The 48481-nt window shown below is 69.4% G+C and carries 39 protein-coding genes and 1 pseudogene; 25 read left to right on the top strand and 15 right to left on the bottom strand.

The annotated features are described in order from the left end of the window. Positions 1–266: 266 nt before the first annotated feature. Complete coding sequence (locus QM591_RS03575) at positions 267–1349, bottom strand: DUF998 domain-containing protein (RefSeq protein WP_415129689.1); 1083 nt, start codon at positions 1347–1349, stop codon at positions 267–269. Between the two features lie 275 nt (positions 1350–1624). Between QM591_RS03575 and QM591_RS03570 the strand changes: the two genes are divergently transcribed. Then, complete coding sequence (locus tag QM591_RS03570; RefSeq protein ID WP_415129687.1) at positions 1625–3796, top strand: DEAD/DEAH box helicase; 2172 nt, start codon at positions 1625–1627, stop codon at positions 3794–3796. Positions 3797–3808: 12 nt separating this feature from the next. Here QM591_RS03570 and QM591_RS03565 read toward each other — a convergent pair whose 3' ends face one another. The 6 genes from QM591_RS03565 to QM591_RS03540 are packed head-to-tail and all read right to left on the bottom strand — an operon-like array spanning position 3809 to position 16043. Further along, positions 3809–4603, bottom strand: a complete 795-nt coding sequence (locus QM591_RS03565; RefSeq protein ID WP_415129685.1) for an HNH endonuclease family protein — start codon at positions 4601–4603, stop codon at positions 3809–3811. Between the two features lie 10 nt (positions 4604–4613). Then, positions 4614–5438, bottom strand: a complete 825-nt coding sequence (locus tag QM591_RS03560; protein WP_415129683.1) for a hypothetical protein — start codon at positions 5436–5438, stop codon at positions 4614–4616. Continuing rightward, a complete protein-coding gene (locus QM591_RS03555; RefSeq protein WP_415129681.1) occupies positions 5425–8649 on the bottom strand; it encodes a hypothetical protein in 3225 nt (1074 codons plus the stop codon). The genes QM591_RS03560 and QM591_RS03555 overlap by 14 nt, the downstream gene beginning before the upstream one ends. Further along, complete coding sequence (locus QM591_RS03550; protein WP_415129679.1) at positions 8646–10745, bottom strand: hypothetical protein; 2100 nt, start codon at positions 10743–10745, stop codon at positions 8646–8648. Before QM591_RS03550 ends, QM591_RS03555 begins: the two co-directional genes overlap by 4 nt. Positions 10746–10756: 11 nt before the next feature. Further along, positions 10757–14215: a tubulin-like doman-containing protein gene (locus QM591_RS03545; RefSeq protein ID WP_415129677.1), complete on the bottom strand. Its 3459-nt coding sequence runs from the start codon at positions 14213–14215 to the stop codon at positions 10757–10759. A 25-nt stretch (positions 14216–14240) separates the two neighbouring features. Next, a complete protein-coding gene (locus tag QM591_RS03540) occupies positions 14241–16043 on the bottom strand; it encodes a hypothetical protein (RefSeq protein ID WP_415129675.1) in 1803 nt (600 codons plus the stop codon). Between the two features lie 705 nt (positions 16044–16748). On the opposite strand from QM591_RS03540, the gene QM591_RS03535 reads away from it, so the two are divergent. After that, the gene (locus tag QM591_RS03535) at positions 16749–17462 is read left to right on the top strand and encodes a hypothetical protein (protein WP_415129673.1); all 714 of its coding nucleotides are present in this window, start codon (positions 16749–16751) and stop codon (positions 17460–17462) included. A 37-nt stretch (positions 17463–17499) separates the two neighbouring features. Here the strand turns inward: QM591_RS03535 and QM591_RS03530 are convergent, their stop codons facing one another. Then, on the bottom strand, positions 17500–18555 hold the full coding sequence (locus tag QM591_RS03530) for an Rv2578c family radical SAM protein (RefSeq protein ID WP_415129671.1): 1056 nt from the start codon (positions 18553–18555) through the stop codon (positions 17500–17502). A gap of 118 nt (positions 18556–18673) precedes the next feature. On the opposite strand from QM591_RS03530, the gene QM591_RS03525 reads away from it, so the two are divergent. Further along, a complete protein-coding gene (locus QM591_RS03525; RefSeq protein ID WP_415129669.1) occupies positions 18674–19663 on the top strand; it encodes a D-alanyl-D-alanine carboxypeptidase family protein in 990 nt (329 codons plus the stop codon). Between the two features lie 80 nt (positions 19664–19743). Next, complete coding sequence (locus QM591_RS03520) at positions 19744–20907, top strand: acyl-CoA dehydrogenase family protein (RefSeq protein ID WP_415129691.1); 1164 nt, start codon at positions 19744–19746, stop codon at positions 20905–20907. A gap of 107 nt (positions 20908–21014) precedes the next feature. Here the strand turns inward: QM591_RS03520 and QM591_RS03515 are convergent, their stop codons facing one another. Continuing rightward, positions 21015–21413 carry a hypothetical protein gene (locus tag QM591_RS03515; protein ID WP_415129693.1) on the bottom strand — a complete coding sequence of 133 codons (399 nt, stop codon included), beginning with the start codon at positions 21411–21413 and terminating at the stop codon, positions 21015–21017. On the opposite strand from QM591_RS03515, the pseudogene QM591_RS03510 reads away from it, so the two are divergent. Beyond that, positions 21339–21797, top strand: a pseudogene (locus tag QM591_RS03510) (glycoside hydrolase family 3 protein); the annotation flags it as partial. The gene QM591_RS03515 and the pseudogene QM591_RS03510 overlap by 75 nt on opposite strands. Here QM591_RS03510 and QM591_RS03505 read toward each other — a convergent pair. Continuing rightward, entirely contained in the window at positions 21686–22024 is a 339-nt protein-coding gene (locus QM591_RS03505) for an epoxide hydrolase N-terminal domain-containing protein (RefSeq protein WP_415129667.1), read from the bottom strand. The pseudogene QM591_RS03510 and the gene QM591_RS03505 sit on opposite strands and share 112 nt — an antisense overlap. Positions 22025–22430: 406 nt before the next feature. Between QM591_RS03505 and QM591_RS03500 the strand changes: the two genes are divergently transcribed. The 20 genes from QM591_RS03500 (at position 22431) to QM591_RS03405 (ending at position 44400) form a co-directional block, all read left to right on the top strand. Continuing rightward, positions 22431–23207, top strand: a complete 777-nt coding sequence (locus QM591_RS03500; RefSeq protein WP_415129665.1) for a GntR family transcriptional regulator — start codon at positions 22431–22433, stop codon at positions 23205–23207. Between the two features lie 199 nt (positions 23208–23406). Further along, positions 23407–24387 carry a sugar ABC transporter substrate-binding protein gene (locus QM591_RS03495; RefSeq protein ID WP_415129663.1) on the top strand — a complete coding sequence of 327 codons (981 nt, stop codon included), beginning with the start codon at positions 23407–23409 and terminating at the stop codon, positions 24385–24387. A gap of 91 nt (positions 24388–24478) precedes the next feature. Then, on the top strand, positions 24479–25948 hold the full coding sequence (locus QM591_RS03490) for an ATP-binding cassette domain-containing protein (protein ID WP_415129661.1): 1470 nt from the start codon (positions 24479–24481) through the stop codon (positions 25946–25948). Next, complete coding sequence (locus QM591_RS03485) at positions 25945–26985, top strand: ABC transporter permease (protein WP_415129659.1); 1041 nt, start codon at positions 25945–25947, stop codon at positions 26983–26985. Before QM591_RS03490 ends, QM591_RS03485 begins: the two co-directional genes overlap by 4 nt. A 76-nt stretch (positions 26986–27061) precedes the next feature. Further along, on the top strand, positions 27062–28420 hold the full coding sequence (locus QM591_RS03480; protein WP_415129657.1) for an aspartate aminotransferase family protein: 1359 nt from the start codon (positions 27062–27064) through the stop codon (positions 28418–28420). Continuing rightward, the gene (locus QM591_RS03475) at positions 28417–29082 is read left to right on the top strand and encodes an HAD family hydrolase (RefSeq protein WP_415129655.1); all 666 of its coding nucleotides are present in this window, start codon (positions 28417–28419) and stop codon (positions 29080–29082) included. The genes QM591_RS03480 and QM591_RS03475 overlap by 4 nt, the downstream gene beginning before the upstream one ends. 42 nt (positions 29083–29124) lie before the next feature. Continuing rightward, complete coding sequence (locus tag QM591_RS03470) at positions 29125–30549, top strand: amidase family protein (protein WP_415129653.1); 1425 nt, start codon at positions 29125–29127, stop codon at positions 30547–30549. Further along, positions 30546–31466 carry a hypothetical protein gene (locus QM591_RS03465; protein WP_415129651.1) on the top strand — a complete coding sequence of 307 codons (921 nt, stop codon included), beginning with the start codon at positions 30546–30548 and terminating at the stop codon, positions 31464–31466. The genes QM591_RS03470 and QM591_RS03465 overlap by 4 nt, the downstream gene beginning before the upstream one ends. Next, entirely contained in the window at positions 31463–32395 is a 933-nt protein-coding gene (locus QM591_RS03460; protein WP_415129649.1) for a phosphotransferase, read from the top strand. Before QM591_RS03465 ends, QM591_RS03460 begins: the two co-directional genes overlap by 4 nt. Positions 32396–32466: 71 nt before the next feature. Next, on the top strand, positions 32467–33240 hold the full coding sequence (locus tag QM591_RS03455) for an HpcH/HpaI aldolase family protein (RefSeq protein WP_415129647.1): 774 nt from the start codon (positions 32467–32469) through the stop codon (positions 33238–33240). A 179-nt stretch (positions 33241–33419) separates the two neighbouring features. Then, on the top strand, positions 33420–34970 hold the full coding sequence (locus tag QM591_RS03450) for an ABC transporter substrate-binding protein (protein ID WP_415129645.1): 1551 nt from the start codon (positions 33420–33422) through the stop codon (positions 34968–34970). A gap of 90 nt (positions 34971–35060) precedes the next feature. Further along, positions 35061–36023, top strand: coding sequence for an ABC transporter permease (locus QM591_RS03445; RefSeq protein WP_415129643.1), 963 nt, complete (start codon positions 35061–35063; stop codon positions 36021–36023). After that, complete coding sequence (locus tag QM591_RS03440) at positions 36016–36906, top strand: ABC transporter permease (protein WP_415129641.1); 891 nt, start codon at positions 36016–36018, stop codon at positions 36904–36906. The genes QM591_RS03445 and QM591_RS03440 overlap by 8 nt, the downstream gene beginning before the upstream one ends. After that, positions 36903–37799 carry an ABC transporter ATP-binding protein gene (locus QM591_RS03435; protein WP_415129639.1) on the top strand — a complete coding sequence of 299 codons (897 nt, stop codon included), beginning with the start codon at positions 36903–36905 and terminating at the stop codon, positions 37797–37799. Before QM591_RS03440 ends, QM591_RS03435 begins: the two co-directional genes overlap by 4 nt. After that, positions 37796–38602, top strand: coding sequence for an ATP-binding cassette domain-containing protein (locus QM591_RS03430; RefSeq protein WP_415129637.1), 807 nt, complete (start codon positions 37796–37798; stop codon positions 38600–38602). Before QM591_RS03435 ends, QM591_RS03430 begins: the two co-directional genes overlap by 4 nt. Further along, positions 38599–40020, top strand: a complete 1422-nt coding sequence (locus QM591_RS03425; RefSeq protein WP_415129635.1) for a hypothetical protein — start codon at positions 38599–38601, stop codon at positions 40018–40020. The genes QM591_RS03430 and QM591_RS03425 overlap by 4 nt, the downstream gene beginning before the upstream one ends. Next, the gene (locus QM591_RS03420) at positions 40017–40796 is read left to right on the top strand and encodes an SDR family NAD(P)-dependent oxidoreductase (RefSeq protein ID WP_415129633.1); all 780 of its coding nucleotides are present in this window, start codon (positions 40017–40019) and stop codon (positions 40794–40796) included. The genes QM591_RS03425 and QM591_RS03420 overlap by 4 nt, the downstream gene beginning before the upstream one ends. Continuing rightward, positions 40793–42505 carry a dihydroxy-acid dehydratase gene (locus QM591_RS03415; protein ID WP_415129631.1) on the top strand — a complete coding sequence of 571 codons (1713 nt, stop codon included), beginning with the start codon at positions 40793–40795 and terminating at the stop codon, positions 42503–42505. Before QM591_RS03420 ends, QM591_RS03415 begins: the two co-directional genes overlap by 4 nt. Positions 42506–42529: 24 nt before the next feature. After that, positions 42530–43450: a dihydrodipicolinate synthase family protein gene (locus QM591_RS03410; protein ID WP_415129629.1), complete on the top strand. Its 921-nt coding sequence runs from the start codon at positions 42530–42532 to the stop codon at positions 43448–43450. Continuing rightward, positions 43447–44400 carry an SMP-30/gluconolactonase/LRE family protein gene (locus QM591_RS03405; protein WP_415129627.1) on the top strand — a complete coding sequence of 318 codons (954 nt, stop codon included), beginning with the start codon at positions 43447–43449 and terminating at the stop codon, positions 44398–44400. The genes QM591_RS03410 and QM591_RS03405 overlap by 4 nt, the downstream gene beginning before the upstream one ends. On the opposite strand, the gene QM591_RS03400 is transcribed toward QM591_RS03405, so the two are convergent. From QM591_RS03400 to QM591_RS03380, 5 genes are all read right to left on the bottom strand, one after another. After that, the gene (locus QM591_RS03400; protein ID WP_415129625.1) at positions 44393–45190 is read right to left on the bottom strand and encodes an IclR family transcriptional regulator; all 798 of its coding nucleotides are present in this window, start codon (positions 45188–45190) and stop codon (positions 44393–44395) included. The genes QM591_RS03405 and QM591_RS03400 overlap by 8 nt on opposite strands. A 140-nt stretch (positions 45191–45330) precedes the next feature. After that, positions 45331–45882: an ECF transporter S component gene (locus QM591_RS03395; protein ID WP_415129623.1), complete on the bottom strand. Its 552-nt coding sequence runs from the start codon at positions 45880–45882 to the stop codon at positions 45331–45333. Further along, positions 45879–46751, bottom strand: a complete 873-nt coding sequence (locus QM591_RS03390; RefSeq protein ID WP_415129621.1) for a siderophore-interacting protein — start codon at positions 46749–46751, stop codon at positions 45879–45881. The genes QM591_RS03395 and QM591_RS03390 overlap by 4 nt, the downstream gene beginning before the upstream one ends. Before the next feature lie 37 nt (positions 46752–46788). Continuing rightward, positions 46789–47601, bottom strand: a complete 813-nt coding sequence (locus tag QM591_RS03385) for an energy-coupling factor transporter transmembrane component T family protein (RefSeq protein WP_415129619.1) — start codon at positions 47599–47601, stop codon at positions 46789–46791. Then, positions 47598–48481 (bottom strand): energy-coupling factor ABC transporter ATP-binding protein (locus tag QM591_RS03380; RefSeq protein WP_415129617.1); only part of this gene is annotated, 884 nt, incomplete at its 5' end. The genes QM591_RS03385 and QM591_RS03380, both read right to left, overlap by 4 nt.

The following is a 48481-nucleotide window of genomic DNA, read 5'->3' as shown; positions in this document are numbered from 1 at the left end:
GTCGCGGGCGAGGCGGCCACCGCGGTGCCGGCCGAGGATTCGCCGGAGCAGGCGCCCACCCGGCGGTCGCGCCGCCGCTGACGCGCGTGGCCGTCGGGTCGTGACCCGGTCGGGCGGTCGGGTGGGTCGGCGAGTCGGGTTGTCGGCGAGCACAACGGCGGATGGCGCCGGCAACACGCCGGCGCGGCTGGACGGATGGGCGGCGTGTCGCGCCTCCCATCCGCCGTTGCGTATCGGGAAGGTGCCGCGGGAGTGCTGGGGTGCGGTCAGACGGCCGTGTCGGACGGTGCCGCGGCGGCAACCCCGAGGAAGCGGATGAATACGGCCAGCCAGCCGAAGATGAGGGCGAACACGATGATCTCGAACGCCGTGAGCCCGAAGTAGCCCACGACGAACAAGACGATCGACGCCACGAGCGCAGCCAGGAACCCCCACGCGGCGAGGAAGTAGGCGCCGGGAAGACCGCGCAGCAGCCACCGCCCTCCCGCGAGCAGCAGGAGATACATCAGCGCCATTCCCGAGGCCGACAGGTTGTGCAGGAGGAGATTCACATCCACCGGGAAGATCCCCACGCAGGCGAGCATGACTCCCATCACCACCAACGCGCCGGTGACCACGCGCACTGCCGGTGCGCCGTCCGAGCGGCGCGTGGCCCGAAGGTCGCGTCCGACGTACAGGGTGAAAGTGGTCACCAGGAGGCCGCCGGCAATCAGCGTGCCGTTGAACAGCAGACTCGACAAGTCCCCGAACGTCCCGAGCTGACTGAAATGAAGCTCCCACCAGCGTGGGTCGGACGTGGTCACCATCGCGGCGAGCGTGCCGATCCCAATGAAGGAGACAAGCAGGGAGGTGAGGCGCTGAGTGGTCATCTGCGACGACGAGAGGTAGGACAGGTAGCCCGCCAGTCCGCTGATCACCGCGAGCAGCGTCACGGTCCAGAAGCCGTTCACCTGCACACCGATGAAGGCGCGGGCGAGGAGCGCGAACAGCGCCAGCACCCCGATCGCGGTCAGCGCCGTGTGGGCGATCATTACGGATGCGGTCGAGAGGATGTACCGCCAGTCGGCGATCTCGCGACGCCACTCCTCGCCGTCGGTCGTGCGCGAGCGCCAGTAGCCCAAGGCGGAGCTGATTGCCGCCGCCGCTGCGCTCGTCAGCGCCGCCCATGATCCCAATCCCCACGTGTCCCACAGGGACACGGTGTCGGCCAGTGCCGTGACGACCAGTCCGATCAGGCCGCTGGCGGCGCCCGCGATGAACGCGGCCAACAGGGCCTCCGATTCGGCACGAATCGAAGGGGCGCGAGGGGGAAGTTCGGGCGCGGCAGAGCCGGCGTTCACCGTCGTCATGGCCACAGTGTATGGCGGCATCGGGACTCTCCCAGGCGGAACCTGTACAGTGGACCGGTCGGCTCTGGACACCGCACGTGAGGTGCGGATGGGTTTGTGAGTCCAAGGGGCCGATGGTGGGAGCGAATCCGCTCCGACGACCATCACTGTGAATGGCCCCCGGCCGACGGATGTCCGGGTTACTCCACGCCGCGTGTGCGGCCGCGTCGAGGCACCTGCTCGAGGCGCACCGAGGAGTGCTGTTCTCGCGCGAGACAACCCAGAAGGACACCACCATGCCCAAGAACAAGAAGCCGGCCGGTGGCCGCGCTCAAGACTTCGAGCCGCGCTACGGCAAGAAGACCTCGTATCAGGACGCGAAGCGTCGCCCCGGACAGTCGTCCGCCGGCAAGCCCGGCAGCAAGAGCCCGGGTCACCGCGGCTACCGCGCGGCCGAAGAGGATGCCCCTGCCAAGAAGCAGCGTTGGACGGCGCAGGAGCGCGCTGGCCGCGACGAGGCCCGCGGCATCCGCACCCACGCTCGCACGGATCGTCCCCGTCGCGACGGCGACGACCGCCCGTACCGCGGCGACCGCTCCTTCGAGGACCGTCCGCGGCGTAACTCCTCCGATTCGGATCGTTCGCGCTCGTATGGAGCGGATTCGCGCCCGGAGCGCTCGGATCGGCGGAGTTATGCAGACGGCCGTCCGGCTCGTTCGTTCGATGACCGTCCGCGTCGTGACTTCAGCGACCGTCCGCGTCGCGACTTCAGCGACCGGCCGCGTCGGGATGACCGTCCTGTTCGGTCGTTCGAGGACCGCCCGCGGCGTAACTCCTCCGATTCGGATCGTTCGCGCTCGTATGGAGCGGATTCCCGCCCGGAGCGCTCGGATCGGCGGAGTTATGCAGACGATCGTCCGGCGCGTTCGTTCGACGACCGTCCGCGTCGTGATTTCAGCGACCGCCCGCGTCGGGACGACCGTCCGGCGCGTTCGTTCGACGACCGCCCGCGTCGGGACTTCTCCGACCGCCCGGCCCGTTCGTTCGACGACCGTCCGCGTCGGGACTTCGATGACCGTCCGCGCCGGAATGACCGCCGCGACGGCTTCGCCGCCAACCGGTCGGATTGGGCCCACGCGGCCGGAGGCTCCGCGGGTCGCGGTAGCGACGCGTGGAGGGGCCGTGGGGAGAACGCTGACAAGAAGGCCAAGGCGTTCGAGGACCACGTCGACGTCGTGCACGAGAAGCTCCAGGCCGAGGCCGTGCAGGCCGAAGCCGTCTCGGACGTGACGTTCAGCTCGCTCGGACTGGGCGACAACATCGTGCGCGCCCTCGCCGAGCTGGGTGCCGCGGCTCCGTTCCCGATCCAGGCGGCGACGATTACGCCCATCCTGGAAGGCAAGGACGTCCTCGCCCGCGGCCGCACCGGCTCGGGCAAGACCATCGCCTTCGGAGCGCCCCTCGTGGAGTCGATCCTGCGGAGCCAAGCCGGCAAGCGCCGCGAGTTCGGTCGCAGCCCCAAGGCCCTCGTCCTCGCCCCGACGCGCGAGCTGGCGCTGCAGATCGACCGCACCATTCAGCCCATCGCCCGGAGCGTGGGCCTGTTCACGACGCAGATCTACGGTGGGGTGCCGCAGGCGCGCCAGGTAGGTGCGCTCAAGAAGGGCGTCGACATCATCATCGGCACCCCTGGCCGCATCGAAGACCTGCACGAGCAGGGCAAGCTCGATCTGTCGGAGGTGCGTCTGGTGGTGCTCGACGAGGCCGACCACATGAGCGAGCTCGGCTTCCTCGAGCCGATGCAGCGGATCCTGCGTCTGGTCGAAGACGGTGCGCAGAAGCTGCTCTTCTCCGCCACGCTCGACCGCGAGGTCGCTGCGCTCGTCGACGAGTTCCTCGTGGAGCCTGCCGTCTACGAGGTCGCCGGAGAGGACCAGGACTCGGGAACGATCGATCACCGCGTGCTCGTCATCGACCACCGCGACAAGGCCGAGATCCTCACCTCGCTCGTGGACCGCGACAGCAAGACGCTCGTCTTCGCCCGTACCCGCGCCTACGCGGAGATGCTCGCCGAGCAGTTCGAGGACGCGGGCATCCGTGCCGTCGCCCTCCACGGCGACCTCAACCAGGCCAAGCGCACGCGTAACCTCGAGCGCCTGACCTCGGGACGGGTGGACGTGCTGGTCGCGACCGACGTCGCCGCCCGCGGCATCCACGTCGACGACATCGACCTCGTCGTGCAGGCCGACGCTCCCGACGAGTACAAGACCTACCTGCACCGCTCGGGTCGCACCGGTCGCGCCGGCCGCTCGGGCACCGTGGTGACCCTGATCACCCGTCAGCGTCGCCGTCGGATGACCGAGATGCTCGACCGCGCCGAGATCGACGCTCCCTTCGAGGACGCCCGTCCGGGCGACGACGTGCTGGAGGAGCTGGCCGGGCGTCAGCTCGCCGACGTCGACGCCTGAGCGTCTTCGATCTCACTCGCCGGGGCACGTCGTCAGTGCCCCGGCGAGGGCGTCGCGGTCGGCGCCGGAGAGGCTGAGCTTCCACGTCGCGAGCGTCTCGATCCACGTCTCGGCGTAGTCGCACAGCGAGGCCTCCTGCGGGGGCATCCACTCCGAGGGGCCGGAGTCGCTCTTGCTCTGGTTGATCGCGCCCGCGGTGGCCCGAAGATTGCTCGGATCGTTCGCGAACTCCTGACGCTGCTCGAACGTCCATCGCTCGGCGCCGTGCCGCCACGCCCACGACAGCGGAATGACGTGGTCGATCTGGACGAGCGCAGAGGTGTCGGCTCCCGCCACGAAGTCCACCCGCTCACCGGTGTAGGGGTCGTCGAGGACGCCGGTGAGGACCTTGCAGTCGCGCGTGCCCTCCTTGGTGACGACGTCGGAGAGGTCGCGGCGCAGGATGTCGTTGCGCGTGTCGCACCCGTTGCGGTCCTGGTCGTACCAGGCCTGGCCGAACTGCTCACGGAAGTACTGACCGACCGCTTCGTCGTCGGCGATCGGCAGGGTCGAGAGCACGGCTGCGAGGTCGTCGTCGCCGGCCGAGGGCGGCGTCGAGGGCGGGGAGCTCGTCGCCGCATCGGACGGAGGTGCCGGTGCCGCGGGGCGGGGAGGGGGTGCGGCGGGCTGGGCGTCGGCCACACCGAGGGCGATGGCCCACGCGAGCACCCCGACCACGACCAGCATCGCGATCGTGACGACGGCCGTCACGATCCAGAGGGTGGCGGGAACCCCGCGTCGGGATGCGGTGGGGGGAAGGCTCGTCATCGCGGCGTCCTCACAGCGGGAAGGGGTGACGGAAGGGAGTGTCGAGGTCGACGTCGCCTGCCCGCGAGAGGGGATACCGGTCGGCATACAGCCGGAACCCGACGCCGTACTCGTCGCCCCGTTGCCGGAGGTAAGCCTCTTGTCGTTCGGCATAGTCGTGCTCGCGGAGGAACAGCAGGTACTGGACCTGCGCCCACGCCGCCATGCCCTCGTACACCGTGAGGCGGTGCTGCGGCCCGTAGCGCTGCTCGATCTGGCGGGCGTTCCACGTGCGGTACTGCCAGATGTGCGTCAGCTCGTGGGCGATCGTGGCGACGCTGGCAAGACGCGGCGAGCCGTTCTCGACATAGAGGGCATAGCCGTCCCGATGTTCGGCGGCAAAGCCCAGCACCCGCGCGTCGACCCCCGGCGTGGGGGCGAAACGTTCGTCGGTGCGGCGCGCGATCTCCTTCGCGTTGACCATCCGCACCGTCATCGGCACCTTCAGGGAGATGTCGAAGGACGTCTCGACGTTCCTCACGACCTCGGCGAAGACCTCCTCGAACTCCTCGCTCGTGCGTAGCGCGGTCTTGCTGCATCGGACGCATCGCTCGCGGCCGTCCGCGAGGCGGTCGAACTCGCCCCCCATCAGCGCGACGAAGCAGAAGTCGCAGTAGTTCACGCCGATGGGGTCGAAGGTGAATGTGCGGGTGTGGGAGGTCTCGACGGCTCGGCGCGCGTGCGTCAGGTACCCCTCCGTGCGTCCCTCCGCCCGGAGGTAGGCGAGGGTGGCGGCGACGTCGATCCCTGCGGCCGCGGGGCTCCCGCCGTACGAAAGGTAGTCACTGCCGGGCATCGTCTTCCTTCCTCGGAGTGTCCTGTGGCGGAGTGTCCTGCGGCGGAGCGACCTGTGGTGGGGTGTCCTGCGGCGGCGGCGGCGGAGGGGCGGCGGGCGTCGCGGGCGAGGGGCGACGCCGTCGCCACAGACGACGCCACCACGGCGCTCGACGGGGCGCCTGCGCGACGGCGGGCCCCGAGGAGTCCTGCTCCCGGACGACCCGTGCCCGCTCGGCGAGGTCTGCGGGATCGTCGTCGGGGAAGACGACGACGCCGTCCGTTGTCGGCGCGGGCGTCGAGGGTTCGACCCGGTCGACGCTCCATTGCAGGTAGTCCGCGATGATCTCCAGGAGGCGACTCCAGTTGCGCTCCACGGCCACGAGGAGCCCGAGGTCGATCGGGCTGTCCTCCACGATCCACAGCACGCCGTCGTCCTCGGCCTCCAGCGGCGGGAGGAGGGGAGTCATCGTGCCTGCGGGGTCGGCCGCCAGGGCCAGGACGTACTCGTGCGCGTCGGGGAAGGTCGTCACGAAGACCTCGTTCAGGAGCACGGCGATGGTCCGGAGCACCGACGCCGGGACGCCGTCCATCCGGATCTCAAGGACCTCCTTGTGGACGTAGCGGCGGTCGGGTACTCCGGAGATGCTCACCCGCCGCGCGCTCTCGAGATCGCTGCGGGTGACGTGCTCGAGGTAGCCGTCGGTGGTCACCTCGATGGTCGCGAAGGCGTGGGTGAAGGTGGTTCCGCCGATCTCCACCTGCGCGCCAGGCTTGGTGTCGGGCTCGACATCGGCGATGCGGAAACGGCGCAGCGGGCGGTACACCCGCCGTCCGGTGATGTGCTCGGCGGCGCGGCGGAGGACGATGCCGCCGCGCCGGTGATCCACCCCGATGCTCTGCACCTGGTACGAGGCGCCGGAGTGGGTGAGGAGCTGGCCCGGCAGCATCTTCTGGAAGACGAGGCCGTAGAGGACGGAGCCGATGAAGTCGCGGTCCTCGACCTCGTCCTCGATGAAGAAGTACGCCGCCCGCAGGCCCCGCAGGACCTCGTCCAGTCCGCCGGTCGGGGAGAGCGTCACGAAGCGCTCCCACGTCTCCGTGCCGTCCGTGGCCACGCCCGTATTGCGCGCCTCGCAAGAGAAGGAGACCTCGTCCGCGCCGGTGTGACGCTGCAGCAGCGTGCGGAGGAGCTCGACGACGGGCGGGTCGTCTTCGAACCGCACCCGCAGACGGTCGACGGGGGCGATCACCGGGGCGATCGGAACGCCGATGAGCTCGAACTCCCGGGCCAACGCGCTCTCCGTCATCCCGAAGGCCTGCAGCGTGAGCGCCAGCCGGAGGACGAGATTGCGTTGCGTCCGGGCATAGTCCGGCGCCAGCGAGGGGATGGCCTTGGGGTCGCGGGCGAAGATCTCCCGCTGCGCGATCATGTAGTCGCGCAGGAGGTAGTCCTCGCTGATCACGTTGATGAATCCCTGTTCGCGAGCACGTGTCGTGTACAGGCGGATCGTCTCGTAGAGGTTGCGGGCTTCGTCCTCGACGATCAGGAACCGGTTGTCCGCCGGTTCGAGCGCCCAGGGGTTCGAGTGGGGGCGGAGGGCGTCGGCCAGGGCCTGCTGCGACGCATCGATGCCGGTGAACTCGGCGATCTGCGCGTAGTACTGGCCCGCGATCCACGTCATGTCGGTGACGGGGAACGCGTCGCCACCGATCCACTCCACCCGCTCGATCTGGTACTTGGCGGCGACAGCGGCGATCTCGGTGCCCATGCCCAGATAGCGGCTGATCCCGGGGAGGATCGTGCCGTGCATCGGGGGTCCGTCGTTGCGCCACACCAGCTCCGCGGTGGCACCGCTCATCGTGGCGGGAGCCACCACATCAGTCAGCGTCACCTTGAGCAGGTGCGACAGCGAGTCGACGAGCCCGTCGTGTGTACGGTCGACGACGGCGTAGGCGGGGGTCCCCTCCCCGCCGCATCGGGCCAGCAGGATCGCGAGACCGAGCTGCCCGGTCGCGAGCATCCGGGACGGCTCGGCGAGGATCACGTACTCCACCTCCCGCAGGAACGCGTCGTGGGTGCGGAGGAGGTCGAGGTTGTGGAGGTCGGAGAAGCGCAGCACCCCGACGTCGAGCTCCGGGTCGCTCTGCTCGGCGAGTACTCCCACGTGCCAGAGGCCGGGCACGCCGGTGATGGATTCGAGGCCGCCCTCCATCCACTCCACCAGGTCGCGAGCGACGGCATCGCGCCCGGAGACGATCAGGCACTTCCGGTACTGCAGCAGGTGGTAGTACGCGGGAAAGGCGAGCGTGGGCGTGAGGTCTCGGTAGAACGGGTGGGAGATCACCACGCTTCGTCCACGCATCACCGATGCCGCGGCGGCGACGAGGCTGTCGTCGATGCGCGAGCCGTCCCGGCGCAGACGTTCGAAATAGGCGCCGGCCACCCGGTCCACGTCGTGGGGCGAGTGGGTGAGGGCCTGCAGGGCGTGGGAGTTCGGCGCGGCGGTGGCGGCCAGGCTCAGGCCCTCGTGCAGCACGCGGTCGGGGAAGGTCTCGGCGAGCACGCTGCGCAGCGCCGCGTAGTTGGCCACGCGCGTCGCGTCGTCTCGGTCGCCGCGGATGTCGCGCTCGAACTCCTCGGAGGTGACGCCGTCGACGGCGTACGCGAACTCGCCGATCACCAGGGCCGCCAGTGCCGGGAAGGCGATGGCCGCGAAACCGGGCCAGGCGGGGAAGGTGCCCACCAGCGCCATGAACACCATGGTGAGCACGATGGAGGCGCCGAACATCACCCGCAGGAACACGCGCAGCGAGCTGTGCTGCGGCCGGACGAACCAGCGGCTGGCGTCGCTGTCGTAGCGGTAGAAGTCCTCGACGAGCCCGCTTCCCAGAAACTCCTGCCCGTGGAAGGTTCGATCGAAGACGCGATTGAGGACGATCTTGATCACCGTGAACACCAGCACGATGGCGGTGTTCTCGATGACGTACTGCCACGTGGTGTCGTAGAGCGGGCGAAGGAAGGGCACGTACTCGAAGACGAGCCGGAGAGCGCGGTCGATCTCGTCGTTGAAACGGTAGAGCCCGACGGCGGCGAGGATCGCGTAGAGCACGGCGATGAACGGCATCGGATACTGCCGGTGCCGGGACGCCTTCGGCAGGTTGTTGAGGCGCTGCAGCAGCAGGGCACCCGCCAGCGGAAGGGTCGCCAGCAACTGGCCCACGAGGGTCACCGTGTCTCCCCTTCGCTGGTGACCTCGGGGGCGGAGGCGCGTTCGAAGAGGCGGACGCGCTCCACCAGGAGTGCCGTGATGAAGTCGTAGGGTGCCGCGACCGTCTGACCGGAGTCGTTGAGGACGGCCGCGCGATCGCCCGTCGGGAAGCGGAAGTAGGACCGGATCTGGCGAGGGCTCAGCTCGTCCACCTCGCTCAGGGCGAGGTTGAGGCGGCGGACGTCGGGCGGGATCCCCAACGAATGGAGGATGTCGCGCTGCACCGAGATGCTCTCCGCCGCGTTGTCGCGCACGGCGATGAGCCGGCGCAGCCGCTGCGCCTCGCGATCCTGCCAGCGCTGCGACCCGATCAGGATCGATCGGGCCCGCATATAGGTCGTCAGCCCCGTCAGGTACTCGCCGAAGACCTTCGCGCCGTCGTTGACGCGGGCCGCGAAGGCCTGAAGGTCCTCGTTCACCCGCCGGACACGGGAGACCAGCCGTCGACGCATGACATCGAGGGTGAGGAGGGCGACCGCGGCGAGCACGACGATCACGGCGGCCACCGTGAAGACGCTCCACACCAGCGCGTCGCCTCCCTTCCCGGCGGCCTGGACGAGATACGGCACGAACGCACCGAGCCAGACCAGGAGCACGAGCAGCGACGCGCCGGCGACCGTTCCCAGGCGCATCCGGCCGGCGATGTGCCGGGCGACCCCGCTGCGGTGCTCCTCCAGCAGCGAGGTGAGCCGGTCGCGGCGGAGGATCTCGGTGGTGGCAGGCACGGCCAGACCCTGCACACGACGCAGGAGCTCCTCCTCGAGCTCTTCTCGTTCGATGTCGTTGACCACCTGATCCTCGTCGAGGAAGGACCGGGCACGGCGTCGGGCGTCGAAGACGGCACGCGCGAGGATTCGCCGGGGACGGCGGAAGAACTGCAGGGCGCGGCCACTGGCCGCATCGATGTCGTGCGCCCAGAAGCTCGGTTCGTGCCGGGGGATGTCGGAGGCCAGCGCGTACCCGGTGGCGCTGACGGCGACGTCGCTTCCTCCCAGCTGGTCGAACTCGACGGCCACCGGCTGCTCGGTCAGGAGCGTTCGCGCATCCGTCTCCGGCGGTCGCGGCGGGCGGCGGATGAGGGAGTCCACATGATCGCGAAACGCGGTGAGCCTGCTCACCTGCTCGGTGAGCATCCCGCCGAGTCGCTGCTCGTCGATGACGACACCGAGCTCGTACACACGATCGGCCTGGAAGGCTCCCGGCGGCAGCTCGTTCGTGGCCAGCGTGAGAACCGACATCCAGAACCGCAGTTCGTCCTGCGCATAGCCGGAGTTCTCGCTGTTGAGCAGGTCGTAGACGGCGAACCTGCTGGCGACGGGGTAGTCGTTGCGTTCGACGAAGCGGGAGCTGTCCCGTTCGGATCCGATCTGCCAGGCCCGACGCAACTGTGCCGTCTCGTCGTCGTCGGTGCGCGGGCGGGTGCAGACGAAGGCCACTTCGGACGGATGGACCTCCTTCATCCGGTACTTGTCGCTGAGGCGCCGATGCTCGGCGACCAGCGCAGGATCGTGGGGGATCTCCTCGTACTGCACGGCGACATCGGTGTAGCGCTGCTGCCTTTCGCCGGCGAGGCGCTGGGCGGCGGCGGCCAGGGCGGCGTCCCGCTCCGATGGGCTCCGGCCCGCCAGATCGACCTCGGGCGATTCGCGGTGGAGGCGGCCGTCGTCCCCCCGCCACACCACGACGGGGGAGAACTGCGTGGCCGTCAGCGACGGGTATCCCAGAAGCCAGTGGGCCACCTCGACCAGACGGTGAGGCGACTCCGCGAAACCCAGATCGGGGTCGTCGTTGTCGGTGTAGTCGAAGGGGTTCTCGGGGTCGCGACGGTCGAGGTCTCCCGGGGTGAGGTGGTCGACCACGACGGCGCGCCACGCGGATTTGCCGGTGATGGCCTCGGCGAGGTCGGGCAGGACGTCCGAGAGCGTGCGTGCGTGACGTGCCGTGTCGTGCCACTCGCAGAACGCGATCTCGCCGCGTTCCACGAAGGGCGCGAAGAACGCCTCGGAGCGGGGGAAGATCCTCCGTGCCGAGTCGCTCAGGATGACGACGGTGAACACGCGGTGTCGCCTCACGCGTTGCGCAGCGCGGCGTCGAGCCGCGCGACTTCCTCCGCCGCGGCGCGCTCGCCGATCTCGTCGAACAGGTCGGAGACGGGCCGGATCACCCGACGCAGCTTCTGGAGGAGCGGTCGCCCGCCCACGGCCGAGTAGGCATCCACGTGCGAGGCGAAGTCGCGGAACTGCTCGAGCACGATCCCCTTGAGTGTGGGCAGGGCCTCCGCATCTTGCTCCACCTGCTCGACTTCGAAGCGAATCCGCGCGAGGAAGTCGGTGACCATGTCGTGGACCTGACGCTCGTTGTAGAGCTCCTTGGTGACGGTGAAGGCATAGAACGCCGCGATGTCCAGCACGTTCAGCGGCGTGCCGCTGAGGGCGGGAATGACCTCGTCCGCCTCCCGCAGCCGGATCCCCTTGGCCAGGCCACGGGCGAAGTCGGTCTCGGCGAAGGTTACCGAGCGCGCGAGGTCGCGCCCGGCGCGGGAGCGACGCTCGATCGACTCCACGATCTCGGCCACGGCGACGGGGTTGATCGTCAACGCGTCGACGACTTCCCAGAAGTGGTCGCAGGGCGTCCCGTTCGAGACGATGAAGTCCTGGTCGAGTGGCTGGTCCGAGCTGTAGCGGTAGACCTGCAGCCCATCGTGCACCTCGCTCCAGAAGATCTTCTCGTGCACGAGGCCGAGAAGCAGCGCGTCGTGGATCCCGCGGAGCTGAGCGGCCTGGTTCTCCTCGTCGAGGTCGGGCAGCTGCGAGATCCAGTGCCAGCGCCGGTCGATGTGGGGCGTGATCACTTTTGTCTCCGAGACGGAGGGTTTGATCCCCGAGACGAGCGCGTAGTAGGCCGAGAAGTACTCGCCGGCGTCGCGGCGCAGTGTCGCCGACGTGCGCGCGGGCGAGTACTTGGGCAGGTCGCGCGCACGGATGCCGTAGATGGCGTTGTAGAAGAGGATCTCGTGCGCGCTGATGTCGCCGTCGGGCTCGCCGCCGTAGTCGCGCAGGTGCTCGCTGACCAGTGCCTTGCGGCGAGGATCCGCCTCGCCCTCCAGGCCCGAGTTGTACGCGCACGCCTCGATCGGGTGACGCTCTTCCCCCAGGGGCTGCTCGATGAAGGGCTTGGCGAGCTGCTTGGCCTTCTCGATCTCGTCGATGACGTAGTGGCGCACCTTCGACTCCTCCAGGTTGCGCTGGAGGGTGCGGTACTCCTTCTCGAGCGCCTCGATGATGTCGATCTTGATCACGTTCCCGTAGCTCTCCATCACCTTGTCGCGGAAGTAGCCCTGGATCGTCGTCCGGTAGAGGTCTTCGAAGTAGGTGTCGTCCTTCTCGTCGGTCAGCATGTAGTATCCGCGGACCCTGTTGTAGATCGCCTCGGAGAGCGACGAGTCGATGTTCACGACACCGCCGGCGTAGGGCATCCCCTCGGCGAGCGAGTCGAGCGAGGCCGAGGTGGCCAGGACGTATCGCGTCGTCGAGCCCGACAGGTCGTCGTACTTGGTGCGTTGGAGCTCGACCTCGCCCTTGAGGCGCCGGATGTTCGAATCCAGGCGGAGGAACAGGGTGCGGAAGGCCTCCGCGATTCCCGACACGTACTCGATCGCCTCGCCGAGCACCTCACTGAGCACCGCGTTCTCCAAGAGCGCGTCGACTTTGGGGATGTAGCCGAGCAGCAACTGCTGGAGGTCCTGCATCTCGGCGCTGGGCTTGCGGGTCAGCTTCTCGCGGATGGTCAGTTTGCGCGAGAGGATCCCCTCGGCGGTCTCGACCTCGTCGGTGCTCGGATCGTCGAACGCGTTGCGCTCGAAGTTCTCGAAGTATTCGCGCAGACTCGTCAGCTCGTTCTCCACGCGCCGACGCTCGTCTTTCAGCAGGGCGAGCGTGTTGTAGAGGAAGTACCGCGCCGTGACCGGGTGGATGAACCGATCGGTGTCCTTGTCGCGGAGGTAGGTCTCCAATCGGTGGGAGTGCTTCTCGGCCGTCACGGCGACATCGTCGGCGTGGAACAGTTCGTAGCTGAGGATGCCGGCCGATTCCTCGGTGCGGCGGGCCACGACGTCGTGGTACTTCTTCACCTCGCGATAGGCGTTGAGGTAGCGGCTGCGCTCGGTGTCCTCGGTCAGCGGCGTGACCTGATCCATCGCGATGTTGCGTTGATGGGGATCGCCCATCGTGGCGGACTGCGTGACCACGTAGCCGGTGAGGGCGCTGAGGTACTCCTCCCATCGCTTGAGGTCCGAGTCCAGACCGTCCTCGTCCATCACAGTGCACTGGGCGACCACCGCCTTCGCGAAGCCGTTCTTGTTGGCCGCGGCACCGTTGACGGCTTTCACGTACTCCGCCGCGATGTCGGGGTCGCGAGGCGACAGCCCCTTCTCCCGCTGCTTGGCCAGGCCCTCCAGCGTCTTCTTGAACTGGTCGTCGAAGCGGAGCCACTGCGCCGAGAGCACCTGTTCGGTCCATCGGAGGGCGACGTAGTCGCGCACGTGCGCCCAGGGGTACACCAGTCGCGAGGCGCCGGCGCCGGCGTAGCGGTTGCGGCCGTCGTTCTTGATCACCTCGCGCAGCACGTTGTCCTCGCGAGAGTTCGACTTCTTGGACATCGGCCCGATGGACTGCGTGTAGATGCAGGTCGCCGCGTGGTCGAGGTAGGTCTCGAAGGAGTCGAGGCTCCCCCCGCCGGAGTTCTTGGCGTCGAAGAGGAAGCAGAAGTCGTAGGGCATCGCATCTACCGTGTCGACGCCGTCCGCGCCGACGCGGGGGAACTCGAAGGCGAGATCGCGGTACTGGGGCGGGAGGGTGCTGTCGCCCTTCATGAGGAAGGCGTCCAGTTCACGGACGGCTGCATAGGCGTTCACCTGCAGGTTCTGCCGCTCCTCCGTCGCCTTGATGACCTTGTCGAAGACGTCGGGCTGCACGAAGAACCCACGAGTGATCGCCTTCGCCTTCGGGTACTTGGCCCGCAGGTAGTCCGCGAGGTACATCGCCACCGAGAGGATGAGGCCCGATCCCGTTCCGCCCGCGAGCGAGCTGGTGATGATGACGCGAAGCGCCTGCTCTTCCTGGTCCTTGTCGAGCCGGAAGAGCTTGTCGATGGCACGATGCAGGGCGTCGAGATTGCCGCCCTTGAGGGTCGTGTCGAAAGCCAGTCGCGAAATCGCACGCACCTGCGCAGCACCTTCGGTGAGCGTCTTCCGGTTGAGCATCTGGTTCACCGGGAACCAGTTGTCGCGGGCGTTGGTGTTGATGTTGAGGTACTCGCCGACGGTGTTGCGCGTGGACGTCTGCACCGTGAAGATCTCGGGATGCTCGCGGCGGATCCGACCCAGGTCGTTGATGTCGGTATCGAAGACGGTGTAGGCGATGCGGTCCGACTGCGTCGAGGCGCTTTCTCCGACCTTGGTGGCGACCTTCTCGACGATCTTCGAGCCGGTTCCGCCCAATCCGAGGATGAGGGTGGGGGCGATGGGCATGATGTTCCTCTCGAGCGCGGAGTGATCAGGAGCTGGGCGTCATCTCAAACCGCACGTTGTTGCGGATCGTGGCGACGATGGTGGTGGTGGGGCCGATCAGGGGTGGACGTTTGGTGGTGGCATCGATCGTGCGGCCTCCGATCTGCACGTTTTCCTGCGCGACGAGCGCCTGCCAGTTCAGGACTTCAGCGCGCCGTCCCCGCTTGGCCTTCAACTTGAGAGCCGGGAACTGCGACCGGGCGCTGGTGCCGACGTAGACCAGCTCGCCTCGCTCGGACAGGTAGGGGAGCAGACTGATCACGCGGTCGCGCCGGAAGCTCCCTTGCGCGGTCCCTCCGCGCACCGTTGCGCGGAGGGGCCTCATAGAGATGCTCGGTGCGGGGCGCATCTTGCGCGAGAACCTCGGCTTGACGACGTACCCGAGCAGCACGAGCGCCAGGAGGACCAGAAGCGCGAGCCACCAGCCGACGGTGGCGAACCAGTTCGCGAAACGCTCCCACCAGGAGATGTCGTCCACGATGTCGAGGTCGAGGGTGGTCGTGGCGCGGTAGAGCTGTTCGTCGTACGAGTGCTCGGCGGTGACCGAGACGGGAATCCTGCCGGTGTCGGCTGTGAGCACGTCGCCCTGAGGGGCGTGAGGGACGAGGTACACGATGCCGATCTCGTCCGCGACGACGACGTCGAACGTGATGTTGGAGTCGCTCGTCACGGTGAAGCTCTCGGGAGTGACCGATGACCATTCCTCGGGCGAGAAAGCGGCGAGTTCGCCGCTCGACCCGAGCCCGTAGGTGAGCCTTATCGCTTCGTCGGGAGCAGAGGTCGCGCCCAACTCGCTCGCGGCGAAACTCCTCTCCGAGACGTCGAAGGATGTCGGACGAGCCGCCTGGAGGACCGTGACGTCGATGACCGATCGCGCGGTGTTTCCCCCGAGATAGCGTGCCGTGACGTCGAGCTCGACGGCACCGCGAGTAAGGGTGATCGTGTCGCCGGACTGGAACGCGTCAGCGATGACCTCGCCGTCGCGAAGCACTCTGGCCGAGTAATCGACGTCACCCAGAAGCGGCGAAGAGAGGAAGGTGCAGGTGTCATCCATGAACCCGTAGTAGAGCGTGTAATCGCCACCGACGATCTTCGACGGGTCCACTGGGAAACCATCGGCGTCCTGCAACTGGACGCCGAATCCGACGTCGGGTTTGTAGTACATATCGACGGCCTGCGCTCCGCCCACTTTCACGGCACCCGTTCCAGCGGGGACATGGAGATAGGTCGCCAGCTTGCCCTTCAACTGCGTGTTCGGCGTGGCCGGCATCGTCTGCGCCCCGTATCTGGCGGCTTTGTTCTTCGACCAGGACACTTCGACGGTCGATGAGGGAGTGATGACCTCGCCTCCGATGTCGAGCTCGCCGATCGAGACGTCTTGACCCTGCGCGAACACCGTGAGTTCGGACAGGGGGATGTCTGGCGCGACTCTGCCTTGCTCGTGCGTGAGGAGGTTCCGCTCGAAGATCCGATTGGAGAACTCGGTCATCTTTGCGAGGAGTTGGTCGGACGCTCGCGCCTGGTCGACATAGACACCGCTGTCGGGCTCATTGGCTAGCTGGGGGGCATCGGGACCGATGGCCAGGAATGCGATCTGGAGCGCTGAGGACTCGTCACTGTTCTCGGAGGCGAACCGGCGGAAGTCTCGTTGCACCTGTGCTGACGATCGGTCGTCGAAGGCGCCGTCACTCAGGATGACGAGCCACTTGGTGGGAGATTCCGCGGCCACGAGATCGCGGTACGCCCGCGTTACCGGCGCGTAGGGCGTGCCCCCACCCTGAAGCTGCATGCGGTGGATTTTCTCAACTCGGCTACTCGCGGGCTCCGCACCGAGTAGGGTCACGGCGGCCTCGCCACGGTCATCGTCGAAGTCACTTGTCCGATATACCTGCAAGGTGTCGCCCGCATCGAGCATTGCGGCGAAGACCTCGAGCGAATACTTCGCTTGGGACCAGCGGTCCAGAGGGGTTCCGTCGTCCGATGCGAACATGGAGCCCGAATCGTCGATCACGAGGTTGATCTGGCGGTGAGGAGGCGGGGCCGGACTGACTGTCGACTCACAAGATGCTGATGCTTGTGCCGTCGCCTCGGTCGGTTCGAGGTGATTCGGCGCGAGAGAGAAAGCGACGAGCGGGAGAAGAGTCGCAAGCATTCCGACCGCTCCGAAGACGCGTTCGAGTCTCCGCGTCCGTCGGGCATACATTTGCGGCCGTCCTTCCAGGGGAGTACCGCGCCGCGAATACGCTCCACTGCGAAACCAAGACGGTGCGTCCTGGACCAGTCCCCAGACACTGCTCCAGTTTTTTCAACATAGGGCAATCATCATTGGTGAGACAACTCTCATTTTCGGGAATGCCGGTGAGGTGATGTGAAAGGAAGGCGCAACCCCTATCGACGGGATCCATGACGTGCAACACCCGCTCGCCGCTGTCGTTCCGCCCGACAGCGCCCGTCACGCACCGGCATCCCTCGCCCCGCGCCGTAGGATCGGGCCATGCCCCCTCGGAAGACCGGCGCGGTCGTCGCCGCAGCGCTCGCCCTCGCCCTGGTTCTCGGCGGGTGCGTGCCCGAGCCGGCGCCGTCCCCGTCGGGCTCCGCGCCGCAGCCTTCGCCCTCCAGCCCCGGTGCATCGACGGCCCCGGCGCCCACCCCGAGCGGAACGCCCACTCCCGCTCCGACCCCGACTCCCACCTCGTCGCCCACGACGGCCCCGGCGCCCACCCCGACCACGTCACCGGGCGCCGCGGCGCCGGTGATCATCCCGAAGTGCGCCACGCTCCTTCCCCTCTCGACCGTGCATGCGCTCTTCGGCGACGCCGCCGAACCGATCGATGTGAGCGGGAGCCCCGCCGACCACATGCCCGGGCCACTGGCGGCTGCCACCGTCCGCGGCGCGCGGCAGGCGACGATGTGCACGTGGGCGATTCCGTTCTCGGATGGCGGCTTCACGGTGATCACGGCGGAGATCTCCGGCTCAGCCCGTGAGAAGCTCGTCGCGGGGCTGCGCTCGTCGTCTCGGTACACGGAGCGCTCCCTCGACGGCCAGGTCTCCTTCTCCCAGCACTCCGAGTCGGATCTCGGCACCACGAGCACCGTCTACGTCTTCGTGGGGAACGTCTGGATCACCGTCGACGGCACGCTGTCGGTGAAGACGGCGCGCGAGTTCGCCGGATCGGCGGCCGATGCCATCCGTAGCGCCAACGCCTGACCTCGACCGCCCGGATGGTCGCGGGCGGCCTGCCCGTCTAGAAGAGGGTGGCCGGTTCCGGGATGGAGCTTCGTGATGGAGTTCCGGTGCGGCGGAAACGGCTGGGCCGCGACTCCCGCGACTCGACGTCTTCTTCCAGACCGCCGCTAAGTCCGTATCGGTGCAGAAGCGGGCGTACGCGCCCCGCGAGCATCCGCCGGTATCCCTGCGGGGCGTTGACGGCGACCCCCGGGTAGAGACCTCGGTACACGGGGAGCAGATCGGGCCGCTCCGACTCGAGCCAGCGCCAGAACCACTCGCGCGCTCCGGGACGCAGATGCAGGGCGCCGAACACGACCCGTGTCACCCCGGCCGCACTCAGCTCGGCGACCGACGCGTCGAGGATCGCCGGGTCGTCGGTGAGGTGGGGCAGGATCGGCATGAGGAAGACGGTGGGCCGGAAGCCCGCCTCCCTCGCGGCCCGTACGGTCTCGAGTCGCGCGCGCCAGCTCGGCGCTCCGGGTTCGAGTGCGGATCGGAGGCTCTCGTCGCCGATCGCGATGGACATCGACAGCTCCACCGACACCTCTTCGGCCGCCGCCGCGAGGAGGGGCAGGTCGCGCCGGATCAGTGTGCCCTTCGTCAGGACCGAGAACGGCGTGCCACTCGTGGCGAGCGCGTCGATGATGCCGGGCATCAGCCGGTAACGCCCCTCGGCGCGCTGGTACGGGTCGGTGTTGGTGCCCAGCGCCACGTGCTCCCGCTCCCAGGTGCTTCGTGCGAGCTCGCGGCGGAGGACCTCGGCCACGTTCGTCTTCACGACGATCTGGGAGTCGAAGTCGCGACCCGAGTCGAAGTCGAGGTACTCATGCGTGCGTCGCGCGAAGCAGTACACGCAGGCATGGCTGCAGCCGCGGTACGGGTTGACCGTCCAGGCGAACGGCATCGCCGACGCGCCCGGCACGTGATTGAGCGCGGTCTTCGCGTGGACTTCGTAAAAGGTCATCCCCGCGAACTCGGGCGTGCGCACCTGCCGCACGAGCCCGCCGAGCGTCTCGAGGCCGGGGAGCGCGTGGGGATCCACCGCCCCGGTCTGCTGCCCCTGCCACCTCATCGTTACAGGGGAACATAAAGACGAAGGAACGTCAAGACAACATCTCTTTCATTCGAAGAGAATCGAACGCCCGTGCGCGTCGCGCGGGAGCGCTCGGCACGCACGTCACAATGGACCCATGCCCCCGCACCCGCCCGCCACGAGGGCGGCACGGCGGGTGTCGCGTCGCGTGCGTCGCCGGCGCACGATGCTCGTCGCGGGGATGTTGGTCGCCGCGATCGCCGCGGGCGGATACGCGCTCACTCGTCCCTCGGAGGCCGACGCGGATCCTTCCGCCGGTCGGGCGTCGACGCAGGCGACGCCGCCCCGGGCCGAGGCGCCGGAGGCTGAGCCCTCGCCCTTGACTCCACCCGCGTCGCCGACGCCCGTGGGTTCTCCTCCGCCCTGCGACACAGCCGAGGTCACCGCCGCGATCGCGCACGGTTCCGACGAGGACGTGATCGCGGCGTTCGGGGGAGGCGAGGCGTTCCGTCTCGTCGTGGCCGCGGGGGACGCGCCCTGTATCGATCTCCACCGTGCCGGGCGCACGTGGGTGGTCGTCAACAAGCGCAACGCCCTCGACCCGAAGGACTACTGGCCTGTCCCGCAGGCGCGCCCGACCGCGCCGCGCATCGTCTCCGGTGGCGGCTGGTTGCGTGCCGACGCCGCCTCGGCTCTGGACGATCTCGCCGGCGCGGCCGCCGCCGACGGGATGGGCCGACTGGGCATCGACAGCGCGTTCCGTCCCTACGACTTCCAAGTGGGCCTCTACGACCGCTATGTCGCCTCTCGCGGGCAACAGGCCGCGGATCTGCGCTCGGCCCGTCCCGGTCACAGCGAGCATCAGACGGGCCTCGCCGTCGACGTCGTCGCCTGCGGCACGGCCGGATGCGGCAGCCACGACGACTTCCGAGGGACGCCGCAGGCGACGTGGCTCGCCGAGAATGCATGGCGCTTCGGATTCATCGTGCGCTACGAGCAGGACCGCACCGAGACGACGGGCTACGCCTGGGAGCCGTGGCACCTGCGCTACATCGGCACTGAGCTCGCACGCGCGTACCGCGACGGCGGGTTCTCGACCCTCGAGGAGTTCTTCGGGCTGCCGGCCGCCCCCACCTACGCGGGCTGAAACCCAGTATCATGTGACGCGGGATGCGATGTCAGCAACCTGCGTCGGTGACGACACTCGAAGACGAGAGGGAGGGCGCCATGGAGCGCGACATCTACGACGAGGACCACGAGGCGTTCCGCGACGTCGTCAAGGAGTTCTGTAAGCGCTACGTGACCAACGAGGCCCGCGAGCGGTGGGATGCCGAGGGCGAGGTTGACCGCGCCACGATGCGTGCGGCAGGCGACGCCGGGATCATCGGCCTGAGCGTTCCCGAGGAGTTCGGTGGCGCGGGGATGCTGCAGGACTACCGCTTCCGCGCCATCGTCAATGAAGAGGTCATCCGCGCCGGCGCCGGGTCGCTGGCGGGCGCCTTCGGCATCCAGGACGACCTCGCCGTCCCCTACCTCGTGCACATGGGGACGCAGGCGCAGAAGGAGAAGTGGCTCCCCGGGATGGCGACGGGGGAGATCCTCGGCGCGCTCGCGATGACCGAGCCCGGTGCGGGTTCCGACCTCCGCGGCATCAAGACGACCGCGAAGAAGGTCGACGGGGGATACGTCGTCAACGGAGCGAAGACGTTCATCTCCTCGGGCAAGACCGCCGACATGGTCGTCACCTTCGTCAAGACCGGCGAAGGCAACCGTCCCGACGCGTTCTCCCTGGTGATCATCGAGAACGGGATGGAAGGCTTCGACCACGGCAAGAAGCTCCACAAGATGGGCTTCCAGGGGCACGACACGGCCGAGCTCTCGTTCTCCGACGTCTTCGTTCCCGAGGAGAACCTCATCAGCGGCACCGAGGGTCAGGGCTTCATCCAGCTGATGATGAACCTGCCGCTCGAACGTCTCTCGATCGGGGTCGCGGGAGCAGCCGCAGCGGCCGCCGCCCTGGAGTGGACCCTCGCGTACACGAAGGACCGCGAGGCCTTCGGGGAGCGCATCATCGACTTCCAGAACAGCCGCTTCCAGCTCGCCGACGTCGCCACGACCGTCGACGCTCTGTGGGCCTACATCGACCGAGCGCTCAAGGCGTACGCCGAGGGTAAGCTGAGCGCGGAAGAAGCCGCGAAGGTGAAGTTCTGGGCCACCGAGCGGGAGTGGGAGGTGCTCGACACCTGCGTCCAGCTCCACGGCGGTTACGGCTACATCACCGAGTACCCGATCGCTCGGGCCTTCCTCGACGCGCGCGTGCACCGCATCTACGGCGGCACGAACGAGATCATGCGCGAGATCGTGGGCCGCCAGCTCGCCGGCAAGCGCTGACGACTCCCTCTCTCGGCCGAGTGTCCACGACGCGCCGCCGCGGGCGCGCCCCGCACGGCGTGTCGTGGGCACTCGGCGTCAGGGGGTGGCCGTGCGCGTGGTCCAGCTCATGAGAAGTCGGTGATGACGACGCGGGCGACCTCGCCGCTGTGCACGGCGGCGTAGCCCTGGTCGATCTCGTCCCAGCGGATCTCACGAGACACCAGGGCGTCGAGCTCCAGCCGGCCCTGAAGATACAGCTCGGCATACCGGGGAACATCGCGCCGCGTCGTGGTCGCGCCCATGTCGACTCCCTGCACGCGCACCTGACCGACGACCATCGAGGCGTAGCTCAACGAGAACGTCGCGTAGGGGTCGCGCGCGCCGATGATGTACAGCCCGCCGCCGCGGGTCGCCATCGCATACCCCTGCTCGGTGACGGCAGGGATGCCGCGAGCGCGTGCTCGTGGGACACCGCACTGCTCCAGCGCGTCGGTGATGCCTTGGGGGTGGAGGCGCGCGCGCACGGTGTCGACGTCCTCCTCGGTCCTGGCGTGAACATCAAGCGCTCGCCGCTGTGCGGTCGCAACTTCGAGTACTTCAGCGAGGATCCCCTGCTGTCGGGCGAACTGGGGGCGGCGTGGGTCAGGGGGGTGCAGGCGCGCGGCGTCGGGGCATCCGTGAAGCACTTCGCCGCGAACAACCAGGAGACCGACCGGATGCGCATCAGCGCAGAGGTGGACGAGCGCACCCTGCGGGAGATCTACCTTCGCGCGTTCGAGCGGATCGTGAAATCGGTTCAGCCGGCGACGCTGATGGCGTCGTACAACCGCATCAACGGCACACCCGCCGCGGAGAACGAGTGGCTGCTGACCACCGTGGCCCGTGACGAATGGGGCTTCGACGGCGTCGACAAGCCACCCACCGTTCTTCGTCGACTCGGCAGGTCTTCGATCGCCGCGCGGTGGGCGTCGAAGTCGAATCCTTCGGCCCAGTAGGAAATGAGCCGGCGGAGCTCATCCACGTCAGCGCCGAGCGACCAGGGCTCGATCCGTGGAGAGTCCGGCCACCGGACAGCCGCGAGACGGCGTCGCAGATCCTCGATTGTTGCCGTGTCGAAGCGGTGGATCTCACTCACGCACACATGGTATGGGGGATTACAGGAGTCTCCCCGGAGCGCTCGCAGCGCCGACGAGGGACAAGGTGCGCTGAGAGTGCGCGCCGCCCCTGACTGACCCCGGAATCGGGCCGCAGTGTGCACGCTCCGCGTACCTCCAGCAGGTGCGGGACGTCACCGATCGCGTCATGGCGATGTGGTTCGGATCCCAGCCACGCTCGGGCTCGTCGGCATCGGCGAAGCACGAAGCCGCGCGTCACGAGCACCTCGACGAATCCGACGAACGAGCCCGCCAGCAGCCACGTGAACACGAGGACGAGCCCGCCTCGGCGTCGTCGAGTGCCGCACCGGGAGAAACACGCGTGAAACGCCGACCGCTTAGCGTCGTGTTCGAGGGGGCGTGTGGGCACGCCGAGGAGGTGAGCGCATGTCGACGCAATCGCCGGAACTGGTCCGCGCGGTCGATGCCTTGCGCGCGATGGTCGACGCTTCCGTGAAGCAAGGGCTGGAGAAGCTGCCCGCCGAAAGAGAGCTCGCCGACCGTCTCACTGTCTCGCGCAACATGGTGCGCCGCGGGCTCGAGATCCTCGAGGGCGAGGGCCTGATCGCCCGTTCGCAGGGGCGTGGGGGCGGTGCGTTCATCACGGCGGTCACCGAGTCGGCGCCGGTGTCTCCGACGCTGTTCGACGCCCACGAACGCAAGCTCGAACGCGATCTCAACGCGATCAAGGGCATCCCGCAGATGCTCGCCGAGCAGGGGTTCGTCGCGACCACCCGCGTGCTGTCGGAATCGGTCGAGTCGGCCTCGAACGGCATCGCCACCGCGCTGGGTCTGCGCGACGGCGCCCCGGTCATCTCCCTGCTGCGGCTGCGGCTGGCCGACGGCAAGCCGCTCTCCCTCGAGCGCATGTTCCTGGATGCCGAGCTGTTCCCCGATCTGCTGGATCACAGCCCCATCGGCTCGCTCTACGCGCTGTTGCAGTCGCAGTACGGCGTGACCGTTGCAACGGCTGAGGAGCAGGTCGAGGTCGTCGAGGTGTCGCGTCAGGTGGCGCGGCTGCTCGACCTGAAGCCGTGGTCTCCCGTGCTGGCGCTGCGGCGGGTGAGTCGGCGCGACGACGGCACGCCCGTCGAGGCGTCGATCGACCTGTTCCGTCCCGAACTCACGCGGCTGATCGTGCGGACGGTGGTCGGCGAGCACTGAGCGCACACGAGAGCGCCCGGGGCGGCCCGTCGCCCCTCGTGTCACGACCAGAAATGGTTGCCCGCGCGTCGGCCGGGTGAATTAACACGGCGTTCACAGTGCTCCGGCGGACCAGAAATGGTCCAGGTCGACTGTTGATCTCGAAGAGTCGTCCTCGGCTGCATCACCCGAGCAGCCCACCATCTCCGAGGAGTTTCGCGTGAACAGCACTGTCACCAAGCGGATCCTGGCCGCCGGCGTCGCCATCGCCGCGCTGGCCCTGACCGCCTGCACCACCTCTGCCGACGCCGACGGCACCGGCTCCACCTCCGAGCCGAAAGGTGCGGTCGCGATGGGCTTCGCCGGCGCCGACATCACCATCTGGAACGACCAGCTGGAGATCATGCGCCCGATCGTCGAGGCGGCCGGCTACGAGTTCCTCACCGACGACCCGCAGTGGGACGTCAACCGCCAGGTGTCGAGCTGGCAGGCGTGGATCAACCGTGGCGACGTGAAGGCGATCGCCGGTTACCCCGTCACCCCGGATGCCATGGTGCCCGTCACCCAGCAGGCCGAGGCCGCCGGCATCCCCGTCTTCGGCTACCTGGTCGGCTGGGAGGGAACGTCCGCGACGACGGTCGTCGACTCGTACGACGGTGGGTATGAGCTCGCCGCCAACGCGGCCACCGAGTTGAAAGCCTCCGGCGCCGACCCCGACCTGACGGTGGTCATCGTGGGCAGCCGCGACAGCGACTTCAGCGCTGACGCCATGGACGGTCTCACCGAGGGCTTCACCTCGGTGCTTCCCGACGCGTCGATCGTCGAACAGACGGCGATCACCCGAGAAGACGGCTACAACATCACGAAGGCTCAGATGACGGCCGACCCCGAGAGCTACGTGTGGCTCGGCGCATCCAACGACACGATCCTCGGTGTGTACCAGGCGCTCATCGAGGAGGGAGTGGCCGAGGACGACCCGAGGTTCTACCTGGCCAGCCGTGACGCGACCAACGAGACCCTCGACCTCATCAAGATCGACGGCTCGATCTACCGCACCTCGCTCGTCGTGGCCGCTCAGGCGCTCGCCGAAGCCAACGCCAAGCTGCTCATCGACGGAGCCGAGGGCAAGGAGACGAGCGACATCGTCGTGCCGGGCGTGCTCGTGACCGCGGCGGATGCCGACGACTACTACGTCGGCTGACCCCCCGAGCCGGGGTCGGCGTCACCCGAGCCGCCGACTCCGGCACCCTCCCTTCCCGCACCCGCACTGCTTCCGCACGGAGGAGCCCCGCATGAGCACCCCACGCCTCGCCTTCGACGACATGACCGTCGACTTCGGCGTCACGCGCGCCCTCGACGGCGTCGACCTGACCTTCGCCGCCGGTGAGATCGTCGGCCTTCTCGGACACAACGGTGCCGGCAAGTCCACGCTCGTCAACGTCGCCACCGGTGCGGTGCGAGCCACCGGGGGACGGATGCTGGTGGACGGCGAGCAGGTCGCCGCCGACACCCCGGGCCAGGCCGCCGAGCTCGGAATCACGGTCATCCACCAGACGCCCGCTCTCGTGGGGAATCTCACCGTGCTCGACAACCTCTACCTCGGACGCGATCGGACGGGGCGCGCGAGGGCCGACCGCGACGCGGCTCGTGGGGCGCTCGCCGAGGTCGGCGGCGGTGATCTCGCCCTCGACACGATGGTCTCCAGCCTCGAGCTCGGGCAGCGCCAGGTCGTGGATCTGGCGCGGGGGCTGCTCAACGGCCAGATGAAGGTGCTGTTCCTCGACGAACCGACCGCCGCGCTCGGGCAGGCCGAGACTGACGCGCTCCACGGCCTCATCCGCCGCCTGGCCGCGTCGGGGACGACGGTGATCTACGTCTCCCACCGCCTGCCCGACATCATCGAGGTCTGCGACCGGGTCACGATCCTCCGTGAGGGGAAGGTGGCCGGTCAGCACGCCGTGACCGGTCTCACGGCCGGCGCGCTGGCGAGCGCCCTGGTGCCCGACCTGGAAGAAGCGGAGCACGTGGCGTCCGCCGTCGGCGCTCCCGTGCTGGAGATCCGCGCGCCTCACGACCTGGTGTTCCGTGCGGGGGAGGTCGTGGGGCTGTTCGGCGTCGCGGCAGGCGAGCAGTTCGAGCTGCTCAACGGCTTGCACGGCGCCGGCGGCGTGCAAGCCACGCTCAACGGCGCCCCCTACCGCGCGCGCACCCCTCTCGAGGCGATCCGCCAGGGCGTGCACCTGGTGGTGGCCGACCGCGATCGCGACGGCCTCATCGCGGGCATGGCCGCGCGCGACAACGTGTATCTGCCGTGGCGGGGCCGACGGGTGTCGGGCGCGCGCGTCGCGCCGACCCGCCGCTCTCGGGTGGCCGGCTACGCCGATGCCCGCCGACGGCTCGGCATCCTGGGCCCCGGCCCGGAGTCGCCGATCTCCGCCTTCTCGGGCGGCAACCGCCAGAAGCACCTTCTGGCCGCGTGGCTGTACCCGGCGGCGCCGACGGTGCTGCTGCTCGCGCAGCCCACCCAGGGAGTGGATGTCGGTGCGAAGGCCGACATCCGCCGCGCCGTGCGGCAGGCCGCCGCCGACGGTGCCACGGTGCTCGTCGCCAGCGCAGAGAGCGACGAGATCGCCGGACTGTGCGACCGCAGCTACGTGCTCTCCGGCGGCGGCATCGCCGAACTCGACCGCACCCCCGACTTCGACGCGGCTCTGCTGCAGACCCTGCTCGACCTCATTCCCACGAAGGGCGCCCCGGTATGAACGTCACCCAGCTGAAGATCCTGCTCGCCAAGAACGGCGCGATCGTCGCGCTGATCCTGCTCGTGATCGTGTTCACGATGCTCAACCCGCGCTTCGTGCAGCCGGGAAACCTCATCACGATCGTGCTGTCCATGGCCGAAGTGGGGATCATCGCGATCCCCCTCGCTTACCTCGTGATGAGCGGCTCGATCGACCTGTCGGTCGGCTCGGTCGCGAGCCTGGGATCGGTGGTGTGCGGAATCGTCGCCACGGGAACGGGGAGCATCTGGCTCGGCATCCTCGTCGGCACGGCGGCGGGCATCGTCACCGGGCTGGTCACCGGCCTCCTCGTCGAGCACCTTCGGCTCAACCCGCTCGTGGTCACGCTGGGCCTGCTCAACGTGTGGGCCGGTCTGGCACTGTTCCTGACCAACGGCCGCACGATCACGGGCCTGCCCGCCGACTCCCGTGCGATCGCCGGGTTCGCGCTGTTCGGTGTCGTCCCGCTTCCCATGCTGATCCTGCTCGTCGTCACCGTGCTGGCGTGGTGGGTGCTCAACTACCGTCCGTTCGGTCGTCAGCTGCTGGCGGCGGGAGGCAACCAGCGGGCCGCCTTCCTCATGGGGATCAACGTGCGCACCGTGCGGCTGCGCCTGTTCGTCCTCACCGGTGCCGCGGCCGCCTTCGCGGGCGCCCTGATGACGCTGAAGCTACAGGCCGGTTCCCCCACCACCGGTCAAGGGCTCGAGTTCAGCGCCCTCACCGTGGTGCTCCTCGGTGGTGTCGCCGTGGCCGGCGGTGCGGGCCGGATCAGTGGCGTCATCGCCGGTCTCCTGTTCGTCGGTGTGCTGCGCAATGGACTCGTGATCCTCGGGGTCAGCCAGTTCTTGCAGACGATGGTCGTCGGCCTGACCCTCGTGATCGCGATCTCGCTCGACGAGACGCTGCAGCGGGTGCTGAAGGCGGCCTGGAACCGGCTCGCCAAGGAACGCACGACACAGAAGACCGCCCCCGTCGACGACGATGCGGTCGAGGCGCAGGAGCCGGTCCGCACCTGAGCCGCCTCCCCGTCCTCGCCCCTGCCGACCTGACCGAGCCCCCACGCCATCCCCGAGATACACAAGGACCCACCCTATGACCACCGACGCGCCCGTATCGCTCTCCTCGATCATGGACGGCAACAGCTTCCGCATCGCCGATCTCGACCGGCTCGACCCCGCCGCGCAACAGCTCGTCCTCCGCCGGCAGGCCAGTCTCGGCCCGAGCTACCGCCTGTTCTACCGCACGCCCGTGCACGCGGTCTCGGGTGCGGGCGCCTACCTCTACGATGCCGACGGCACCCGCATCCTCGACGCCTACAACAACGTTCCGAGCGTCGGTCACGCCAATCCTGCCGTGGTGGATGCCGTCGCCACGCAGATGCGCACGCTCAACACCCACACGCGGTATCTGCAGGACGGCATCGTCGCCTACTCGGAGCAGCTGCTGGCGACCCTCCCCGACCACATCGGGTCGATCATGTTCACGAACTCGGGATCGGAGTCCAACGACCTCGCGATCCGCATCGCGCGCTTGTGGACGGGAGGGCAGGGCATCGTGGTGACCGCCGAGGCCTACCACGGCACCACCGAGCTGCTCAGCCGCGTCTCCCCCGCGATCTCGGGCGGGTTCCCCGATGACGACACCGTGCGCATCATTCCCGCCCCCGACGCCTACCGGGTGGATGCCGACGACATCGGAGCCTGGTTCGCGGAGCGGGTGCGCGAGGCCTTCGACGACCTGCTCGCCCACGGCATCCGTCCCGCGGCATTCCTCGCCGACTCGATCTTCTCCTCCGACGGCATCTACCCCGACCCGCGCGGCTTCCTCGCGCCGGCCATCGACGTCGTGCACGAGTACGGTGCACTGTTCATCGCCGACGAGGTGCAGCCGGGGTTCGTCCGCACCGGCACCACGTTCTGGGGCTTCGAACGACACGGCGTCGAGGCGGACCTCGTGTCGATGGGCAAGCCCATGGGCAACGGGGTGCCCGTGGCTGCACTGGCGGGACGCCCCGAGATCCTCGCCCGCTTCGGCACGGAGGTGCCGTACTTCAACACCTTCGGCGGCAACTCGGTGTCGATCGCCGCCGCGCAGGCCGTGCTCGACTTCATCCAGTCCACCGACCTGATCCGATCGGTGGACCGCACCGGGATCCGCATCCGCGACGGCCTCCTGGCGCTCGCCGCCGGCAGGGAGCTCATCGGTGACGTCCGCGGATCGGGCCTCTACATCGGTGTCGACATCGTCACCGACCCCGACACCAAGACGCCGGACTCGGTGGCCGCGCTCGGCATCGTCAACGCGCTCCGGGAGCGCAACGTGCTCATCAGCGTTGCCGGGCCTGGCAACAACGTGCTCAAGATCCGCCCTCCCCTCGTGTTCGGGGCGCCGGAGGCCGACCTGCTGCTCGAGACCCTCGACGCGGTGCTCGACGAGGTCGCTCCCCGATGACCTGGCCCGACGCCGTGCTCTGGGACATGGACGGCACGCTGATCGACTCCGAGCGTGCCTGGCTCGATGCCGCCGGTGCGCTCGCGGCCGGCTCCGGGGTGACTCTGCACCGAGACGATCTCGACCGCCTCGTCGGGGCGAGCATGGCGACCACGGCCGGTCTGCTGCAGGCGGCGGGAGTGGTCGGCGACGCGGCGACGATCGTGGCCGATCTGACCACCCGCGTGCACCGCGGACTCACCGAGAATCTCGTCTTCCGCCCGGGGGCGCTCGCGCTCGCGGCGGAGGTCGAGACGGCAGGGATTGCGCAGGCGATCGTGAGCATGTCGAACCGCGTCATCGTCGACCACGTCGTCTCGGTGGCCCCGGTGGCCCTCGCGTCGGTCGCCGGAGACGACGTCGTGAACGGCAAGCCGCACCCCGAGGCCTACCTCACGGCCGCCGCGCGGCTCGGAGTCGCGATCGAGCGCTGCGTGGTGCTCGAAGACAGCTCCACGGGACTGGCCGCCGCCGTCGCCAGCGGCGCCGTCGCCATTGCCGTGCCGCTGTATCTGCCGATCGACGCATCGGCGGCCGCCGCCGAATGGGACGACCTCGTCGGCCGCACCCTCGCCGATCTGCACCAGCTCGCGCCGCCGACTGCGACGGCTCGCACCCTCTGACCGCATCACCCGCCGACCGCATCACCCGCCGACTCTGGAGACATGATGACCGCTTCCACACCGACCACAGCACTGGCCGCCGCCACGGCCGCCGACCTCGTCGCCGGGTATCGCGACGGCACCATCTCGCCCGTCGATGCGACTCAGGCGGCCATCGACATCGCCGCATCGGCGGGTGTCGAACTGAACGCGGTCGCCGTCATGAACGCCGAGCAGGCGCTGGAGGCCGCGGCCGAAAGCGCCGCACGGTGGGCCGCCGGCACGCCGCTGGGTGAGCTCGACGGCGTGCCCGTGTCGGTGAAGGACAGCTTCCCGATGGTGGGGCTCCCGCGCTGGCACGGCAGCAGGCTCAACGATGCGGCCCCGGCATCCGTCCACGACGGCGCACCGGTGCGCCGCCTGCGTGAAGCCGGTGCCACCCTGTTCGCGAAGACGTCGATGCCCGACTTCGGCCTGATCGGTGCCGGGGTGAGCTCGCAGTTCGGCATCATCCGCAACCCCTGGAATCCGGCGCTGAATCCGGGCGGATCGTCGAGTGGGTCCGGCGCGCTCGTCGCGCTGGGAGCCGGGCCGCTGTCGATCGGCACCGACATGGGCGGCTCGGTACGTCTGCCCGCCGCACTGTGCGGGCTGGTGGGGCTCAAGCCCACGCAGGGCCGCATCGCCTACGACCCGCCCAAGCTCATCGGCAGCGCGGGGCCGATGGCCCGGACCGTGGCGGATGCCGCCGCGCTTCTGCGGGTGATCGGCAAGCCGGATGCGACCGACCATCTGAGCCTCCCGGGTGCCTTCGACGGCGACGGCACGGCGGTGGACTCCCTCGACGGCGTGACGGTGGGGCTGCTCCTCGCGTCGGACGTGCCCGGTGGGGTGGATGAGGAGGTCGCCGAAGCGGTGCGTGCTCAGGTCGCGGTGCTCCAGGCCCATGGCGCGACCGTCGTGCCGATCGAGGAGCCTCTGACCACGGCCTACGATCGCGAGAGCTTCATGACGGTGCTCTCCACCCGCGGACTGCCCGAGCTGCTGGCGGTGCCGGAGGAGCTGTGGCCGCTCCTGCCGCCTCAGCTGCTGGAGCAGCTGCTCAGCCGCACCGAGATCACCGCGGTCCAGCACGTGATCAACGAGAAGAAGCTCGACGGCGTCCGCGCCAAGATCGCCGCCGTGCTGAACACCTACGACTATGTGCTCTCTCCGGTGACGCCGGTGGTCTCCTTCCCCGCCGAGAACGTGACGCCCGTCCGCAACGACTACTCCCTGGACCACATGGTCTTCACCTCTCCCTACAACCTCACGAGCCTGCCCGCCGGTACGGTTCCGGTCGCGCTGTCGGCGTCCGGGATGCCGATCGGCGTGCAGGTCGGCGGACGCCGCTTCGACGACGCCGGCGTGCTGGGCGTGCTCGCCCTGCTCGAGCGTGAACGGTCGTTCGAGCTCGCCTTCCCGATCGCCGAGGTCGCGGGGGCATGAGCGCACGACTGAGCGGGCTTCCCGCCGCGTGGGCCGGGCTGGACTGGCAGCCCACCGGGATCGGTGCCGCCCTGCTCAGCTGGCAGGGCGCGTCGCACGAGAGCTGGCAGGCGACGACGGATGCCGGTGAGGTCGTCATCGCCAAGGCGCCGCGCCCGCACGCCGCGTCGTCTGCTGCCGCGTCAGCACGGATGGCGGCGGGGCGCATCGGTGTCGGTCCGCGGGTGCACGCGTTCGACGAGCACCGCGGCGTCACCGTCGAAGCCGCGCTCGGCGATCCGTGGCGAGTGGCCACCGGTCTGCGCCTGCAGCGGACCCCGGGCGCCGTGGCGGCCATCGGAGCCGCCCGCCGTGCGTTCCGGGAGTCGGATGCCGACATGCCCGTGCGCGATCTGGGACGGGAGGCCCAGGCGATGCTCGATGGGGTGGCGGCGGTCGGAGCAGAGCTGCCGCTCACGCTGCGGCCCGTCGCCGCCGCGCTGCCCGTGATCCGTCGTGCGGTGGCCGCAGGCCCCGATCCGAAACCCGCGTGGCTGTCGTCCGAACTCTCGGACATCCAGCTCGGTCCGGGAGGTGCGGTGCTGCTCACCGGCGGCACCACCGCGGGCCTCGCCGACCCGCTCGCGGACGTCGGCAGCATCCTCACCGAGCTGTCGCCGACGGTGCTGCCCGCGGAGGAGGCGTTCCCGCTCCTGTGGGGCAACGCCCATCCCGGTGCGTTCGCGCGCGCACGTCTCTGGGGCGTGATCGTCGATCTGTGGGTGCTGCTGCGGGCTCTTCAGGCTCACGCGTTGGAGCCCGATTCGGATGTCGGCTACCTCGGGTACCTGATGTTCCGCTCCTGGCACGCCGAACATCTCGTGCTCACCGGCCAGATCGACGCGCTCGTGGCGCAGGCGGGGGAGGGATGGCGATGACCGTCGTGGCATGGCACGGCCTCGATGCCGGGGCGCTCGCCGACGAGCTGCCGAGGCTTCCCGACTGGCCGTTCGCAGGCGATCTGCGCCTGGAGCGCATCTCATCGGGAACCACCAACGTCAACTGGCGGATGCTGTCGCCGGAGGGCACCCGATTCCTGAAGGTGCCGGGCCTCGGAGCCGACGCGTTCGTCGACCGTCGGGTCGCGCACGAGGCCGCCGTCGTTGCGGCCGCCACCGGGGTCGGACCCGCCGTGCTGTACTTCGACCCGGTGACCGGCATCGAGGTGAGCGCGTTTCTGGAGGGGTATCGCTCCTCCGGCGCGGGCGATCTGCTCTCGCCCGAGGGCATGGACGAGGTCATGCGCCTCTACCGTCAGCTGCACGGTGGCGAGCTGCTGTCGGTGACCAAGACCCTGTTCGGCATGATCGACGAGCACTGCGCCCAGGTCGCCGACACCGGACGGGCGCTCCAGCCGTATCAGCGGGAGGTGCAGGAGCGGTGGCGGCCGATCCAGGAGCGGTACGTCGCCGCAGGGCTGGAGCTCGTACCGGGACACAACGATCCGAACCCGCCGAACTTCATGGTGAAGCACGGCGCGCCCATGATGCTCATCGACTTCGACTACGCCGCAAACACCGATCGGTACTACGAGCTCGGCGCGTACCTCACGATCCTCGGCATTCCGGTCGACCTGAGAGCCGCGCTCTTCGAGCGGTACTCGGGCGCCGCGCCGACCGAGGGCCAGCTGGCCCGCCTGTACCTCTCGGGCGTGGGCACCCTCGTGAAGTGGGGACACTGGGCGCTGTACAACTCCGTCGTCCGCGACATCGACTTCGACTACGAGAAGTACGGTGCGGGGATGCTGCTCGGCGCGCTCACGATGCTGCGCAGCGACGAGTGCGCCCGCGCATTCGATGCCCTGTAGCTGGCTTCTGTGCGAGCGACTATGTTCGGTATTACCTATCAGAGTTAGGTATAAACGAACGGAGTGCGGACATGTCCACAGCGACAGGAGACTATGCGGAGCACACGCCGCGGGGCAACGGTGTGTGGGTCACGGGCGACTCGGTGAGCGCCCTCGGGGCGTTGGCCGGGCTGAGCTTCGACTATCTGTGCATCGACCTGCAGCACGGCCTGTTCGATCCGCGGCGCATCCCCGATGCTGCGCGAGTGATGCGGGCCTCGACGGCTCGGCTGATCGTGCGGGTGCCCTGGAATCGTCCGGAATACATCATGCATGCACTCGACGCCGGCGCCGACGACGTGATCGTCCCGATGGTCGACGATGCCGCGGAGGCGGAAGCCGCCGTCGCGGCGGCTCACTACCCGCCGCTCGGCTCCCGGAGCTGGGGGCCGATACTGCCGGAGCGGTCACTGTCGCCCGTTGATGCGAACCGCGCGGTGGGCGTCTTCGTGATGGTCGAGACCGCTCGGGGTCTGGAGAACGTCGACCGCATCGTCGCCACGCCGGGCCTGGCGGGCGTGTACGTCGGGCCGAACGACCTCGCCCTCGGCATCGGCGAGGGTCGTCGCACCTATCGCGAGAGCGAGGTGATCGACGGTCATCTCTCCCGCGTCGCGGAGTCCTGTACCCGCCGGGGTCTGGTGGCCGGTCTCCACTGCTCCGACCCCGAGATGGCCGGCCATTGGGCCGCGCGTGGATTCGGCATGCGCACGATCGCCACCGACTCCGCGCTACTGCTCTCGGCGGCCGCCGGGGTGCTGAGCAGGGCGACCGGGGAGTCCTCGTCTGTCGCCGGCGCATACTGAGAACGAGCACGCACGGAGACCCGATCCGTGCCCGGCCGCGTCTCCATATGTGACGAGCGCGTTAAATCTCTCGCTCAGGGGGCAGGGTGGCTTGCCCGACGTGAGTGCGCACTCAATAATGGTCTTCATTACCGAAACCCGTTCGGTAATACAGAACATCTGATTGGGAAGGCATTCACATGATGCGTCGTTCACGTGCCCCGCGACTGCGCTCTACCCTCGGGGCCGCAGCACTCGTCTCCGCTCTCGTACTCTCGGGCTGCTCCTCCTCGCCGGGCACCCCCGGTGCCAGCACACCGGCCTCCGACGGCACCCTGGTGGTGGGCGCCGCATCCGGGATCCCCCAGCTCAACCCCGCCATCCGCACCTTCGCCTTCGAGGAGACGCTGTTCCCCCTCCTGTGGACCGGACTGACCCAGTGGAATGCGGCGGGCGAGATCGTCCCCGACCTGGCGACGTCGTGGACGAGCAACGACGATGCGACGGAGTGGACCTTCACCCTCGCCGAAGGGGCGACCTACTCCGACGGCACCCCGCTCGACGCGCAAGCCGTCGCGGACGTGTTCGCCTACTACCTCGATCCGAACACGGCCACGCAGGAGGCGAACAAGCTCGCCACCATCGACTCGGTGACGGCGGCCGATGACACCACCGTCGTGATCGCCCTGAACGCGGCCAACGCCTTCCTTCCCGAGTCGGTGACCGGCGTGCGGATGATCAAGGTCGACAACGTCGACGACATCAACAGCGACACGGTGACCTCCGGCCCCTATGTGGTGAGCGAGTTCACGCCCGACAGCACCCTCACGATGACGGCCAACGACGCGTACTGGGGTGGCGAGCCCGCGGTCGAGGAAATCGACCTGGTGAAGACCGCCGACACCACCGCGGCCACGACCGGACTCCGCTCCGGCGACCTCGATGTGCTCATCAACGTCGCGCAGTCCGACGTCGCGACGCTGGAAGCCGAGCCGAACCTGGCGATCCACACGCCCGAGGTGCTCAGTCAGGCGGTCACGTGGGAGATGGACCTCACCTCGGCGCCATTCGACGACGTGCGTGCCCGCCAGGCGCTGGCCTATGCCACCGATCGGGAGGCGATCCTGGCGGCGGCGTACTACGGTCAAGGCGCGGTCTCGACGACCAACACGATGCTCGCCGACACCAACCCGTACAAGTCCGGGGCCCTCACCGAGTACCCGTACGACCTCGACAAGGCCAAGGAGCTCTTCGCCGAGGCCGGCGTCACCGAGGGCGACACCCTCGTGTGGTGGAGCTCCAGCGCGTTCGCCGAGCAGGCAGCCGCCGGTCAGATCCTGCAGGCATCCCTGGCCGAGATCGGCATCACCCTCGAGATCCAGGCCAACGACACCGCGACCTGGGCGGACAAGTTCTACCCGGCCGGCAAGTCCTACCCCGGCTACATCATCGCCAACTTCCAGTCGGTGCCGTCCTCTCCCGCATTCTCGATGAACTTCCTGCTCGAGGGCCGGTGCGAGTGCAACTGGAACAGCGTGGCATACGACAGCGCGTTCGCCTCGGCCCTGGCCACCCCGGCCGGTGACGCGCAGCAGGCGTACTGGGACACCGCCCAGAAGCTGGAGAACGAAGAGGTGCCGCTGATCACCCCGCTGATCGCCGCGCCGGCCGTCGCCTCCGCCGCGTCGGTGACCGGGATCTGGATCGAAGGCGGCGGCCAGGTGCACCTGGAGTCCGCTGCCATCGAGTGATCGTCCCTGCCCCTCCCGGGGCGGCGCCGAGCCTCCGGGTCCGACGCCGCCCCACCCCCCCGCCTGTCCCGACTGAGAGGAAGCACCCCGATGCTCAGGACCGTCCTCGTGCGCATCGCCTGGAGCCTGTTCGCGATCCTCGCCTCCACGGTCATTGTGTTCGTGATCCTCCGTGCGCTTCCCGGCGACCCCGTGCTCGCGCGCCTCGGCGCCAGCACCCAGATCGACGATGAGACCCTGCAACAGCTGCGCGAACAGGCCGGCATCACCGGCCCGCTGTGGCAGCAGTACCTCACCTGGATCGGCAACGCCGCGCGCGGCGACCTGGGTACGTCCTACTTCTCCCAGCAGCCGGTGACCGACCTCGTCGCGGAGCGGGTGCCGATCACGCTGGAACTGACCTTCATCGCCGTCGTGATGATGCTCGTGGTGTCGATCCCGCTCGCGGTGGCCGCCGCCGCGCGCCCCGGAGGCGCGATCGACCGCGTCGTGGCCGCTTCCACGTCGGCCGGCATGTCGGTGCCGGCGTTCGTCTACGGCATCGTGCTGATCCTCGTCTGCTCCCTGTGGACGGGGCTGCTCCCTGCGCGCGGCTATGTGGCGCCGGATGCCGATCTCGGCGAAAACCTGCTCCTCATGCTGCTCCCCGCCCTCACGCTGGCGTTGGTCGCCGCCCCGCAGCTGACGCGGTTCCTTCGGGCGTCGATGATCGAACTGTGGACGGCCGACTTCGTCCGCACCGCCCGCGGCAAGGGGGACTCGCGCGCGCGGGTGCTGCTGCGCCACATCCTGCCGAACGCCCTCGTGCCCTTCCTGACCCGTCTCGGCGTGATCATCGGCTACACACTCGGAGGCGTGGTGGTCGTCGAGTACATGTTCGGGATCCCAGGACTCGGCTCGCTCGCCCTCGACGCGGCCAACAAACGAGACTACGCGGTGCTCCAGGGCGTCGTGCTGGTGATCGTCGTGCTCTTCATCCTCACGACCGTCATCACCGATATCGTCCATCGGCTGAGCGATCCGCGTCTTCGGAAGGAGTCCGCCCATGTCTGAGACGCTCACGCCTCTCTCCCCGACACCGATGGGATCGGCGCCCGTCACTCACGCGCCGCGGGCGATGCTGCAGCGGTGGATCGGCGTGTTGCCGCCCGCCGGGTGGGCAGTGCTCGCGATCGTGCTGGCGTGCGTCTTCGGGCCCGCGCTGCTGCCGTTCCCGGCGACCGAGCTGAACGCCGGTGCGCCCTTCGAAGGTCCGTCGGCGACGCACTGGTTCGGCACCGACGACCTGGGCCGCGACATGTTGGCGCGCACGCTCACCGGCGGCCAGCTGTCGCTCACGATCGGTGTGGGCGCGACCGCCATCAGCGTGTTGCTGGGCATGCTGTGGGGGATGACGGCCGCCGCATACGGCGGATGGGTCGACACGGTGCTCATGCGTCTGGGAGACGCCGCCATGGCGATCCCGCAGATCCTCTTCGCACTGGTGTGCGTGGCGGCCTTCCGTCCGACCGCGGCGTCGATGACGATCGTCATCGGACTGCTGCTGTCGCCCACCACCGCCCGGCTCGTGCGCAGCGCGTCGGTGTCGGAGCTCGCGGGTGACTACGTCGTCGCCGCCCGCGCGGTCGGGCAGACCCGCGGACGCATCATGCTCACGGAGATCGCCCCCAACGTGACGCCGGTCGTGATGGTGCAGGCGGCGATCAACATGGTCGAGGCGATCATGCTCGAAGCCACGTTGAGCTTCGTCGGCCTCGGTATCCAGCCTCCGGACGCGTCGTGGGGAACGCTGCTGCTGCAGGGTTACTCGAAGATGTACAACTCCGCCTGGCTCATGGTCTTCCCCGCGCTGATGATGATCGTGAGCCTCGTCTCGCTGACGTTCCTCAGCGAGCAGATCGGTCGGCGACTCGAGAAGACAGGTACACCCGCATGAACGGCCCCACTCCTCTGGTCTCGGTGCGGGGCCTGCGCGTCGGCATCCGCGGTCGGCACGGCGACCACGAGCTCGTGCATGATGTCGGCTTCGATATCGCACCGGGCCGCGTGCTCGGGCTCGTCGGCGAGTCCGGCAGCGGAAAGTCGCTCACGGCCCTCAGCCTCATGCGGTTGCATGCGGCGCCCGTGGAGATCCTCGGTGGTGAGGTCGTGGTCGACGGACGCGACATCGTCGCCCTGACACAGCGCGAGCTCAACGCCTATCGGGGGGCGACCTCGGCGATGGTCTACCAGAACCCGATGTCGGCGCTGAACCCCGTGATGCGGGTGGGTGATCAGGTCGCCGAGGCCATCCGGCGCCATTCGCCGCTCTCCCGTGCTGCCGCGCGCGTGCGGGTGGGGGAGCTGTTCGACGAGGTCGGCATCGCTCGCCCCGTGGAGCGATACGACGCGTACCCGTTCGAGCTGTCGGGCGGCATGCTGCAACGGGTGGTGATCGCCATGGCGATCTCCGCCGGACCGCGGCTGCTCATCGCCGACGAGGCCACGACAGCGCTCGACGTGACCACGCAAGCCAAGGTGCTCGACCTCATGAGCGCACTGGCCCGCGACCGGGGGATGTCGATGCTGTTCATCACGCACGACCTGGCTGTCGCGTCGGAGTTCTGCGACGACATCCAGGTGATGTACGCGGGCCGCACGGTCGAACGCGGATCGGCGGCGCAGGTCTTCCGCACACCCGGTCACCCCTACACCCGCGGGCTCGTCGCCTCGCTGTGCACGCTCGACATGCCGCTGGATCGGCCGGTGCCGACGCTGTCGGACCGGGCCCGGAGCGAGGCGACCGAGACGGCCGAGTTCGTCCACCCCCTCCAAGGGAGCGTCGCATGACTGAGCAGACCCCGTCCGAGCCGATCATCGTCGCCGACGACCTGCAGCTGGTCTTCCGCCGGCGCGGATCTCACACCCTGGCGATGGACCACGTGAGCTTCCGCGTCGAGCGGGGGCGCACGCTCGCCCTGGTGGGCCAGTCGGGGAGCGGCAAGAGCACCACGGCCCGCACCGTGCTGGGCCTGCAGCGGCCCGACGGCGGACGCGTCCGGGTGTGCGGCGAAGACGTGCATGCGCTCTCGAAGGATGCGCTGCGGCGCCTGCGCCGACGGATGCAGGTCGTGCTGCAGGATCCGTTCGGCCAGCTCAACCGCAGGCAGCGCGTGTCGCAGATCATCGAGGCTCCGATGGTGGCCCACGTGTACCTGTCGCCGCGCGAGCGCAAGGTTCGCGTGCGCGAGCTGGGCGACGCCGTGGGGCTCACCGCCCGTCAGCTCGACCGCCGGCCGCACGAGCTGTCGGGCGGTCAGTGCCAGCGCGTCGCGATCGCCCGCGCGCTCGCGGTGCAGCCCGACGTCGTCGTCCTCGACGAGGCCGTCTCGGCCCTCGACGTGTCGGTGCGGGCTCAGATCCTCAACCTGCTCTCGTCACTGCAGGGCGAGCTCGGGCTGACGTATCTGTTCATCACCCACGACCTGGCCGTGGCCCGCTACATGGCCCATGACCTCGCGGTGATGAGCGAGGGGCGCATCGTCGAGATCGCCGGGCGCGAGGAGCTGTTCCGCAACCCCCGGCATCCGTACACGCAAGAGCTACTCGCGGCGATTCCGCGCGGCGACCTCACGAAGGGGGAGATCGAATGAGCGGATCGGGTGCTCCGCTGATCACGGATGCCACACCTGCGCACACCGAGTGGAGACCACGCGAGAGTGCTCTGACCGCCGGAGTCGCGGTGGTCGACATCACCCCGCCGGTCGGCATCCGCGCGCACAACTGGGGCGCGGCCCGCATCGGGCACGCCACCGGGGTGCACCGGCCGCTCACCGCGTCGGCGCTCGCGATCACCGACGACACCGGCACGCGATGGGTCCTCACCGTCGACCTCGGCTGGTGGCACAGTGTCGCCGTGTTCTCCTCGGTGTTCGACCCGCTCGCCGCTGCCCTCGGGGTGACCGACGATCGGCTCCTGCTCCACCTCGTCCACACCCACGCCGGCCCCTCGCTCGCGGAAGGCGGGCTGGACCTGCCCGGCTCCGAGCTCGTCGAGCCGTATCGGGTTGCGCTGGTCGACGCCCTGATCGCCGCGTGCCGCACCGCGGCGGCAGAGGCGACTCCCGCGGTGGCCACGTGGGCGTACGGCTCCTGTGCGATGGCGGTCAACCGCGACCTCGCGTGCGGGGATCGCGACGTGCTGGGCTTCGCGCCCGACAAGCCCGCCGACACGACGGTCGCGGTGGGGCGAGTCGCCTCTCCCGAGGGGCGGCTCCGCGCCGTGCTCGTCAACTACGCCTGCCATCCCACCACCCTCGCCCACGAGAACTCGCTCCTGTCCCCCGACTACATCGGCGCCACGCGCGACGTCGTGACGGGGGCCACCGGCGTCCCGTGCCTCTTCTTCCAGGGGGCATCGGGCGACCTGTCGCCCCGCGAGCAGTACGGTCCCGGCACCGCGGACACCGATCGGCACGGACGCGCACTCGGCCACGCCGTGCTGTCGACGCTGGAGAACATGGGCGCTCCGTCGACGCAACTGCGGTTCGACGGGGTGGTCGAGTCCGGCGCCCCGTTGGGTATCTGGTCGGAGCACCCCGCACAGCCGTCCTCGTCGACCGCGTTCCATCGTTCGCACGTGACCCTCGCCTGCCAGCCGGTGCGCACCGCAGAGGAGGTGGCCCGACGCTGGGCGCGCATCGACCCCGTGGCCGCCGCCGAACGGATCGCCCGTTCCGAACGACTCGCCGTCGGCTATCGCGAGGGCGCGACCGCCCGTCATCCCTTCTGGGTGTGGCAGGTGGGCGATGCCGTCGTCGTCGCCCACCCCGGCGAGGCGTGCTCGCCGCTGCAGACAGTGTTGCGGGAGCGGCACCCGGAACGGGTGCTGTTCGTGCTCAATCTCACCAACGGACCCGGTTTCATGTATCTGCCCGACGCCGAGGCGTACGACCACGATCGCTACCAGACCTGGCAGACGTTGCTGGCGCGAGGGTGCCTCGAGGAGCTGATCGAGGCGACCGACTCGTTCATCCGCGAACTGCCGCCGGCTCGGGAGGTGCAGGCATGACCGTCGTGATCACGGGGGCCGCCGGGGGGATCGGAGCGGGGATCGCCCGCGGTCTGGCCGCCGCGGGCCTGCGCCTCGTCCTCGTCGACCGCAACGAGACCGCGCTCGCCGAGCTCGCCGCCGGTCTTCCCGGTGCGCCCCTGACCGTTGCCGGAGACGTCGCCGACCCCGACACGCACGCTCGGGCTGCGGCCGCGGCCGACGAAGGACTGTGGGGCTGGGTGAACTGCGCCGGCATCACGCTGCGTGTCGATCTGCATGATCTCGACGGCGTCGCCGCTCGCCGCCTGGTGGAGGTCAACCAACTCGGCACCCTCTGGGGCACCGCCGCGGCGGTGCGGTCGATGGTCGGGCGCGGCGGATCGATCGTCAACATCTCCTCCGTCCATGCGCGCGCCGCCTACGCCGGGTACGGCGTGTACGAGATGACGAAGGCCGCGATCGAGGCCCTCACGCGCAGCGCGGCCGTCGCCTACGGCGCAGACGGCATCCGGGTCAACGCGGTCGCGCCCGGCGCGGTGGAGACCCCCGCCCTCACGGCTTCGTTCGACTCCGCGCCCGACCCCGACGGCGCGCGTCGGCACGTCGCCGGCTTCTCGGCGCTCGGACGCGTGGGATCGGTGGAGGATGTGGCATCCGCTGTCGCCTTCCTGCTCTCCGACCAGGCCGACTACATCACCGGACACACCCTGACGGTGGACGGCGGATGGACCGCCGTGCTCGGACGCGACTCTTCGGATCCCTCGCACGTGCGCACCCGGGGAGGCTCGGAATGACCCTCAGGAGCGACGCCTGGTTCTCGGGCGACGACGAGGTGGCGATGTCGCATCGAGTCGCGTTGCGGATCTCCCCCGCCGACCGGGGCAAGCCGGTCATCGGCATCGCCGACACGGCGAGCACGCTCAATCCGTGCAATCTCGCGTTCCACCGACTGATTCCGATCCTCGAGCAGAGCATTCGGGATGCCGGGGGCGTTCCTGCCCGGTTCCCGGTGATGTCGCTCGGTGAAGACCTCATGAAGCCCAGCGCCATGCTGTACCGCAACCTCGTGGCGATGGAGCTGGAGGAAACGGTGCGCGCCAACCCGCTCGACGGAGTGGTCTACCTCGCCAACTGCGACAAATCGGTGCCCGCGGCGCTGATGGCGGCCGCTTCGACCGATCTGCCGTCGCTCGTGCTCCTCGGTGGTGCGCGGTCGGCGCCCGCGTTCCGGGGCCGTCCGCTGGGCTCGGGGACCGATCTGTGGCGCGCGCTGGAGGACCGGCGTGCCGGCGTGCTCGACGACGACCAGTGGACAGAGCTCGAGGGGATGCTCGCGTGCGCCGGCGCGGGCTCATGCAACACGATGGGGACGGCCTCGACGATGGCTGTGCTCACCGAGGTGCTCGGGATGGCCCTCCCCGGAACGACAGGCCTCCCCGCCGCGGGCGATGCCCTGGACCGGATCGCTCAGGACGCGGGCAGGCGCGCTGTGGAGATGGTGCTCGCGGGTGAACGCCCCGCGCAGCGGATGACGCAGGCCGCACTCGACAACGCGATCCGGACCCTGGCCGCCATCGCCGGATCGACCAACGCGGTGATCCACCTGGCGGCCCTCGCTGGCCGGCTCGGGCTCGATGCGTCGCTCAAACGGATGGACCGGCTCTGGCGGGAGGTGCCGTTGCTCGCCGACATCGAGCCCAGCGGCACGGGACTCGTCTTCGACTTCCGCGAGGCCGGGGGGGTGCCCACGCTCGCGCGGGCGATGGGGGCGGCCTTCGACGGCAGCACCCGCACCGCGGCGGGCACGCAGTGGAGCGCTGAACGCGACCGCGCGTCGGCCCCGGCATCGGTCATCCGCGACGCGAGCGACCCCGTCATGCCCGCTCCGACGTTGGCCGCCGTGTTCGGCAGCCTGGCCCCCACCGGCGCGGTCATCAAGGTGGCCGCTGCCACGGACGAACTGCTCGTGCACGAGGGACGGGCGCTCGTGCTCGACGACTACGCCCAGATGCGGGCACGACTCGACGACCCTGACCTCGACGTCACCGAGGGCGACGTGATCGTTCTGCGCGACTGCGGCCCGGTCGGAGCGCCGGGGATGCCGGAGTGGGGGATGGCCCCGATCCCGCGGCGGCTGGCCGAGCGGGGCCTGCGCGACATGGTCCGTGTCAGCGACGCGCGCATGAGCGGCACGAGCTTCGGAACCGTCGTGCTGCACGTCTCACCCGAGTCGGCCGTCGGTGGACCCCTCGCGCTCGTCGCCGACGGCGATCCCATCCGCCTCGACGTGCCCGCGAGGCGATTGGACCTGATCGTCGACGACGCGGAGCTCGACCGCCGCCGTGCAGCGCTGGTGCCGCGGAGGAGGTCGCACGAACGCGGGTGGCCGCGCCTCTACGCCGACCACGTCTTGCAGGCGCCAGACGGCTGCGACCTCGACTTCCTCACCGCCCCGACCACCTCGTCGCGCTCCTTCGTGGAGCCCGTCGTCGGGCGCTCATAGACGAACGAAACGGAGTATCAACAGATGTCACAGACCCTTCGGCCGATCAGCGGCGTCCTGCCGGTCGTCCAGACCGTGTTCGACGAGCACGACGCCATCGATGATCGCGCGATGGAGGCGCTGCTGTCGTGGGTGCTCGATCAGGGCGTCGCAGGCCTCACGACCGGCATGGTCAGCGAGATCCTGCGCCTGACCGAGAGCGAGCGACGGCACCTGAACGAGCTCGTGATCGACGCGGCTCGCGCGCGCGGCGCGCTGAGCGTGGTCAGCGTGGGTGCCGAGAGCACGCGCACGGCGGTCGCCTTCGCGCGGCACGCCGATGAGCGCGGCGCCGACGCGGTCATGGCCATCCCACCGATCACGGTGGGCCTCGACGACGCGGAGACCTACCGCTACTTCGAGGCGATCCTCGAGGCCACCTCCATCGGCGTCGTCGTGCAGGATGCCAGCGGCTACGTCGGCCGTCCCCTCAGCATGGAGGTGCAGGCGCGACTGCTGGAGGCCTACGACGGACGCGTGTACTTCAAGCCTGAGGCGGCCCCGATCGGACCGCGTCTGTCGGAGCTGCGTGACGCCACCGCCGGTCGGGCACGCGCGTTCGAAGGTTCCGGGGGAGCCGCCGTGATCGACAGCTTCCGCCGCGGCATCGTCGGGACGATGCCGGGAAGCGAGGTCTGCTGGGCCATTCAGCGCATGTGGGAGGCAGCGGTGGCCGGAGACTGGCCGACCGCCTACGCGATCTCCGGACCCCTCAATGCGATGGTGAGCCTCCAGACGAGCATCGACACCTACGTGGCGATCGAGAAGCACCTCCTCGTGCGGCAGCGCGTCATCCCGTCCGAGCTCGCCCGCGGACCGCTGAGCTTCCGGATCGACCCCGAGACCCGTGCCGAGGTCGACCGCCTGTTCGATCAGCTGCACGCTGCGGTGTTCGTCACGGCATGACGGGCGCGGAGCCTCTCGATCGCGACCCTGCGGAGGTCGTTCCCGTGGCGGCCGAAGGCATCGTCGATGACGAACGGACGCGCGTGATCGCGTGGAGCGAGGTGACCGCGCTTCCCGCGCGGAGCGCCCGGCGGATCCCCTCCGTCGGCGCGCGCCTGCCCGAGTCGGCCGAGCGGGTGGGCGACGCGGTCGCCTGGGTCGACATCGAGGCGGGCACCGTCCAGCGTATCGATGCCCAGGGACGCCTCGACGTGCTGGCACAGGGAATGGATGCGCCGAGCATGGTGCGCGCAATCGGCGACGATCTGATCGTCGCCTCGCGTCCGGGCGTCCAGAGATGGGAGGGCGTCCAGCGGCGGCACGGCGGTCGCGGAGCCACGGTCCACACGTCGTTCACGCCGGCGCCCGAGGACGGACAGCACGGACCGCACGTGCGCTTCAACGACGGGCGTCTGGCGCCCGACGGTGCTCTGTGGGCCGGCACGTGCGACGAGGCCGATCCCGAGATGCGCGGGTCGCTCTGGCGGCGCGGTGCCGATCGGTGGGCCGAGGTCGTGAGCGGGATGCTGTGCTCCAACGGCGTCGACTGGACAGCGGACGGGAGCATGCTCGTCATCGACTCGTTGCGCCGGCGCATGCTGGTGGGCGCGCCCGATGCCTCCGGGTGTCCCGCGGCGTGGCGTGTGGGGGTGCGGTTCGAGCTAGGCGATGCGATTCCCGACGGACTGACGGTGCTCGCCGACGGTCGGATCGCTGTGGCGGTGTGGGGCGGCCGGGCGGCGATCGTGCTGAGCGCCGACGGAACACCCGTGGAGCGGATCGATGTTCCGTGTGACCGGGTCACCAGCTCGGCGGAGGCTCCGTGGGGTCTGGTTCTCACGGGCGCCGCCACCGGTGAGGAGGATGGCGGCCTGTTCGTCGTGGACGGGTGGACCGCTGCGCTCAGCTGAGAGGCACGGGACGCAGCAGAGATTCGATCTGCTGAGCGCACGAGCGCACCCGCTCGCCGACGAGCTGCTGGTTCTCTGCGAGCAGACCGACCTTCAGGCCCGTCACGCTCACCGCGGCCAGGGGACGGTCGTCGGCGCTGAGAATGGGGGCGGCGATGCAGACGATGCCCTCGGCATCCTCTTCGTCGTCGATGGCGAACCCGAGACGGCGCGCCTCCGCGAGGGCCGCGATGAAGGCGTCGGGGTCGGTGAACGTCGCGCTCGTGTTCGAGGGCATGCCGGTGCGGGCGAGGATCGCGCGAACCTCGGCCTCGGGAAGCCGTGACATGAGTGCCTTTCCCAGTCCCGAACGGTGCGGCCACTCCCTCTCTCCCAGCCGCAGGTCCAGCCGCACGGCGTCAGGCGGGTCGACCCGTCCCACGGCGACCGCCCACCCGCCGTCGAGCACGGCGATCCGGGCCGTCAGCCGCGTGGACTCCGACAGGGACGTCAGCTCCGGCAGGGCGATGTCGGCAACGCTCGTCTGGGCTGCCGCGCGGTGGCCCAGACGGACCAGTTCGAGCCCCAGTCGGTAGGTGCGATTGGCCGCGCCGACGGGATCGACGGCGACGATGCCGAAGGAGGCGAGGGTCTGCAGCAGAGCGAACGTCGAGCTCTTCGACATCGACATGCGCCGGGCGATGTCGGTGAGGCTCAGCCCCTGGGTGCCCGCGTGCTCTTCGAGGATGCGCAGCACCGTCGCCGCCTTCGCGACACTCTTCACGACCGGGCCCGCTTCATCGACCGGCATTTATCCGCCTTCCGTTCGGCATCACAGAACTCTCAGCCAGGATAGAGGAGGCAGTCGTTCCCCGGCATCCGCGCTTCGCCGAGCGTCCACGACGCGCCGCCGCGGGCGCTCCCGGCACGGCGCGTCGTGGACACTCGGCGTCAGGGGGTGAGGGCGGGACGCCGGCGCGCGAGGCGGGCGACCCCGGCGCGGCGGAGGCGGTCGGCGACGAGGATGCCGACCCACGTGCCGGCCACGCAACTGGCCGTGCACAGGACGAAGAAGGCGACGAGGAGCGCCGGTGCCATGGTCCACAGGTCGAACGACTGCGCCGCGAAAAGCGGATACGCGATGCCGATGGCGACCGCTCCGGCGTAGTGCATCCAGGTCGCCCATCGGCGGTAGAGCGTCACGAGGAAGGGAAGCTCGGGGAAGAACGACCAGAACAGCGTCGTCGCGATCGCGCCGAAGGTGTAGAAGGGCGACAGCACGAGGCCCGAGATCAGGCCCACGAGCAGGCCCGCGAACGGCCGCTGCAGGAGCCGCAGCGCGATGACGGCGGGCAGCACCCAGACGCCCGCGATCGCGATCGAGGCGAACGGCGCGGTCGCGAAAAGCACGACCGACACCACCCAGGCCCCGGCCAGCAGCGCTCCTCCGGCGACGCCGATCGCGGCGCAGGTGAGCAGGTACGCCGTCGAGACGCGACTCATCCGCGGCTCTCCTCGGTGACGGGGGCGTGGGATTTCGGGGTGGGGGACGAAGCGCCCACCCGCCAGTAGCCGACAAAGCTCACGGCGTTCTTGTCGACGCCGCGCTCGCCGACGAGGTGTCGCCGTGCGGCGGTCGGCAGGGACTGCTCCCCCACGATGAAGGCGTGGAACGGGGCGTCGGGCAACGATAGCGCCCGCAGGGCGGCGAGGGCCGCCGAACCGGGCTTGGCTCCGGGCTCCCGGACGATCCAGCGCACCTCGATGCCGTCGGGCGCCGGGAACGACAGGATGTCGGCGGACGAGGGTGCTTCGATGATCGCGACGCCGGTCGCCGTGGACGGCAGCGACGCGCAGACGCCCGCGACGGCGGGAGCGCCCGTCTCGTCGGCGACCAGCACGACACGGTCGACTCCGCGGTCGGGGTTGAAGCCGAGGCCCTCGTCGATGATGACGACCGATTCTCCGGGGGCCGCCGCCTGCGCCCAGCGCGAGGCGGGTCCGGCCGTCGGACCGGACCCGTGCAGCACGAAGTCGACGTCGATCTCCGCTCCACCACTGGGCCCCTCGGCGCGGTAGGCGCGCACCGTGTAGTTGCGCATCACCGGCCGCACGCCTTCCGGGATCCGCAGGTACTTGAGGTAGCCGAAGATCTTGTTCGCTTTCGCGGGGATCCGCTCCAGACCTTCGTCGCCGCCGAGGGGGAGGAACAGTCGGAACCACTGGTCGAAGCCCATCGGCTGGAAGCGCGCGATGTCCCCTTCGCCGAGCGTGATCCGCATCCAGTGCTCGCTCAGGCGCTCGGTGCGCACCACCTTCAGGTGGAGGAGCTCGGGGGATGCCGGCTTGACCAGGCTGCTGTAGCGGGCCATTGGGGTCCTTTCGTCGAGGTGGAGGGGCGGTGAGCCGTCAGGCGAGCACCCATGGGAAGAGGGTGATGAGGATCGCCGCCGACGCCGCCCACATGGCTGCGACGTAGACGACATCACGGCGGCGGAAGGGCACGAGGTGTCGCTCGGTGCGGTCGGGATACGCCCCGAAGGCGCGGGCGTCCATCGCGAGGGCCACCCGTTCCGCGTGACGGATCGCCCCGGCCAGGAGCGGAACGAGATACCCCCACCACCGCGCCAGCGCGGCGAAGGGGCCCCGGCCCCCGTGCGATCCGCGCACGCGGTGGGCCTGCCGGATGACGTCGAGCTCGTGGCCGAACCGCGGGACGAAGCGGAACGCGGCCAGCGCTGTGTATCCGATCCGGTACGGGACGCGCAGCTGCTGCACGGTCGCCCGCACGAGGTCGGGACCGCTCGTGGTGACACCGGCGGCGAGGGCCAGGGCGACGATGGCGGCCAGTCGCAGGGCCGTGGCGAGGCCGATCATCAGCGCGCCGCCGTACAGGGTCCAGGGACCCACGCTCAGCACCGCGACGGAACGGTCCACGCGTGCCGGGTCGGCCCACACCGCCATCCCGAGCCCCAGCACGGCGATGCCGACCGGCATCGCGACCGCCAGCACCAGGACGAGCCGCACGGTCAGTCGCGCGCCGACGAGGATCAGAAGGTAGGCCAGCACGAGGAACGCGAACGGGGTGACGAGGTCGCGGACGAAGACCAGCACCACCATGGCGGGAAGGGGGGCGAGGAGCTTGCCGAGCGGATTGAGGCCGTGGAGGAAGCGCCCGGGCGCCTGGACGCGAGCATAGGGGTCGATCGTGGTCGCCGTCATCGCGCCTCCCCCGACGAGCCGGCGGCCTCGGCGCCCGGCAGATCGGTGAGGCGGGTCACGTGCGCGAGCCCGGCGTGGCGGGAACCCTGGAACGCGCGGCGCAGCGGCGGGAGACGGAGCCCCGACCGCCGGATCAGCGCCTCGTCGGCGAAGACATCGGCCGTAGGGCCGTCGGCGGCGATGCGGCCCGCGTCGACGACGATCGTCCGCGCGGCGTACTCCGTCACCAACTGCATGTCGTGGGTGACGACGAGGATCGTGGTGCCGCCGGTGTTCAGCTCCTGCAGCAGCGCGAGCAGCTCGTCGGCGCGCGCCCGGTCCTGGCCGAACGTGGGCTCGTCCAGCGCCAGCACGGGGGCGCCGGCGACGAGAGCGGTGCCGACCGAGAGGCGGCGCTTCTGCCCGCCCGACAGGAGGAAGGGATGCTGATCCGCCTTGTCGGCGAGCCCGAACCGCTCCAGGATCTCTTCCGCGCGTCGGCGTACCTCCGGCTCGGGGAGTCTCTGACGGCGCAGGCCGTGGGCGAGCTCATCGAACACCGTGTGCGCGATGAACTGATGCTCGGGGTTCTGGAAGACGAAGCCGATCCGCCGCGAAAGCGCGCGCAGGTCGGTGCGTGCCGGGTCGACGCCGTCGATCGATACGCGTCGCTTGGCGACGGGGATGACGCCCGCGACGGCCTGGAGGAGTGTCGTCTTGCCCGCACCGTTCCTTCCGACGATCGCGACGAACTCGCCCGCGCGCACGTCGAGGTCGATGTCGTGGAGCACGTCGGTGCGACCGCGGCGCACCGAGAGCCCTCGCACCGCGAGCAGCGGCGCACCCGGCGCCGTCGGCGCGGGAGCCGGTGGGCGGGGCGGCGGCGATCCGGCCGCGGGAG

It is taken from the genome of Microbacterium sp. (assembly GCF_047607225.1).
In the GTDB taxonomy this organism is placed as follows: Bacteria; Actinomycetota; Actinomycetes; order Actinomycetales; family Microbacteriaceae; genus Microbacterium.
This window is presented reverse-complemented; position numbering and strand designations above follow the sequence as displayed.

Excerpts from the sequence above, each read along its gene's own strand:
- QM591_RS03575 (WP_415129689.1), bottom strand. The coding sequence starts at position 1,349 with ATGACGACGGTGAACGCCGGCTCTGCCGCGCCCGAACTTCCCCCTCGC.
- QM591_RS03570 (WP_415129687.1), top strand. The coding sequence starts at position 1,625 with ATGCCCAAGAACAAGAAGCCGGCCGGTGGCCGCGCTCAAGACTTCGAG.
- QM591_RS03565 (WP_415129685.1), bottom strand. The coding sequence starts at position 4,603 with ATGACGAGCCTTCCCCCCACCGCATCCCGACGCGGGGTTCCCGCCACC.
- QM591_RS03560 (WP_415129683.1), bottom strand. The coding sequence starts at position 5,438 with ATGCCCGGCAGTGACTACCTTTCGTACGGCGGGAGCCCCGCGGCCGCA.
- QM591_RS03545 (WP_415129677.1), bottom strand. The coding sequence starts at position 14,215 with ATGCCCATCGCCCCCACCCTCATCCTCGGATTGGGCGGAACCGGCTCG.
- QM591_RS03540 (WP_415129675.1), bottom strand. The coding sequence starts at position 16,043 with ATGCAGCTTCAGGGTGGGGGCACGCCCTACGCGCCGGTAACGCGGGCG.
- QM591_RS03535 (WP_415129673.1), top strand. The coding sequence starts at position 16,749 with ATGCCCCCTCGGAAGACCGGCGCGGTCGTCGCCGCAGCGCTCGCCCTC.
- QM591_RS03530 (WP_415129671.1), bottom strand. The coding sequence starts at position 18,555 with ATGAGGTGGCAGGGGCAGCAGACCGGGGCGGTGGATCCCCACGCGCTC.
- QM591_RS03525 (WP_415129669.1), top strand. The coding sequence starts at position 18,674 with ATGCCCCCGCACCCGCCCGCCACGAGGGCGGCACGGCGGGTGTCGCGT.
- QM591_RS03520 (WP_415129691.1), top strand. The coding sequence starts at position 19,744 with ATGGAGCGCGACATCTACGACGAGGACCACGAGGCGTTCCGCGACGTC.
- QM591_RS03500 (WP_415129665.1), top strand. The coding sequence starts at position 22,431 with ATGTCGACGCAATCGCCGGAACTGGTCCGCGCGGTCGATGCCTTGCGC.
- QM591_RS03490 (WP_415129661.1), top strand. The coding sequence starts at position 24,479 with ATGAGCACCCCACGCCTCGCCTTCGACGACATGACCGTCGACTTCGGC.
- QM591_RS03485 (WP_415129659.1), top strand. The coding sequence starts at position 25,945 with ATGAACGTCACCCAGCTGAAGATCCTGCTCGCCAAGAACGGCGCGATC.
- QM591_RS03480 (WP_415129657.1), top strand. The coding sequence starts at position 27,062 with ATGACCACCGACGCGCCCGTATCGCTCTCCTCGATCATGGACGGCAAC.
- QM591_RS03475 (WP_415129655.1), top strand. The coding sequence starts at position 28,417 with ATGACCTGGCCCGACGCCGTGCTCTGGGACATGGACGGCACGCTGATC.
- QM591_RS03470 (WP_415129653.1), top strand. The coding sequence starts at position 29,125 with ATGATGACCGCTTCCACACCGACCACAGCACTGGCCGCCGCCACGGCC.
- QM591_RS03465 (WP_415129651.1), top strand. The coding sequence starts at position 30,546 with ATGAGCGCACGACTGAGCGGGCTTCCCGCCGCGTGGGCCGGGCTGGAC.
- QM591_RS03460 (WP_415129649.1), top strand. The coding sequence starts at position 31,463 with ATGACCGTCGTGGCATGGCACGGCCTCGATGCCGGGGCGCTCGCCGAC.
- QM591_RS03455 (WP_415129647.1), top strand. The coding sequence starts at position 32,467 with ATGTCCACAGCGACAGGAGACTATGCGGAGCACACGCCGCGGGGCAAC.
- QM591_RS03450 (WP_415129645.1), top strand. The coding sequence starts at position 33,420 with ATGATGCGTCGTTCACGTGCCCCGCGACTGCGCTCTACCCTCGGGGCC.
- QM591_RS03445 (WP_415129643.1), top strand. The coding sequence starts at position 35,061 with ATGCTCAGGACCGTCCTCGTGCGCATCGCCTGGAGCCTGTTCGCGATC.
- QM591_RS03440 (WP_415129641.1), top strand. The coding sequence starts at position 36,016 with ATGTCTGAGACGCTCACGCCTCTCTCCCCGACACCGATGGGATCGGCG.
- QM591_RS03435 (WP_415129639.1), top strand. The coding sequence starts at position 36,903 with ATGAACGGCCCCACTCCTCTGGTCTCGGTGCGGGGCCTGCGCGTCGGC.
- QM591_RS03430 (WP_415129637.1), top strand. The coding sequence starts at position 37,796 with ATGACTGAGCAGACCCCGTCCGAGCCGATCATCGTCGCCGACGACCTG.
- QM591_RS03425 (WP_415129635.1), top strand. The coding sequence starts at position 38,599 with ATGAGCGGATCGGGTGCTCCGCTGATCACGGATGCCACACCTGCGCAC.
- QM591_RS03420 (WP_415129633.1), top strand. The coding sequence starts at position 40,017 with ATGACCGTCGTGATCACGGGGGCCGCCGGGGGGATCGGAGCGGGGATC.
- QM591_RS03415 (WP_415129631.1), top strand. The coding sequence starts at position 40,793 with ATGACCCTCAGGAGCGACGCCTGGTTCTCGGGCGACGACGAGGTGGCG.
- QM591_RS03410 (WP_415129629.1), top strand. The coding sequence starts at position 42,530 with ATGTCACAGACCCTTCGGCCGATCAGCGGCGTCCTGCCGGTCGTCCAG.
- QM591_RS03405 (WP_415129627.1), top strand. The coding sequence starts at position 43,447 with ATGACGGGCGCGGAGCCTCTCGATCGCGACCCTGCGGAGGTCGTTCCC.
- QM591_RS03400 (WP_415129625.1), bottom strand. The coding sequence starts at position 45,190 with ATGCCGGTCGATGAAGCGGGCCCGGTCGTGAAGAGTGTCGCGAAGGCG.
- QM591_RS03395 (WP_415129623.1), bottom strand. The coding sequence starts at position 45,882 with ATGAGTCGCGTCTCGACGGCGTACCTGCTCACCTGCGCCGCGATCGGC.
- QM591_RS03390 (WP_415129621.1), bottom strand. The coding sequence starts at position 46,751 with ATGGCCCGCTACAGCAGCCTGGTCAAGCCGGCATCCCCCGAGCTCCTC.
- QM591_RS03385 (WP_415129619.1), bottom strand. The coding sequence starts at position 47,601 with ATGACGGCGACCACGATCGACCCCTATGCTCGCGTCCAGGCGCCCGGG.